The following is a 51,578-nucleotide window of genomic DNA, read 5'->3' as shown; positions in this document are numbered from 1 at the left end:
AAGGCGGCGGCGTAAACGGACTGGCACAGATAGGCGTGCATTATAATCAGGGCAACACCACGATGGGTCTGGACGCTTACAACTGGCGGGAAGACAGCGCCAGCGATAAGGGTCTGAATATGAACGTTAACGTGAGATTCTGATCGAAGCGTAATGCCACGAAAGCATTAAACAAGCAGGCTTTTGTATAATCCCCCGCCAAATTATTTTGAAGGGGGATTTTTTTATATGAGATTAGCCACCATCTTAATCTGGCGATAGCCGGTAGTGCGGCCTTACAATATATGTGGTTAATAATTAATCTTTGAATGTCTATAACTAATTGAAAAATAAATAAACATGTGGTTCTTCTCTTTTTATTTATTTTTTGTATAAAAAGAGCTTTACAGACGCTAGTGATAATGATTATTATTTACATGTTTTCAAGGGGCGGTCATTCATGCTCACCTCAAGAAAGCACGACATTGCTCACATTGCTTCCAGTGTTTATTTTAGCCAGCCTTGAGCTGGCTTTTTTTTTATCCTGATTTTGGGATGCCGCTCAACGGTCAGTTAGTGCTAAAATAGCGTCGGATTTCAGCGAACACATCGAAAACAGGCCCTATGGATATTAAACAGATCGACCTCATTTTTTCACTATTACAGCAAATGTGTGTCTATTTGGTGATTGCTTACCTGCTTAGCAAGACGCCTTTGTTTATTCCTCTGATGCAGGTCACTATCCGCCTTCCTCACAAGCTACTTTGCTATTTCACCTTCTCCATGTTCTGCATTATGGGTACCTACTTTGGCCTGCAGATTGATGACTCTATAGCGAATACTCGAGCGATGGGCGCCGTACTTGGTGGGGTTCTTGGTGGGCCTTCTGTGGGGTTTTTTGTCGGCCTCACCGGAGGATTGCATCGTTACTCTATGGGCGGGATGACCGCAACGGCCTGTATGTTATCGACCATTGCTGAAGGTTTGCTCGGTGGGTTGCTGCACAGCTATTTAATTCGCCGTAATCGCATGGATTTGCTGTTTCAGCCTTTAATGGTAGCGGCAGTAACGCTATTAGCCGAAGGCTTCCAGATGTTGATTATTTTATTAGTGGCCCGCCCGTTCTCTCAGGCTCTGCATCTGGTTAACGATATCGCTTTACCGATGATGATCGCGAATACCGTGGGTGCCGCGATGTTTATGCGGATCCTGCTTGACCGGCGGGCGATATTTGAGAAATACACGACGGCATTCTCGGCCAAGGCGTTACAGATAGCCGCCCGTTCAGAAGGGGTGCTGCGACAGGGGTTCAACCAGAAAAATAGTATGCGAATTGCCCAGATCCTCTACGAAGAACTGGGCGTCGGAGCCGTAGCCATTACCGACAGAGAGAAGCTGATGGCATTTATTGGCACCGGAGGCGATCACCATTTGCCCGGTACTGCGATTACTTCACACCACACGCATAAGGCAATTGAGAATAATCAGGTGGTTTATGCTGATGGTAATGAAGTGCACTATGCCTGTTCAATCACGCCAAACTGTAAACTGGGTTCGACGCTAGTGATCCCGCTGCGCGGAGAAGAGCAGATGGTTATCGGTACCATTAAACTGTATGAACCTAAGAGCCGGCTGTTTTCATCGATTAACCGGACGCTGGGCGAAGGCATCGCCCATCTTCTCTCCGCTCAGATCCTCACCGGCAGGCTGGATCAGCAAAAGCAGCTGCTTTCTCAATCTGAAATTAAGCTGTTGCATGCTCAGGTGAATCCACATTTTCTGTTTAATGCGCTAAACACTTTATCGGCAGTTATCCGTAAAGATCCGGGGCACGCCCGCCGTTTGGTTCTATCCCTTTCTACTTTCTTTCGAAAAAATTTAAAACGCAGTAATGATGAAGTCAGCCTGAGCGATGAGCTTGAGCATATTAATGCCTATTTGGAAATTGAGAAGGCGCGGTTTGCCGATCGTTTGACTGTGGATATGGATATCTCCGATGCCTTACTTCCGCTGTCGTTACCGGCTTTCTCCCTACAGCCCATTGTTGAAAATGCGATCAAGCATGGAACGTCGCAGATGTTGACCGAAGGCCGGATTATGATCCGCGGATACCTAGACGCTACCGACCTTGGGCGTGAAATGTTGGTTTTGGTTGTTGAAGATAATGCCGGGCTATATCAACCTAGATTGAATGGTGATGGCCTAGGGATGAATTTGGTCGATCGCCGTATTAAAAGCCGTTACGGCTATGAATACGGTATTACGGTTGAAAGCGAAAGCGAACGTTTCACCCGAATAACCATCAGGATCCCAATTGTGAATAAAGCCCTTGATGATGCCCATAGTCTATAAAAGGGAAAATTGCCAACCACTCAGGCGGTAAATTTAACCGCTTAATTGGTCAGGCTACCGCTTACACACATTCAACTTTGTCGTTTTTCAGAAACGGGTATGTTAGCGCTCGGAAAAAACCTCTAGGAGAACGACAATGCAACACGCGATTACTTTTGTTATCGCCACTCTTTGTATCCTTGCTATCACTTACCGCCTCTACGGCGTGTTTTTTGTGCGCAAAGTACTACAGGTGCGCGATAATGAGATTACGCCATCACATACTTTTGAAGATGGCAAAGATTACGTACCAACTAAGAAATGGGTAAACTTTGGTAGCCACTTTGCTGCAATCGCAGCGGCTGGTCCCTTGGTTGGTCCGGTATTAGCCGCTCAGTTCGGTTATTTACCCGGCTTTTTATGGCTATTGATTGGTTGTGTCATTGGCGGAGCAGTTCACGATACCGTGGTTCTGTTTGCATCAATGAAGCATCAGGGCAAATCTCTGTCTGAGGTTGCTAAATCTGAATTAGGTCCGATTGCTGGCTGGTGTACCGGTCTGGCAATGTTGTTTATCATCACGATTACTATGGCCGGTCTGTCCATGGTAGTAGTACATGCTTTAGATCGTAACCCTTGGGGTGCGTTTGCGGTGTTCATGACCATTCCTATCGCTATTTGCGTAGGCTTATGGGAACGTGTAACCGGTAAAATGCAGGGTGCCGCCTATGTGGGTATCGTTGCGATTATGGCGTGCGTGTTTATTGGTCCTTATATTCAGGGAACAGTATTCGGCGAGTGGTTGACGTTAAAAGCAACAACGGTAAGCCTGATTCTGCCTATTTATGCCTTCTTTGCAACGGCATTACCGGTATGGATGTTATTAACCCCTCGCGGTTACTTATCCAGCTTTATGAAAATTGGTGTGTTCGGTGCATTGGTTATCGGCGTTATTTTTATTAACCCTGAAATTCAATTCCCGGCGGTAACTGAGTTCATCCACGGTGGCGGTCCTGTTATTGCTGGTCCGGTATGGCCATTTATCTCTATCACTATCGCCTGTGGCGCTATCTCTGGTTTCCACGCCTTTATTGGTTCTGGTACTACACCAAAACAAATCGACAAATGGTCTGACATTCTACCGGTAGGTTTCGGCGCAATGTTAGCTGAGTGTGTGGTTGGCGTTATGGCGCTGATCGCGGCAACGTCTCTTCATCCTGCTGACTACTTTGCGATTAACTCTAGCGCTGAAGCTTGGGCAAAACTGGGTATGGAAGTGGTTAACTTACCGGTACTGAGCCAAGAAATCGGCTTAGACCTGTATGGTCGTACCGGTGGTGCGGTAACGCTGGCGGTTGGTATGACCGACATCTTTATCCGCGTACCGTGGTTCAGCCACTTAGCCTCTTACTTCTTCCAGTTTGTTATTATGTTCGAAGCGGTATTTATTCTGACTGCGGTTGACTCCGGTACTCGCGTAGCGCGTTACCTGCTGCAAGACTTCCTGGGTGACCTGTGGGCTCCGCTAAAACGTACTGACTGGTTGCCGGGTTCTATTTTCTGCAGCATTATCGCTTGTGCGCTGTGGGGATACTTACTCAACTCTGGCGACATTAACTCTGTGTGGGCTTTGTTTGGCGTATCTAACCAGTTAATGGCGTCGGTTGGTTTGATTATCGGTGCAACGATTATCTTACGCTTAGCGAAGAAACGCGTTTATATGCTGACCTGTATTATTCCTCTGGCTTACCTGTTTGTAACGGTAAACTATGCGGCTTACTGGATGATGAAAAACGTTTACTTCAATGCGTCAGCGAAGGGATACAACCTGTTTAACGGTACTATCTCTATTATTATGCTGGTCTTGGGCTTTGCGATTCTGTTCTCTGCGCTGGGTAAATGGCGTGAACTGCTGGCCCGCCCTCGCGGTTCACAGATCGATGACAGCGCAGCCGCAAGTAATGCTTAATTGCTGTTAGTTAAAAACAGTAACGTTTGAATATTCCAACCGGGCTTAAGGCCCGGTTTTTTGTGGGCGGATACTCAGCGGGATCTTCGATAAAATTAAAAGAATGTTGATTTTGGCGTGGGTTATCTTGCTAAATGTAGTGCTTGTAACATAGGGGGCACTGATTTGACGCTTGATAACCTAATTCAGATGACGATGAACTTTGTTCGTGACCACCAGATGTGGGGGCTGCCGGTTGTTTTCTTTTTGGCTTTCGGTGAGTCGATTACTTTTCTGTCGTTGCTGATACCGGCAACCGTTATTCTGCTGGGCATTGGGGCAATTATTGGCGAGAGCGGCATTGCGTTCTGGCCTTTATGGGGCTCTGCCGCTGCGGGTGCGTTTTTTGGCGACTGGATATCCTATTGGATCGGCTGGCGTTATAAAGAGAAAGTGGCTCATATGTGGCCTTTATCCCGTAATCCGCAAATGTTAGTACGGGGACAATACTTCTTTCATCGTTGGGGGGCTCCCGGCGTGTTTGTTGGCCGTTTTTTTGGCCCTTTTCGGGCGACGGTTCCGCTGGTGGCCGGCATTTGTGGTATGGAGCAAAAAACCTTTCAGGTGATTAATTTGGCTTCCGCCATGCTGTGGGGCTTTTTAATGCTAGCACCCGGTGCGTTTGGCTTACACTGGCTGGCTAAATATTTCAGCTTTTAATCGGATAGTTTTGCGGCACATTATGCAAAGTAAGGTAAAACTATCTGGACATTTATACAGTATTCTCTTACTTTTAACTGCTACGATGATTTTATGTCTGGAGGCGCGGTGGATACCAGTTTGATGATAGTTATCGCTGCAGCAGTGATAGGTTTATTAATGGGTGGGCTGATCTCGGCCATCTATAATCAGCGCCATAATTTACAGCAGGAAAGCCAAATTACGCTACTTTCCTCACAGCTTGAACAGTCTCGGTCAGATAATCAAAATTTACTTTCTGAACGCCAACAGCGCGCTCAAGAGCTACAACAGGGGCTGGTTGAACAGCGGGATTTACATTTCAGGCTGGCCACCCTTCAAGAGAAGAGCCAGCAGCAGCTGCTATGGCATGAAGAGTGCGAACGCTTAAATCAGGAGCTGAGAAGCCTCCAGAGTATAAATAGCGCTTTAGAGGCCGAACTTCGTGAGATGACAACCCGCCTTGAAGAAACCCGATTTGCCTCTGATGAAAAACAGCGCTTGCTGATTAGCAGCGAACAGCGCCTGAGTGTTCAGTTTGAAAATTTAGCCAACCGTATTTTCGAACAAAGCGGCCGTAAGGTGGATGAGCAAAACCGGCAAAGTTTAGACCGGTTGCTGGTGCCTCTGTGTGAACAACTAGACGGCTTTCGGCGTCAGGTTCAAGACAGTTACGGGCAAGAAGCCAAAGAGCGCCATACGCTGGCCCACGAAATTCGTAATCTACAGCAGCTAAATGCGCAGATGGCTCGCGAAGCTATCAACCTTACTAAGGCGCTGAAAGGCGACAATAAAACCCAAGGTAACTGGGGCGAGGTTGTCCTGAGTCGGGTATTAGAAGCCTCCGGTTTACGCGAGGGCTATGAGTATCAAACTCAGGTGAATATTCGTGGCGATGAAGGGAACCGCCAGCAGCCTGATGTGATCGTTCACCTTCCTCAGGGGAAAGATGTCGTTATTGATGCTAAAATGTCACTAGTCAGCTACGAACGCTATTTTAACAGTGACGATGAGCAGGAACGCAATCAGGCCCTCAGTGAACATATTGGTTCAGTGCGATCTCACGTTCGCCTGCTCGGGCGAAAAGACTATCAACAGTTGCCCGGCTTACGTTCCCTTGATTACGTACTCATGTTTATACCCGTAGAGCCAGCGTTTTTACTGGCTATCGATCGCCAGCCTGAATTAATCAGCGAAGCGCTGCAGCATAATATTATGCTGGTTAGCCCTACGACGTTGCTGGTTGCTCTGCGTACTATCAGTAATTTATGGCGCTATGAGCATCAGAGCCAGAATGCACAACAAATTGCCGATCGGGCCGCCCGGCTTTACGACAAGCTGCGACTGTTTGTTGACGATATGTCAGCGTTAGGCTTGAGTTTAGATAAAGCTCAAGATAACTATCGTCAGGCGATGGGCAAATTATCCCAAGGGCGTGCTAACCTGATTGGACAGGTAGAGAGCTTTCGCTCTTTGGGCGTTGAGGTCAAAAGGCCCATTAATCCAATAATATCTGAGCCGGCATTAGCTGAATCACAATCAGAAGCGATAGATAAACCCGAAGGTTTAGAGAATTGCTCTGATATATAAGAACAATAACAAAAAAGAGTTATATCAGTGGGTGGGTTATCGCCTATTTCTGATAAACTAAATCAATTCATATTGTAACAAGTCAGGCAGAAAAATGATGAAGGACTCGCAGGAAACAACGGACTTTGGTTTCCGCACTGTAGATAAAGATGAAAAAGTGGCTATGGTTGCAGACGTGTTCCATTCTGTGGCATCAAAATACGATTTGATGAACGACTTAATGTCGTTTGGTATTCATAGAATCTGGAAGCGTTTTACCATTGATTGTAGCGCCGTTCGTGAAGGTCAGAAGGTTCTTGATTTGGCCGGGGGTACGGGTGATTTAACGGCTAAATTTTCACGTTTGGTGGGTGAGAAGGGCGAAGTCGTTCTGGCCGATATTAACGATTCCATGCTGAAAATGGGGCGCTCTAAGCTACGTGATATGGGCATCGTTGGAAACGTTAGCTACGTTCAGGCTAACGCTGAAGCATTACCTTTTCCTGATAATTATTTTGACTGCATTACTATTTCTTTTGGTTTACGTAACGTGACCGATAAAGATAAAGCGTTGCGATCGATGTTCCGCGTGTTAAAGCCGGGTGGACGTTTACTGGTGTTAGAGTTTTCTAAACCGGTCATCAAGCTGCTTAACAGCGCTTACGATGCTTATTCGTTCCATATTTTGCCTAAAATTGGTGAAATCATTACGCGTGATGCAGGTAGCTATCGTTATTTGGCTGAGTCTATCCGAATGCATCCGGATCAAGAGACCCTAAAGAGCATGATGGAAACGTCAGGATTCGATAATGTTAACTACTTCAATTTAACCGGGGGAATTGTTGCTCTTCACCGCGGTTTTAAGTTTTAACGAAGGATAACTATGCTGTTTGTTCCCCTGATTGCTGGAGTGATAGAAACCTCTCTGAATAGATTGCTCTTTCGCGATCGCAGTATGCAGTCAGCCAGCTATCGGTTGTCAGGTAAAACCCTGAAGCTTAGCCTGCAAGAGCTATCAACGTCGCTGACGCTGGTTTTTAGCGTTAATCACCTTGACGTTGTCAGCCAGTGGGAACAGCCGGCTGATTGTACGCTGATTACCCGATTACCCACTCTGTTTTCCCTGCGCGATCGCCAGCGCCTGTCAGCGTTGCTTCGCGATGGCGAAGTCGTTGTTGAAGGCGATATGCAAGTTATGCAGCAATTTGTCACGCTGATCGATCTTGCTGAATGGGACCCGGCCGAATGGCTATCCCCCTACATTGGTGATGTAGCAGCAGAAACAATTAATCAGGGTATTCAGTCCGTTGGTCGTAAAACTAAGCATTGGATAGACCAAAAGCAGGAGTATTTAGCTCTGGCTATGACTGATGAGTGGCGACTTGCCCCCGGCAGATTAGAAGTCGTTCATTTTAGCGATGAGGCGCAAGCCCTCTCCCAACAGGTAGACTCTCTGGCACAACGAATAGACAAGCTGGAGAAAGCCCGATGACTCCGTCTGAGTTTTTGCGTTTTTACGCAATTATCCGCGTTTTTCTCACCCATGGTTTAGATGAGCTTATTCCTAAAATGCGTTTAACCTGGCCGCTAAGATATGGCTGCCGTGCGCTTTTCTGGATGAAGAATCAATATCCGGAAAAAGAGTTGGGCGAACGTTTACGTTTGGCACTGCAGACTTTGGGCCCGGTATGGATTAAGTTCGGGCAAATGATGTCTACGCGCCGGGATCTGTTTCCACCAGTGATTGCAGACCAACTGGCGCTATTACAAGATCAGGTTGCACCCTTTGACGGCGCTCTGGCCCGTGAACAAATCGAAGCCTCCATGGGGGGGGATCTTGAGCAGTGGTTTGATGATTTCGAAGTTCAGGCGTTAGCTTCTGCGTCTATTGCTCAAGTACATACTGCCGTTTTGAAAAGTAACGGCAGAGAAGTGGTGATCAAAGTTATCCGCCCCGATATTCGGCCGATTATTGAAGCCGATATTCGTTTGATGTATCGCTTAGCAGGGTGGGTTCCTAAGCTACTGCCGGATGGTCGCCGCCTGAAACCACGCGAAGTGGTATATGAATATGAAAAGACGCTGTTAGACGAACTCAATCTGCTGCGCGAAGCGGCAAATACTATTCAGCTTCGTCGTAATTTTGACGGCAGCCCTATGCTCTATGTGCCGGAAATATTCTCAGATTATTGCCACGAAAATGTGCTGGTCATGGAGCGTATTTATGGTATTCCGGTTTCAGACATTGCGGCGTTAGAAGCCAACGGTACTAACATGAAGCTGCTGGCTGAGCGTGGCGTACAGGTTTTCTTTACTCAGGTGTTTCGCGATAGTTTTTTCCATGCCGATATGCATCCGGGAAATATTTTTGTGAGTTACTCCACGCCGGATAACCCCCAATTTATTGGTATCGATTGCGGCATTGTTGGTTCGTTGAGTAAAGATGATAAACGCTATCTGGCTGGGAACTTTATCGCATTTTTTAACCGTGATTACCGAAAGGTGGCTGAACTACACGTGGACTCCGGCTGGGTTCCACCGGATACCAACGTTGAAGAGTTTGAGTTTGCTATTCGTACGGTATGTGAGCCTATTTTTGAAAAACCGCTGTCTGAGATCTCTTTCGGCCACGTATTGCTTAACCTATTCAATACTGCCCGCCGGTTTAATATGGAAGTTCAGCCACAGCTAGTGCTGTTGCAAAAAACACTATTGTATATCGAAGGCTTAGGACGTCAGCTTTATCCTCAGCTCGACCTGTGGACCACGGCTAAACCATTCCTTGAGTCGTGGATGCGGGATCAGGTTGGTATTCCTGCACTGATCCGGTCCCTGAAAGAGAAAACGCCGTTCTGGGTAGAAAAATTACCGGAATTGCCTGAACTGTTTTACAACAGTTTGCGGCAGCACAAAGAATTACAGCATAGTATTGATAAACTCAGTGTCCGGCTTTATGTCAAAAGTAAGAGACAGAATCAGTCTCGTTACCTTTTTGGGGTAGGTGCTACATTGTTAGTTAGTGCTACCATTTTGTTCTCAAATCATATACCGGTCTGGCCAACTTATTTGGCGGGCGCAGGTATTGCAGTTTGGGTAGTTGGTTGGATAAAAGCTGCTTAAAGAAAGTTACTGCAGCTTAATGAAACTGCCGTATACTACGGCAAAGATGGATTAATCCGTTATCTATAGAGGCTCATCACATGGCTGGAATTAGCATTTGGCAGTTACTGATAATTGTAGCGATTGTCGTATTACTGTTTGGAACTAAAAAACTGCGTACACTCGGTTCCGACTTGGGTGCATCTGTAAAAGGCTTTAAAAAAGCCATGGGTGATGATGAAACGACTGCCACTCCCGCAGCTAAAGAAGTACCACAAAAAGATCAAGACGCTGATTTTGATGTGAAATCAATTCAAGAACAGCAGCAGCCCGCGGTGAAAACCGAAGAGCAAAAGAGCCAGAATAAAGAGCAGGTGTAAGCCGTGTTCGATATAGGATTTGGTGAAATAGTCGTTGTACTGGTAATCGGTCTGATCGTCCTTGGTCCGGAGCGGTTACCGGTAGCCGTAAAAACGGTAACGGGCTGGCTCAGGGCAATGCGATCGCTGGCAACTTCTGTTCAAAATGAGCTGACTCAGGAATTAAAACTGCAAGAACTCAAAGAAGGCCTGAAGAAGGCTGAGAGTGCGGGCTTACAGAATTTATCTCCTGAGCTGAAGGCTTCAATGGATGAGCTAAAAGAGATTGCTAGCGGTATGAAGAACACCATTCAGAGCGATCTGAATAAGGTGGTTGAAACACCTGTGCAGCCATTGGTTCCAACCGCCGTATCGACACCCGTCAGTGAAACCACGATGGCAGCAGAGGTGAGTGAAACAGAGCATAAACCTGCTTTTGTTGAATCTACATCTACGCCCGTCGCTGATGAAGTGACCGCTAAACCGACACCAGTCTCTACTCATAAATCTGACAGTGAAACTTAATCCATGGCCGTAGAAGATACCCAACCGCTGATCAGTCATTTGATTGAGTTACGGTCCCGTTTATTGCGGGCGATAATCTGTATCCTCGTCGTATTTCTGGCGCTAGTTTATTTTTCAAATGATATTTACCACATGGTGTCTGCACCGTTAATGAGCCAGTTACCGAAAGGCTCAAGCATGATTGCAACTGACGTTGCATCACCGTTTCTAACGCCAATTAAGTTAACCATGATTGTTTCGGTATTTATTTCTGCACCTTTTATTCTTTATCAGGTGTGGTCTTTCATTGCTCCGGCGCTTTATAAGCATGAACGTCGGCTGATGATGCCGTTACTGTTTTCTAGTACCTTTTTGTTTTATCTGGGTATGTCGTTTGCTTATTTTGTGGTGTTCCCGTTAGCCTTTGGCTTTTTCGTTAAAACGGCACCGGAAGGAATATTAATATCCACCGATATTAATAACTATCTCGATTTCGTCATGGCTCTGTTCTTTGCCTTTGGCGTGGCGTTTGAAGTCCCGGTAGCCATTATCCTGCTGTGCTGGAGTGGTGTAACGACTAGCGCTGAGTTGAAAAAGAAGCGTCCGTATATTGTGGTAGGTGCTTTTGTTGTTGGCATGCTGTTGACGCCTCCGGACGTTTTCTCCCAAACGCTGTTGGCTATCCCGATGTGCATTCTGTTTGAAATTGGTCTTTTTTTCTCCCGGTTCTATGAAGGAAAAGGCCGTAACGCGGCTGCACAGAATGAAGAAGACGAACAAGAGAACGAGAACGAAAAACCTACGGTATAACCCGAATTAATATTTTATGATTCTTCAAGCCGCCTTTGGGCGGCTTGTGTATTTCTGGCCGGTGGTGATGCTTGGCCCAGCGGGCTTTTAACTTATGAAGGATTTTTAGATATGTTTGATATCGGTGTGAATTTGACTAACCGTCAATTTGCTCAGGACAGGCATGACGTGGTTAGCAGAGCCAAACTGGCCGGTGTGAATGGTATGCTGATTACCGGCACTAGTCTGAAAGAGAGCGTGGCGGCCAGCCAGCTATCAAGCGAGTATCCCGATTATTGCTGGAGTACCGCTGGCGTTCACCCCCACGATGCTTCCAGCTGGAACGATGATTGTGAGCAACAAATTTATCAGCTGGTTAAATTACCTCAGGTCGTGGCTGTCGGTGAATGCGGGCTGGATTTTAACCGTAATTTTTCAACGCCAGCGGATCAGGAAAAGGCCTTTAGCGCGCAGTTAGCAATGGCCGCTGAGTTGAATATGCCGCTATTTCTTCACTGTCGCGACGCCCATCATCGCTTTATTGAATTGCTCAAGCCTTGGTTATCAAAGGTTCCGGCCGCTGTGGTCCACTGTTTTACCGATAATCGTCAGGCGCTGGAGGCTTATCTTGCGTTAGGGCTGTATGTTGGGATTACCGGTTGGGTTTGCGATGAGCGCCGGGGGCTTGAGCTGCGGGAACTGGTGCCACTGATTGCGGCCGATCGGCTTTTGTTGGAGACCGATGCGCCTTACTTATTACCACGGGATCTCACGCCTAAACCTACCTCTAGGCGTAATGAGCCCGCCTATATGGCTCATATTCTTGAACAGGTCGCTAAGTTAAGAAATGAAGATCCACATCAGTTAGGCGAAATAACTCAGCAGAATGCCTATCGTTTACTCGGGCTGGTTTAAGTCGCGGGTATTGAAGCGTATTATGGCTGGTAACGAACAAGATTTTAGTTGGTGATTTTGGCGCTAGCGGCCAGATTACCCGTCTGATATTAGTAAAAAGTGAATTCTTAAGGAGCGTTTTTGTGAGCTATATTATTCCGAGTGCCTTTCCCGAACGTCGTCTGCGTCGCGTTCGTGCCCACGACTTTAGCCGTCGACTCGTCTCTGAAAATCAGCTAACGGTAAACGATCTGATTTATCCGGTATTTATTACAGAAGGGACCAACCAGCGTCAGGACGTGCCTTCAATGCCCGGCGTTACGCGCATGACCGTTGATATACTGGTTAAAGAGGCTGAACAGCTTGCTAAACTCGGCGTGCCGGTTATCTCTCTTTTCCCCGTTATTGAATCTAATCTGAAAACCCTGCACGCTGAAGAGTCTTATAATTCGGATGGTTTGGTCCCGCGTGCAATACGTGCGTTAAAAGCGGCTGTTCCAGAACTGGGTGTACTCACCGATGTAGCTCTGGACCCTTATACGGTACACGGTCAGGATGGCATCATTGATGCTGACGGCTATGTAATCAACGATATTACTAAAGAAATTTTGATTCGTCAGGCTATGTGTCATGCCGACGCCGGGGCAGATATTGTTGCGCCGAGCGATATGATGGATGGCCGTATCGGGGCTATCCGTAAGCAGTTCGAAATTCAGAATTTGGTGAATACTCAGATTATGGCTTACTCCGCTAAGTATGCTTCTTGCTATTACGGTCCTTTTCGCGATGCGGTCGGTTCCAGTAGCAATCTAAAAGGCGGCAACAAAAAGACCTATCAAATGGATCCGGCTAATAGTAATGAAGCGCTTCAGGAAGTTGCTCAGGACCTGCAGGAAGGGGCCGATATGGTGATGGTGAAACCGGGTATGCCTTATCTCGACGTTGTACGTCGGGTAAAAGATACCTTCGGCGTACCGACCTTCGCCTATCAGGTGTCCGGTGAGTATGCGATGCATATGGCCGCATTCCAGAATGGCTGGCTGCAGGAGCAGCCAGCGGTGATGGAGTCACTGCTGTGCTTTAAACGCGCTGGTGCAGACGGTGTTCTGACCTATTTTGCTAAGCGTGTTGCACAATGGCTGCATGAAGAATCAATGCGCCGCTAGGCTGATGGCCGATAAGTATCAATGATCGACATAAAACAGGCCGCTTGATTGCGGCCTGTTTATTTAGAATAGATTAACAGCTTATGACTCCAGCTGTTTTTCAAACTGATGATTCTCAATCCGGTGTTCTACTTTCTGATTAATCAGGTTCAAGAACAGTATTGAGCGGGTTTCCCCGTCGGGTTCGGCATAAATCGCTTCAAGACCCTCAAAAATGCCTTCCGTAATAATGACCTTGTCACCGGACTTGGGTCGCGTCGGGTCGAGCAGCAACGGTTTTGGCTGTAGCATCAGGCTTTTTATTAAGCTAAACGGGATCTGTACCGGAAGTTTACCAAAGCGAATAAAGTGGCTAACGCCTCGGGTGGCGCTGATGGTGGTGGTATGGATGCGCTCCGGGTCTAACTCAATAAACAGATAGTTAGGAAACAGCGGCTCATCAACCAGCATTTTTTCCTTCCGGACGATTTTTTCCATCTGATACATAGGGCTAAAGCAAGGGACATCCTGACGTTCAAGATGTTCCTGAGCGCGTGCGAGCTGCCCGCGTTTACAGTAAAGTAGATACCATGATTCCATTAGCTATATGCGCCCATTTGAAAAACGTAGTTAGGATAACAAAACAGTCGGGGAATAGACAAACAAGGTTGGTCGATTAATGTGAATATTATGCTCATCATACTTCACGTTGCCGATGCGCTCACTAATGCTACTGGCCCTTTTATCCTGAAACTCGAATTATTTTGGGTATCGAGCTATGCTAACCTGATCTATTGTTTTAGCCGAAACGGTGAACGATCACGGTTAATGCTTTCGGTCTGGTATATAAATAGTATGTAAATAACTAAATAAAGGTGATGTATATGGAACTGATATTGTTGAGTAACGGTAAGGCATCCGGTGACGCAGAACTGTTGGGTTATGCAAAAAAACAGATCCTATCCGTTTTAGAACGCCGTAAAGCAACTAAAGCCATATTAATTCCTTATGCCCTGATCCGTAGTAACTATGACGATCGTGCCAGCGATTTAGAAAAAAGTTTAGCCATTAAAGTGACCAGTATTCACCATTTTGAAAATCAGGCTGAAGCTATCGATCGGGCTGAGTGTATTATTATCAGCGGTGGTAATACTTGGATGCTCAATCAGATGTTGCATGAAAAGGGCCTAATTGTTCCGATTCAACGCGCAGTGCGCGAGCGTGAAGTACCTTATATTGGATGGAGCGCCGGATGTAATGTGGCCTGCCCGTCAATTCGTACCACGAATGACATGCCGGTGCGGTGCAGCGTTGTTCTACCTTCTCTGGGGCTTTTTCCCGTACAGATTAACCCGCACTACATTGACGCTCACTTAAGCGGACATATGGGGGAAACCCGTGACGAACGCTTGGCTGAGTTCTGCGCCGTTAACCCGACAGAATCCGTGGTGGCATTGCGTGAGGCCAGCCTGTTGCACGTTTCCGGCTCTAAGTTACGCTATTTTAGCGCTAAAGATCAGGGTTTTAAGATTTTCCGCCATGGTCAGGAGACGACGGAACACATGGATACTTCCGCGCTGAGCGCGTTGGTACCTTTTACCTGTTGCTAATGGCTGTTACAGTAAGCGACAGGTTGGGGGAGCGCCCCTATGATGACATCTTAACTGGCCATATACAGACGCTATGAAATACCGAGATCTGCGCGAATTTCTCGACCTGCTGGAACAGCAGGGTGAACTGAAGCGCGTTAGCCAACCGATAGACCCTTATCTAGAGATGACCGTAATTGCCGACCGCACTTTGCGATCCGGCGGTCCTGCGCTGCTGTTTGAAAATCCGAAAGGTTATCAGACGCCCGTTCTGTGTAATCTGTTCGGTACGCCAAAGCGGGTTGCTTTGGGTATGGGGCAAGAGGACGTTAGCGCGCTGCGCGAAGTCGGTAAGCTGTTGGCGTTTTTAAAAGAACCGGATCCTCCGAAAGGATTCCGTGATTTATTGGACAAGCTGCCCCAGTTTAAGCAAGTGCTGAATATGCCTACTAAGCGCTTGGCTTCGGCCCCTTGTCAGGAGGAAATCTGGCAGGGTGACGATGTTGATCTCGGTAAGTTACCCATTATGCACTGTTGGCCGGAAGATGCAGCGCCCCTGATATCATGGGGGTTAACCGTGACTAAAGGCCCGCATAAAGAGCGCCAAAATCTGGGAATTTATCGTCAGCAGGTATTAAGTAAAAACAAAGTCATTATGCGCTGGTTATCCCATCGGGGCGGCGCGCTAGATTTTCAGGAGTGGTGCAAGGAAAATCCGGGTAAACGTTTTCCGGTTGCCGTTGCGTTGGGTGCCGATCCGGCCATGATTTTGGCTGCGGTTACGCCGGTTCCCGATACCTTATCTGAATATGCCTTTGCCGGGCTGTTACGCGGCTATAAAACGGAAGTCGTTAAGTGTATTTCAAACGATCTGGAAGTGCCGGCCAGCGCGGAGATTGTGCTTGAAGGGTATATTGAACAGGGCGAGATGGCACCGGAAGGGCCCTACGGCGATCATACCGGTTATTATAACGAAGTTGATAGCTTTCCCGTTTTTACTATCACCCATATTACCCGCCGTTCGGATGCTATTTATCACTCCACCTATACCGGCCGGCCACCCGATGAGCCTGCGGTGATGGGTGTTGCACTAAATGAAGTTTTTGTGCCGATTTTACAAAAGCAGTTTCCTGAGATTGTTGATTTTTACCTGCCGCCGGAAGGATGTTCCTATCGGATGGCGGTTGTTACCATGAAAAAGCAGTACCCGGGCCATGCTAAACGGGTCATGATGGGCGTTTGGTCATTCTTGCGGCAGTTCATGTATACCAAGTTTGTGATTGTTTGTGATGATGACATTAATGCACGGGACTGGAATGATGTGATATGGGCGATTACCACCAGAATGGATCCGGCAAGGGATACGGTTTTGATGGAAAATACGCCAATTGATTATCTGGACTTTGCTTCCCCGGTTTCAGGCTTGGGCTCAAAAATGGGGATGGATGCCACGAATAAATGGCCGGGAGAAACCCAGCGTGAGTGGGGGCGTCCGATAGAAATGGACCCTGAAGTTGTCTCACGTATTGATGCTATTTGGGATGAGCTAGGTATTTTTAGCGATGGAAAAACGTCAAGCTAACCCTGATATGATTATATTGTTGTTTTTATTCGTTGACCCGGCAGAGGAAGTACATGGCAATATTGAACTGTAAAATAACGTCGGTCGAATCTATCACTGACACGGTGTTTCGCGTGCGTTTAACGCCGGATATGCCATTTTCGTTTCAGGCCGGTCAGTATCTGATGGTTGTGATGGATGAGCGCGACAAACGCCCGTTCTCGATGGCCTCAACGCCGGCGGAAAGCAGCTTTATTGAATTGCATATTGGCGCTTCTGAGCTGAATTTATACGCTATGGCCGTGATGGATCGCCTTTTAAAAGAAGAAACTATTTCTGTCGATATCCCTCACGGTGATGCCTGGTTACGTCAGGATTCTGACCGGCCAATTTTGCTGATTGCGGGGGGAACGGGGTTCTCTTACGTAAATTCTATTTTGATGACCGTATTAGAACAGCAGCCAGAGCGGCCGATTTCGCTTTACTGGGGCGGGCGCGAAGAGACCCATCTGTACGATTTAACCCGTCTGGAATCTTTATCGGTACAGTATCCAAACCTGAATATCGTTTCGGTTGTTGAACAACCCGAAGACGGATGGCGTGGCCGTACCGGTACCGTTTTGACCGCCGTTATGTCTGATTTTGGCTCACTAGCAGACTATGATATTTATATCGCTGGTCGTTTTGAAATGGTGAAAATTGCCAGAGAATGCTTCTGTCGCGAGCGTAATGCTGACGAATCCAGAATGTTCGGTGATGCCTTCTCGTTTATTTAACGCCTATCCTGCGGTAGCGGAATAGCTATTTTTCCCAGCGGCCGAGGGCGATATTCTCAGGTTCGTCAGTACGCTGATTTTGTTATTCCGCTATAGAATCGATGGTTCAATATAGCTTTTATTTGCTAAATAGAAGAGGGACCGATGGCCACTACTCATTTATTGCACGCTTCTCTTTTACCTCTTCAGGGCGGTATCAACTTTCGCGATCAGGGTGGACGTACCGCTCTTGATGGCCGAAAAGTGAAGCCGGGCCTGTTGCTAAGAGCCGGTTCTCTCGACCGTCTGACCGTGGATGATTGCCAGTACCTGAGCCAGATGCCGTTAACCCACATTATTGACTATCGTGATAGTGACGAAGTGAAGCTTAAACCGGACGTTATCTGGCAGGGCGTTCAATATGACAATGTGCCGGCCAATCCGTTAACCGATGATGTGAATGCTAACTTCGCCAAGCTGAGCGATGAGTCGTTAGCCAAGTTTGACGCGGTCGACTTTATGTCCCGTTTATACAACCAGTTACCTTTTGATAATCGTGCATATCGCCATCTAACTCAGGTGATACAACAGCCTGAATCCGGTGCGTTAGTTCAGCACTGTGCCGTAGGTAAAGACAGAACCGGTATCGGCTCGGCTTTGGTTCTGTTAACGCTGGGTGCTGACCGCGATACGGTTATCGAAGACTATATGCTGACCGAAACTACGCTGGCATCATTTCGTGATGAAATGATGGCCCATCTGGCGATTCACCTGAATGAGCAACACGGTATTGATAGCCTGAGCTACGTCATGTCTGCCAAAGAGGCTTTTATTGGCACGGCGCTCAAGGCTATCGACAGGCGTTATGGCAATACTGACAATTGGCTGGAACAAGAATTTGGCTTAACCGCAGAGAAGCGGGCTAAAATACAGGATAAATACTTGGAATCCTGATTACCAGCAGACGCCGCAATATTTAAAAAAGATAAGGATAGTCTATGAAAAAAGTGATGAAAGGATTGGTTCCTCTGATATTGGCAGTTCCGCTACTGTGTTCAACGGCATTTGCTCAAGACATAGTCGCGACGGTCAGCCTTGGCGATGAAGATTTTTCTCCCCTTCCCGAGCTGGTGGATACAACCGTGAAGCACGATCAATTTTTCAAACAGGATTATTCGGAATGCGAACTTATCGGTAAGCCTGTCAATCTGAGTGCTGATGTACAGGGTTATGTCGTAACGACCAAAGCCGCATGCGGTTGGGCCGCCTATTTCGGTCCAGTTTGGATAGTATGGCAGCATGGAAAAATGGCGAGTAGCGTATTATCTGATAGCGCCTACCAAATCGATGTACTGCCTGAAAAACACAATGGGTTACCCAATCTGATCGTCGGCTATGAGAATGCTTTCGGAATACACAATCGTGAGTGGCAGTACGATGGCAAAGAATACCGTCTCTTGAACGACCCGCAAGAAGGTACCGCGAGCAAATAGTATTCAATTCCCTTCAGATCTTCGTATCGTGTCGTCATCCCGGCGAAAGCCGGGACCCAGATTTTAGCTAACACATTAGCACTTGGCTTAACGACTGGACCCCGGTTTCCACCGGGGTGATAAAAGAGAGGAATTGGTGATAATCAGACAGCGATTAAGCCTGCAGTAAAATCCGCAACATACGGCGCAGTGGTTCTGCCGCACCCCAGAGTAACTGATCGCCAACGGTGAACGCCGACAGGTATTCTGGCCCCATATTGAGCTTACGCAAACGGCCTACCGGGGTAGACAGCGTGCCGGTAACCGCAGCAGGAGTGAGCTCTCGCATTGAAATTTCACGGTCGTTCGGCACTACTTTCACCCATTGGTTGTTTTCAGCCAGCATGCTGTGAATATCGGCCAGCGGCACATCTTTTTTCAGCTTTAGGGTAAATGCCTGACTGTGGCAGCGCAGGGCACCAACGCGGACGCATAGGCCGTCAACAGGGATCGGGCTTGAGGTGTTGAGAATCTTGTTGGTTTCAGCCTGGCCTTTCCACTCTTCGCGGCTTTGGCCATTCTCTAGCTGCTTATCGATCCATGGGATCAGGCTACCGGCCAGCGGCACGCCAAAGTTATCGACAGGTAATACGCCGCTGCGCATTTGCTCTGTCACTTTGCGCTCGATGTCTAAAATGGCCGATGCAGGGTCCTGAAGCTCTTTGGCTACGTTGGCGTGCAGCATGCCCATTTGGGTTAATAGTTCGCGCATATGACGAGCGCCGCCGCCGGAGGCTGCCTGATAGGTGGCTACGGATGCCCAATCAATCAGGTTGTTGGCAAACAGGCCGCCGAGAGCCATGAGCATCAGGCTAACGGTACAGTTACCGCCGACAAAGGTTTTGACCCCTTGGTTCAGACCCTGATGGATTACGCCGTGGTTGACCGGATCCAGAATAATAATGGCATCGTCTTTCATGCGCAGCGTTGAGGCAGCGTCGATCCAGTAACCGTTCCAGCCGGTGGCGCGCAGTTTCGGATAAATCTCACTGGTATAGTCGCCACCCTGACAGGTAATGATGATATCCAGCGCGCGTAGCGCATCGATATCGTTGGCATCCTGTAGCGTACCGTTCTGACCGGCAAATGCTGGAGCCGCCTGACCAGTTTGTGAAGTAGAAAAGAAAACCGGGCGTATAGCGTCGAAGTCACGTTCTTCAATCATTCGTTGCATCAGAACGGAACCAACCATACCGCGCCAGCCAACAAAACCGACGTTTTTCATATTAAACAATCCTAACCTTGGAGGTAATAAATGTGTGTGTATTCGCTTTATTGCTTTTGCTGAACGTAGCTTATGGTGAGCTCAACTCCCACCACATTACAAAATGTGGTGAAGGGTGCAAGTGAATTTATTCGATATATCAAAATTATTAAGCAGTAAAACTTATAATCGCTTATGTATTCGCCCGGCGGGCAAACAATAACAAGGTGCCGACCAGAATAAACAGTGAGCCAAAAATACGGTTAAGTAGCCTCATTTGGTGCGGCTCTTTGATCCATTTAGCGACGTGGGTTGCCAGCGTGGCATAGCCAATCATAACGATAATATCGACAACGATGCTGGTCGCGCCAAGGATCAGATACTGAATTCCCTGAGGCTGATGAGGAATAATGAACTGAGGAAACAGTGCCGCTAAAAAAACAATGCTTTTAGGATTGGTCAGATTAACCAAGATTGCCCGTTTAAATAGGCCGCTGCCGGGTAAGGCTTTCGACACCGCTTTTAGATCCAGAGCGCCAGCGGTTCGCCACTGCTGAATTCCCAACCAGATTAAGTAGCCAGCACCCAGCCATTTTAAAATGTCGAAAGCTAACATTGATTGAGTTAACAAGGTTCCTAGCCCGATGCCAACCAACACAATATGTATCAATAGTCCGACCTGTAATCCGGCAATAGAAGGTAGTGCACCGCGAAATCCGTAGCTGATACCGGTGCTCATGGTGTTGATTGCTCCGGAACCGGGCGACAGGCTGAGGATAATAGTGGTTACTAGATAGGTCAGCCACCATTCAATAGTCATAATAAATCACCGAGGTCCCTGCTGTTATCGATGAAAATAGCATCGGCTATTTTTGATGTACAGAACAAAGTCACTCGAGTATAAGATGCGAACAGGCTGATAGCTTACCAGCCTGCCCGTCAGCGGTTATTTTGCCGTTACTACTTTTGGCTTTTTCTTCCCGGATATAGCGGCGAATTTTTGCGGAGAGTTAACCATTACGCCATCGGCTCCCAGTTTGACCGCGGTCTGATAGTCTTGCTGGTTATTAATGCCGAATAAGATAATGTGGACGTTTCCGGAAGAACGGAAACAGTCCATCGCCTCTTTGTCCCATGTTAGCGTTGCTTTGGAACGGCCCTCGCCCAGCGTGAAGGTTTCAACAACTTCAACCTGCCGTTTAAGTTCCAGACCATACCAGCGGGCCTGTTTATCTTTGGTCGGAACGTCACAGGAATGGCTGAGAGAGATATTTGCCAAGCGCGTACGGGTGTCATCGCGGCTTTCAAAACGGGGGATGCTCTCAGGCAAGGCTGCCAGATATTTAGCGTCGGTTGAGTACACTCGTACGCGGTTCAGGTTCTCTTTGTCCTTTAATACTTCCGCTAATGCCTGCGCAAAACGGCTAGGATCGGCATCTGGTGATTTAATATCAAGATAGAAAAAGGTCGATGGATAGCGGGTTAGCACCTCTTTGAGCGTAGGTATACGGATATCCTTACCTCGGTACGGATGGCTATCGCCGCCGAAACTCCACCCTGCATCGGTATTTGATAATTCCGACAGCGTATAAGCAGAAACCGCACCTTTACTATTAGTCAGCTCTTCTAGCTTAGAGGGCCGATAAAGTACCGGAATACCATCTTTAGTCAGCTGCAGGGTTATCCAAACGGCATCAACGCCGTTTTCCAGAGACTTATCAATGGCGAGCAGCGTATTTTCCGGTGCGTCCTCGGTACCAGCCCGATGGGCAATAATCTGAGGCTTGGCTACGGCAACAAACGAACAACATATTAAAACGACAGCAAGTAATTCTTTCATCGTGCATGGTTCCTGTTGGTTTGGTTGTTATTGATTATATTACGTTATTATTTACTTTGAACGTAATGGCGAGTACCTATTAATACATTTGGTTTAGGTTTTGTATAGGTACAGTACGATGTCATTGGTATGACAGTAATGCAGTTATGACTTTAGCTGGATCGTTACAGGGTGAATTAAATATTTATGAATCTTTGGTTGATAATTTTTTCACGATGAGTGATAAACAGGTATCGACATAGGATGTGTGAGCTAATGACGGCTGATTTCTTATCGTTTAAAAAAGACTGGCTAAACCGCGAAAAGCATTTCTCTTCCTTCACTTCCGGGCCTTTATTTGATTTCTGGCAGCAGCGTCAGGAGCTGAGTTTTAACGGCGTTGACGGTGTGCCGATTAAATATGTCCGCTTTACGTCTTCTGTCCACCACCGCGCCATTGTGGTGGTAACAGGGAGAACCGAAGGCTATCTGAAATATCAGGAGTTAGCCTACGATCTTTTCCGCTGTGGCTATGATGTCTGGATCCTTGAGCATCGTGGTCAGGGTTTTTCTGGTCGTCTGTTGGCCGATACCCATCGTGGGCACGTTGAGCGATTCGACGATTATGTCGATGATTTTGAACGTTTCTGGATGAATATCTTTGCGGCTGAAAAATATCAGAAAGCCTTTTTGCTGGCTCACTCTATGGGGGGAGCTATCGCAACGCTATTTTTAGCCCGACACCCTCACTCAGTGCTGGCCGCCGTGCTGTGTTCCCCTATGTTGGGAATCGCACTGCCTATGCCGGTCTGGCTGGCGAAGAAAATTACTAATATTACGGAACGCTGGCAAGGATTACGGGAATATTATGCGGTTGGTACCGGCCGTTGGCTTCCTCTACCCTATACGGTTAACGTATTAACCCACAGTAAAGCTCGATATCGACTATTTTCCCGCCACTATGTCGACCAGCCAGAGCTACGGCTTGGAGGGCCAACTTACCATTGGGTGAGAGAATCAATGATTGCTGGTGAGAATGCCATTGCATTAGCGCCCCAGATTACGACGCCTTTACTTTTATTGCAGGCGGGTCAGGAACGTTTAGTAGATAATGGCTCCCATCTTGCATTTTGTCAGGCGCTGGCCGATGCGGGCCACCCTTGTGACGGCGGTGGGCCAAAGGTAATTAAAGGCGCCCGCCATGAAATTTTGTTTGAACGAGACGAAATGCGCACAGAGGCTTTGACGGCGATATTAGGCTTTTTTGCCCGATATTAACTCTTCGGTTGGTTAGTATATTGATATTCACTTTTAGATAGAGGCAGTAATTAAATATGTACCATATAGTTGCATCCGATCTGGATGGCACGCTGTTACAAACAGACCATACCTTTTCTCCGTTTGCTAAAGACACGTTAAAGTTAATATCTAAAAGTGGCGTTAACTTTATTTTTGCTACCGGTCGTCACCATATCGACGTTGGGCAGATCCGTGACGGTTTGGGTATCGACTCCTTTATGATTACTTCAAACGGTGCCAGAGTGCACAACGCGCAGGGTGAACTGATTTTTAGCCATAATCTGGCTCCTGAGCTTGCTTACGATCTGTACCATATTGTCGATCGGAATCCGAAAATAGAAACCCACGTTTATCGTAATGATGATTGGTTTACTAATCGTGAAAGTGAAGACCTGAAGAATTTCCATAAAGAGTCTGATTTCAGCTATCGGTTATTTGAACCCGATACCTTAGCAACGGACGGCGTTTGTAAGGTGTTCTTTACCTGCCGGGATCATGATGAACTGCTGGCTTTGGAAACGGTGATTAAGGCCCGCTGGGGTGACAGAGTCAACGTGAGTTTTTCTCTCGCTTACTGCCTTGAAGTGATGGGCGGCGGTGTGTCTAAAGGCCATGCACTGGACGACGTCGCCAAGATTTTGGGCTATGGCCTGAAAGACTGCATTACCTTCGGTGACGGTATGAATGACGTTGAAATGCTGAAGATGGCCGGTAAAGGCTGCATTATGCAAAACGCCCACCAGCGGCTGAAAGATACGCTTCCTGAACTGGAAGTTATCGGCAGCAACGTTGATGATGCGGTCATGCACTACTTACGTAAGATGTATTTGTAGCTCACCACGGTTTTTGATGAGAATCGGGGCATCGCGACAGTAGCGATGCCCCGTCGTTCTAATCCATTAACAACCCATTCTTATTTGTGCATACCTTCTTTTTCTAAGAACTTCACTACCAAGTCCGGGAAGTCAGAGAAAATACCGTCAACTTTTTCCTGCTTGAACATAACGCCCATCAGTTGATCCATGCTGGTTGCATATTTAGGTAGCCCGTCAGCGCGTAGGGTATATGGATGAACAACCATGCCGTTGTCGTGCGCATCTTTCACCATTGACGTGATTTTTACATGGCCAGGTTTAGAGGCTTTTTCATCAATCAGCATTGGGTACTGAGGGCCAATACCATCGGCATATTTGGCGATTTCAGCCATGCCGCCGGGCTTGAACATCCAGTCATAGCTGTAGTTAACCAGTTTACCTTCTGCATTAGGTTCAAAAGTCTCTTCCCAGTCGGTGTAGGCGATCAGCTGTACTAACTTCAGGTCTAGGCCTGCTTTTGGCATTAACTCGGTTTTAATACGCTTAAGTTCATTGAAGTCAAAGCACTGAAGATAGACTTTATCGTCTTTTTTGGTGTAACCGTATTGCTTGAGTACTTCAAGTACTTTAACTGAAATGTCCTTCCCTTCGCTGCGATGGAACCACGGCGCTTTAATTTCCGGATAAATACCGATGTTTTTACCTGTTGAGTGGTTCAGACCCTGTACAAACTCGATCTCTTCTTCAAAGGAATGAATACGAAAATCAGATTTACCCATTGGGAAGCGGCCCGGGTAAGACTGTATTTTTTTGCCGTCTTTAATGTCAAAGCCCTCGGTAAACTTTAACGATTTGATTTCAGCCAACGTAAAGTCTATCGCGTAGTAACGTCCGTCTTTACGGGCGCGATCAGGGAAACGCTCGGCCACGTCGGTGACCCGGTCAAGATAGTGGTCGTGTAAAACCACTAGCTTGTCGTCTTTAGTCATAACCAGATCTTGTTCAAGATAGTCAGCCCCTTGCTGGTAAGCCATGGCTTTAGAAGGCAGAGAGTGTTCTGGCAGGTAACCGCTGGCGCCGCGGTGGGCAATAACAATCTTATCCGTTTTGTCCGTTTTAGCCTTCGCTTCAACGGCTGAAACAACGGACATACTCAGGATCATTCCCGTCAGTAAGGTCTTAAGGCCTGTCCTCATAAGTAATATTCTCCATATTGTGTAGTGTTGTCGGTAAGATTTCTATTGTAGCGATGTACACCTGATGGCTCTGCTATATGGCATAACAGGCTACAGTGCATTTGGTTATAATTCTTTAATATCAGTTGAATAACTGCCGGTGATAATACTCATGGAAAGTGACATTTCTGTGACTTCCATGAGTATTTTTTCGAATTACTTTTGCTCAATCTCTATTAGCGGGATGCTATTAAAGACCTTTGTTCTGAGCTGCAAGAAGCGCAGCTTTATGTTTGTTTTCGCTAAGCATGGTCATAATAAGCAGAACTACCGCTAAGCAGCTGCCGCCGATCATCACCATAAATCCACCGTCCCATCCGAAGTAGTCAACGGTATAACCAACTATGGCACTGGCGGCAACGGAACCGCCTAAGTAACCGAACAGGCCGGTAAAGCCTGCGGCGGTACCGGCTGCTTTCTTCGGTGCCAGTTCAAGTGCGTGCAGACCAATCAGCATAACCGGGCCATATATCAGGAAGCCAATGACGATCATACAGGCCATATCGATGCCAGGGTTACCGACAGGATTTAGCCAGTAAACGACGGTTGCGATAGTCACGAGAATCATAAAGAACACGCCGGTTGCGCCACGGTTGCCTTTGAATACTTTATCCGACATCCAACCGCAAAGCAGGGTTCCCGGGATACCCGCATACTCGTACAGGAAGTAGGCGTAAGAGGATTTATCCAGCGAGAAGTGTTTCACCTCTTTCAGGTAAGTTGGTGACCAGTCCAGAATACCGTAACGTAATAGGTAGACGAATACGTTAGCGATCGCGATATACCACAGTAGTTTGTTAGGCAGAACGTACTGCATGAAGATCTGTTTTGCAGTCAGTTCTTCTTCAGCTTCTTCGGTGTAATCCGGCGGATAGTCATTTTTGTACTCTTCGATAGACGGTAAACCACATGACTGTGGCGTATCGCGCATCAGAGCAAAAGCGATCATCGCGATGACGATTGCCGCCAGTGCAGGCATATAGAATGCCGCTTTCCAGTCCTGAAACCACGCCATACCCAGCAGGAATAGTAATGGAGGAAGACCTCCACCTACGTTATGAGCACAGTTCCATACCGAGACGATACCGCCGCGCTCTTTCTGTGACCACCAGTGAACCATAGTACGTCCGCACGGAGGCCAGCCCATACCCTGGAACCAACCACAAACGAACAGTAATACGAACATTACTGCGATGCTGGACGTTGCCCATGGAACAAATCCCATAAATAGCATTACTAACGAGGCAAGTATCAGGCCAGCTGGCAGGAATACTCTTGGGTTTGAACGGTCAGATACCGAACCCATAATGAACTTTGAGAAGCCATAGGCAATCGAAATACCCGATAGCGCAAAGCCTAGGTCACCCTTGGAGAAGCCTTGTTCAACCAGATAGGGCATTGCCAGAGCAAAGTTTTTACGTACTAGATAGTAGGCGGCATAACCGAAGAATATCCCCATAAAGATCTGCCACCGAAGCTTACGGTAGGTGGGATCAACCTGATCCTGGGGGAGACGCGCAGTATGCTGCGCGGGTTTAAATAAACTTAACATGGAGCCTCCACTGGCTGTGATTCATCTCGAAATCTTCGTATAGGTATAATAATGAAGGTGAATAACCTTCAACGTGCTCATATTATTTTCTTTATCGCTCACAATGTTAGCTTATTGTCGGTGGATGATATGTGACCTGACGCCAATTATAGGATCCCGACGCTTAATATGGCGGAAAATGTAGCATTATTTTAACTTTAACTGATGTTAATCTACATTTGGCGTGTGACCGACGTCGCATGAATGTTCTTTATTGAGCGTTTAATATATATATTGCTCGAACTTGCTCATTATCAAACAAAATGGTTGGAAAATATGTCTTAATAGATATATGAATCAGGTTATGAATTTGACAGAAAAAGGCGGGAACCCTTTATGATGAACAGTTTTCCCTCAGCTGAAACGGATGTCATCATTATTGGCGGCGGGGCGACCGGTGCTGGCGTGGCCCGCGACTGCGCTCGTCGTGGACTACGTACCGTTCTGCTTGAACGCTTTGATATTGCAACCGGAGCTACCGGCCGTAACCACGGATTATTACACAGCGGTGCGCGCTATGCCGTAACCGATGCTGAATCTGCCCGCGAATGTATCGAAGAAAACAAAATTCTAAAACGCATCGCACGGCACTGCGTTGAGCCGACTGATGGCCTGTTCCTGACGTTGCCGGAAGACGATATCTCTTTTCAGGCGAAGTTTATTCAAGCCTGTCAGGACGCGGGTATTCATGCTCATGCATTAGATCCTAAAGAGGCTCTGCGCCTCGAACCCTCAGCCAATCCTGATATGTTGGGGGCAGTAAGAGTGCCGGATGGTACCGTGGATCCATTTCGTTTAACCGCGGCTAATATGCTGGATGCCCGCGAGCACGGTGCTCAGGTGTTGACGTATCATGAAGTGATTGGGCTATTGAGCCATAACGACCGGGTTACCGGCGTAAAAGTCTACGACCATTACCAAAAGGAAACTCGTGAACTCTATGCATCGATCGTGGTGAATGCTGGCGGTATTTGGGGGCAGAATATTGCTGAATATGCCGATCTCCGCGTGCGAATGTTCCCGGCGAAAGGTGCGCTGCTAATTATGGGGCACCGCATTAACAATATGGTGATCAACCGTTGCCGCAAGCCGGCCGATGCCGATATTTTAGTACCCGGCGATACGATTTCTCTGATTGGTACCACTTCAACCCGCATTCCTTATGACCAGATCGACAATATGGTGGTTACGCCACAAGAGGTGGACGTTTTAATCCGCGAAGGCGCCAAGCTATCTCCTCGATTAGCGAAAACGCGTATTCTACGCGCTTACGCAGGCGTTCGACCGTTGGTTGCCAGCGATGACGATCCGTCCGGGCGTAACGTTAGCCGCGGTATTGTGCTGCTGGACCATGCGGTACGCGATGGCCTTGAAGGCTTCGTGACCATTACCGGCGGTAAGCTCATGACCTACCGTTTAATGGCTGAATGGGCGACGGATAAAGTGTGTGAAAAGCTAGGCCACAGCGGTAAATGTACTACCGCAGAAGAAGCGCTACCGGGGTCACGGCAGTCTGCCGAAGAGACCCTGCGTAAAGTTGTTTCGTTGCCGTCCACTATTCGCGGTTCTGCCGTTTATCGCCACGGTGACCGGGCCACCCAAATGGTGGGCAATGGCCGTTTAGATAATAGTCTGGTTTGTGAATGTGAGGCAGTGACCGCTGGTGAAGTTCGTTACGCGGTGGAATCATTAACGGTGAATAATCTTATCGATTTGCGCCGCCGTACTCGCGTCGGTATGGGAACCTGTCAGGGTGAACTTTGCGCCTGTCGAGCAGCCGGTTTGTTAAATCGTTTTAAAATCTCAACTCCAAAGCAATCTTTGGTTCAGCTTTCTACTTTCCTCAATGAACGCTGGAAAGGCGTCAGGCCGATTGCCTGGGGCGATGCCCTGAGAGAAAGTGAATTTACCAGTTGGGTGTATCAAGGCCTTTGCGGCTTAGAGGTATCCTGCGGAGAGGAGAAAAATGATGAAATTTGATATCGCGATTATTGGCGGTGGTCTGGCAGGGCTAACCTGCGGAATTCGTCTGGCTGAACGGGGTAAACGCTGCGCGATTATCAGCGCCGGACAAAGCGCGCTGCACTTTTCTTCCGGCTCACTGGATTTCTTAAGCTACCTGCCTGATGGCTCTGTAGTGAAGCATCCTTTGAACGTACTGGATGACTTAGCCAGACAGTCTCCGCAACATCCTTACGCTTTGTTGGGTGCTGACTGCGTTAGCCAAATGGCTGAGCAGGCCGAGAGATTACTCATTAACTGCGGCCTGAGTTTCACCGGTAACGTGTCTGAGAATCATATGCGAATGACGCCGCTGGGAACGCTGCGTGCAACGTGGTTAAGCCCGACGGAAGTTCCTACTTCAGCAATTGATAAACCGTTACCGTGGAAGCGTATTGCTATTATCGGCATTGAAGGATTTCTGGATTTCCAGCCTCAGTTAGCCGCCGGATCGTTAGCCGATAAAGGCATTGAGGTGATGACTGACTATCTGCACGTTCCTGCTCTAGATCGCCTGAGAAATAATCCGAGTGAATTCCGCGCGACCAATATTTCACGGGTGTTGGATTTAGTTGAAAATACCGAACTGTTGGCTGAAGAGCTGGCCCGTTTAGCTCAGGATGTGGAAGCCGTGATTTTACCGGCCTGCGTGGGTCTTGATAATCCTGACGCTGTGGCACTATTGCGCCGCCGCGTTGGCAAACCAATTATGTTAGTGCCGACGCTGCCGCCTTCATTGTTGGGAATTCGGATGCATCAGTCACTGCGTCGTCGTTTTCAGCAGCTTGGCGGGCAGTTTATGCCGGGCGATGCGGTACTGCGTGCCGACCTTGACGGCGACAAAGTGAAAAAGCTTTATACCCGTAACCATACCGATATTCCCGTTACGGCGGAACACGTGGTGCTGGCCAGCGGTAGCTTTTTCAGCAATGGCTTGGTGGCCGATTTTGACCGTACCTACGAGCCGGTATTTGGCTTAGATATGATTACTGAATCTCAACGCGCTGACTGGACGAAAGACAACATGTTCTCTGCCCAGCCTTATCTGCGCTTTGGGGTGAAAACGGATAATCAACTGCACGGAATGATTGACGGCAAACCGGTGACAAACCTTTTTGCTATCGGTGCAGTATTAGGCGGTTATGATCCGTTGCAACAAGGCTGCGGTGCCGGTGTGTCACTGGTGAGTGCTCAATATGTGGCCGAACAGATTCTGGCAACGTCGGAGGTAACAGCATGAGCCTGATAGCCGATAACAGTTTTGAAAACTGCATCAAGTGTACGGTATGCACCACTTATTGTCCGGTAGCTAAAGTGAATCCTAACTATCCGGGCCCAAAACAGGCCGGCCCTGACGGTGAGCGTTTACGTTTAAAGGATCCGGCCCTGTTTGATGAGGCGCTAAAGTATTGTACTAATTGCAAGCGCTGTGAAGTTGCCTGCCCGTCGGACGTGAAGATTGGCGATATTATTCAGCGCGCGCGGATCAACTACAACAAGCCTAAGTTTAAGCTGCGCGATGCGATTTTGAGTAATACCGACCTGATGGGAACGCTTTCTACCCCGTTTGCCCCTCTGGTTAACGCAACCGTTGGCTTAAAGCCGGTGAAACGGTTATTGGACAGCGCGTTAAAGATTGATCATCGTCGTCAGCTACCAAAGTATTCCCACGGCACTTTCCGCGGCTGGTATCGCAAGCAGGTAGAACGGCAGCAGAAATTCGATGAGCAGATCGCTTTCTTCCACGGCTGCTTTGTTAACTATAACGATCCTCAGTTAGGAAAAGACTTAGTCAGCGTATTTAATGCGATGGGAATTGGCGTTCAGCTGTTAAAAAAAGAGAAATGCTGCGGCGTACCTTTGATCGCCAACGGTTTTATTGAGCAGGCTAAGAAGCAGGCCAGCGTCAATGCCGACTCTTTAGCGGATGCGGTTATCGGTAAAGGTATTCCCGTGGTGGCGACCTCTTCAACCTGTACGTTTACGCTGAGAGATGAGTATCCGCACCTGTTGGGCATCGATACCACCCCGGTGCGCGATAAGGTTGAATTGGCAACCCGCTATCTCTATCGTTTATTGTCCGAAGGGCGTGAGCTTAAGTTAAAAAGTACTCCAATGCGCATTGCCTATCACACGCCTTGTCATATGGAGAAAATGGGCTGGACGGCATACACGCTGGCGTTGCTCGAGCGTATTCCCGGCGTTGAGCTGGTGGTGCTGGAGTCTCAGTGCTGTGGTATTGCCGGTACCTATGGTTTTAAGAAAGAAAACTATGAAACGTCACAGGGTATCGGTGCTTCACTGTTTCGCCAAATTGAAGAAAGCGGCGTTGATTTCGTGGTAACTGACTGTGAAACCTGTAAATGGCAGATTGAAATGTCTACGACTAAACGCTGTGAGCATCCGATAAGCTTACTGGCGAAGGCGCTGGCATAGCGGTTTAAGCTTAAAAGTATCGCCCCTCGACCGCCAGAAAATGGTCATATTCCGATGTAACCGATGCGGGCGAAATTTACGCTGCAATCCAATTAAACTGCTTGGTCAGCGGTCTTAAAGGGCTACGTTGAAGTAGCCCTTTCCATATCTAGCCTAACGAGTAGATAAAATTAAGGTTTGATCTGAATCGAATCGATAAACGCCTGTACGGCCTTTTCCCCTTCAGCCTGCTGCTCAGCCGGGAAAGTGACTTGCATCGTGAGTAGCTGTTGGCCAACCTGACCCAATAAGGTCGATGAGTAGTTCTTTTTGCCATCAATACGAATCAGCGTATCAAGACGCTGTAATTTTTGGCCGCCGACGGTGAACTCTTTTTTAGTCAAAACGCTCATTTCGGCATCGCGAATTTTTTGCTGTGATTCCATTCGGTTAATCAGGTTTTCTAACGGATCGCCCGGCATTGAGCTGCTGATAACGATCAGCATTTTTTGCGCTGAGTTATCGGCATATACCGCCATATTGCTGGTCTGTGAGGCGTTATTACCGCTCTGGTCTTGTAGCCCGTCAGGAATATTAAAACTTACTTTCCCACCCAAAACGGTGGTTTGCCTGCTGGACTGTGAAGCAGAAGCATTATTGTCCGCTGGCGCTGGCTTATCTTTACTGCCATCGCAGGCTGCAAGGCTAACGGCGAATAAACAGAGACCTACAATTTTCACTAACTTCTGCATGGTACTTCCTTTAGTTTTTGCGTAAATATCTTTACGGGCTTTTGAGAGCAGTCATAAAAATATCACTGTTGCCGGTTTTTCGCCAAACCTATAGTTGAGCAATAGGCTGTTTATCGGCCTCAGTCGGAGCCGAAGCGTGGAGCTGCACTAGCCGTTTAAGCAATACGTTAAGCAATATTCCGTACATTGGTAGGAAGAATAGTGCACAGATGATGAGCTTGAAGGCGTAATCGACCAACGCAATTTCCACCCAATTATCGGCCATAAAAGCATTGGTGCTTTTATAAAATGCAATCGAGAAGAAGGCAATGGTATCGCTGAGGTTACCAAATACCGCGGAAATGCTTGGCGCGATCCACCAGATTTTTAGCTTACGAAATCGGTTGAAGACGTTGATATCCAGAATTTGTCCCAACACGTAGGCCATAAAGCTGGCAATGGCGATGCGGGCAACCACCAGATTGAAGCTGTATAGAGACTCAAACCCTTGCCACGTTCCGTCATAAAACAGGGTGGATAGTAGGTAAGAAATGGCTAGCGCTGGGATCATCACCACTAAGATAATTCTGCGGGCCAACGGCGCGCCGAAAACTCGGACCGTCAGATCAGTGGTCAGAAAAATAAACGGGAACGTGAATGCGCCCCATGTGGTATGGAAACCAAAAATATTAATCGGTAGTTGAACCAGATAGTTGCTGGAAGCAATAATCAGAATATGAAAAAATGCTAACCATAACAGCGCCTTCATGCGCTGTTGAGATGTGAACTCAAACATGTCATTAACCTTTTTAGTGAGTATGAACACTCTGTTGGGGTGAGGGAACCCAACCTTTGCCGATGTGCGCGCTTTGGCGCGAGAAGTGGGATCATACTCAGTTGCCGTGTGATTGCAACGTGAGATTAGGAATACATCCGGTAAAAATACGGGCTCATGGGAAAATGAACGCTAGGATATATTTCGCCGCTATTAGTCTGTCGTGTATTTTTACTATTTAGCCGGCGGCGAGATCCCGGCGCTGTTTGCTACTGGTATCCTATCGTATTAAACTATTGCGGCTAATGGCTACACCGCTCTGAGAACCTAATGACTGATTTATTTTCGAATCCGGATAAAACGCTTGATGCGCAAGGCCTGCGTTGCCCTGAGCCTGTGATGATGGTGCGTAAAACCGTGCGCCATATGACGGCAGGACAAACGCTATTAATTGTGGCTGACGATCCGGCAACGACCCGTGATATTCCCGGTTTTTGCCGCTTTATGGACCACGAACTTTTGCAGGCAGAAACGCAACGGCTTCCTTATCGTTACCTGATCCGTAAAGGCGATGAGTAATCTTGGTATTTCGCACCGTGCATATATGATGCGAAATAGCGGCTGGCGCAGTTTAAATATGTAATGACCGAACGATCATAAAGTGCCCGAGGAAGTAGCAGGCGGCGATAATACCGTTAGCGGCTTTGAATGAGGTTCGATAACGGTTAATTAGCCAGATAATATTGGTAATCAGCAGCAACAGGCTCCCCGCCAACTGGCTAAAGCTCATATCTCCAGGCTGAGTAAGATAACTTTCAGCCGCAACCCATACCATCAATAATGTCATAGCAAAGTAGGTTGCTATTGGCCAGCGCATATCCTCTAACTGATTCCACATCAGTAGCACCACTACGACACCGACGGCAAATAATATGGCGATTGGTGGCCAGTAGAAGCTCAGCTTCAGCGGATTAGCAAAATACAGCGTGTAGAGCAGGTGAGAGATAAACAGTGCTCCAACGGTATGCAACATACGCTCTGTTGGCAGCATCTGAATAATATCGGCACTCAGGCTAGCCAGCAGACCAACCAGAATCAGATAGCTAAAGGTGGTCATTTCTGGCGTTTGCCAAGCCCATAGCAGCAGTAACAGCATGGTAATGGGTTTGAAAACCCAGCTCTGCCACTGAGGGCCGCGATAGGCCGCATCAATATATATCCAGCCAGAAAAGATCACTGCTAAAAAAGGCCAACTCATAGGTTATCCTCACTTGGCGGCGTTATAACAAAAATACCTGAGATTATGGTTTTTGCTTTTGTTGCCAAGCCAAGAGTTCAAAGACGCCAAATACAAAAATGCGGAATTCTTGCCATCCGCCCAATTTTTCGCCGTCCTTAGGCAGGGTCGTTTTCAACATGATCAACTGTAGCCCATGCATGAAGAACATAAAGACCATCGCAACATGCATAAAATATTTTAGCGGGCTAGGAAACGGGTGAAACAGATTAAATAATAAGATAGCCCAAACGCCAAGCATCAGAAGCCGACCCAGATTAATCAATACTGTTTTAATCATTTTCCTGTTCCTGCTTTTTTATCTGACGATGGTAAAGCCGGTATGATACCTGCCCGGCCGTTTTTTCCCGATGAAGATGCCAGCTAAGCGGCGTATTAATCGCAGAATGCTCTATTTCTGTTTCGACATAGATCCATGCCTCATCAGCTAGCCAGCCCTGTTGCTCAAGTAACCGAAAGGTTTCCGGTAATAAATTACAGCGAAACGGCGGATCAAGAAATACGACGTCAAACGGAGTTCCGGCCTGAGCCAGCCAGTTTAATGCATTCGCATTAACAATCTGGCCTTTATCTGAGTTTAACTGTGCCAGATTTTTCTGAAGCTGCTGAGCAATCAGCTTTTCCGACTCAACTAACACCGCTTTCGCCGCATAGCGAGAGAGCGCTTCGAAACCTAGCGCACCGCTGCCGGCAAAGCAATCCAGACAGCGAGCTTCATGCAATACGGGAGCAATCCAGTTAAATAGCGTTTCCCGAACTCTATCGGTAGTGGGGCGTAGCCCCGGGCTGTCGGGAACCGGGAGTTTTCTCCCTCGCCACAGACCACCGATAATTCTAATCTGGCCAGCTTTTTGTTGTTGTGGTTTGTTGCGCATACGCTGTGTTATTTACCAATGGCCGATAGAAGATAAGCGCCATTATAGCCAGAGGCTCAATATTTGAGAATGCGCTTTATTGAGTATTGCCGATAGACTCGGGTTAATGGACAAATTATAGGTACCGTAGAGTGCTATCCGTGTGAGTTTTAAGCTTATCCTTTTCTTGGCTGAAGCCGCATGAATATTGGCTACGTTGGCTTGCTGCTAATTATTTTTCATATATATCATTTGAATGGGCCTAGATTGAATGATTTTAATCTGTTGGATGTTAAAATGACCCAACGGGCAGATATGAGTCATTGATATTCGTTCATTGGGTGAATTATAGGTCTTTAATATCTATCTTTACTTGATGGGTGTTAGACTTCAAGCCGCTACAGCGTGCGTAATACTAGGGTGGAGGTTGTTTTTACAACATGACAAAAGATAAAAAACGCGGTTTTTTTTCTTGGTTAGGTCTGGGTCGTCAGGACGATGAGCTTAAGCAAAACGAAGAATTACAACAAGATGCAGAGCAGCTCAGCGAAGGGCAAACCGTAAACGATGAAATTCAACCCGTTGAAGACGAGCGCGTTGCTGAGGTCACTGCTGAATTAAATCTGGAGCAAACCGCCGAATCAGGTGCACCACCCGAAACCTATGACGATCCGCTAACGCCGCTGGTGGAACCCCACGCAGCAGCTTTTCAGGTTATCAATACCGGTGGTCAGATTAATGAGACTGGTGCCGTTACGGCGTCTGATGATGAAGTTGAAACCGCACGGGTTGAGAACGCAAAAGCGGCATATGACGATATTGATATTGTCGATGAGCCCGATATTGATGAGGCTGAGTTAGAGTCTGACGTTGAAACCGCGTTGGCGCTAAATTCTGCTGAATCGCAAGACGAACATGACGAGTTTGAGTTCGGCGAGCAGCATGAGCAGGATCGTCCGACTAAAGAAGGCTTTTTTGCTCGCTTAAAGCGAAGTTTGCTAAGAACTAAAGAAAATCTGGGCTCAGGCTTTATCGGCCTATTTCTCGGCAAACGTATCGATGACGAACTGTTTGAAGAGCTAGAAGAGCAGCTATTGATAGCCGACGTTGGCGTTGGTACCACCAGTAAAATTATCGCCTCCCTGACCCAGCACGCCACGCGCAAAGACCTGAAAGATGCAGAGGCACTATACGGCAAACTGAAAGAAGAGATGGGCGAAATTTTAGCCAAGGTTGATGTTCCGCTTGATGTGACCGGGCATAAACCGTTCGTTATCCTGATGGTTGGCGTTAACGGCGTGGGCAAAACAACCACCATTGGTAAACTAGCCCGTCAGTTTCAGGCAGAAGGTAAATCAGTTATGTTGGCCGCCGGAGATACTTTCCGCGCGGCCGCCGTTGAGCAGCTTCAGGTTTGGGGGCAGCGCAATAAGATCCCCGTGATTGCTCAACATACCGGCGCTGATTCTGCCTCGGTAATTTTTGACGCTATTCAGGCCGCGCATTCACGCGGTGTTGATGTACTTATCGCTGATACCGCTGGCCGGTTACAGAATAAGTCCCATCTGATGGAAGAACTGAAGAAAATCGTTAGGGTGATGAAAAAGCTCGATGAAAACGCACCCCATGAAATTATGCTGACTATCGATGCCAGCACCGGCCAGAACGCCATTAGCCAGACTAAACTGTTTAATGAAGCCATCGGGGTAACCGGTATCGCATTGACTAAGCTCGACGGAACGGCAAAGGGTGGCGTGATTTTCTCGGTTGCTGACCAGTTTGGTATTCCGATCCGCTATATCGGGGTGGGTGAAGGGATTGAAGATTTACGCCCTTTCAAAGCCGATGACTTTATAGAAGCACTTTTTGCCCGAGAGGATTAAAACGATGATTCGTTTTGAACAGGTCAGCAAAGCTTATTTAGGCGGACAGCAGGCGCTGCAGGGTGTGAATTTTCATCTGCAGCAGGCTAAAATGGCATTTTTGACCGGCCATTCCGGCGCGGGAAAAAGTACCCTGCTGAAGCTGATTTGTGGCATCGAGCGCCCGAGTGCAGGGCATATTTGGTTTTCGGGCCATGATGTTAGCCGCCTGACGCCTTCAGAAGTTCCTTTTCTGCGTCGCCAAATTGGCATGATCTTTCAAGACCATAATCTGCTGCCCGATCGGACTGCCTATGACAACGTCTCTTTACCCCTGATTATCAGTGGAGCCAGCCCGGAAGAGATCCGCCGCCGGGTTTCGGCTGCCTTAGATAAAGTCGGGCTGCTGGATAAGGCGAAATGTTTACCTATTCAGCTGTCGGGCGGTGAGCAGCAAAGAGTCGGGATCGCCAGAGCGGTAGTCAATAAACCGGCGGTACTGCTGGCCGATGAACCCACCGGCAACCTCGATAACGAACTGTCAGCTGGTATTTTACGGCTGTTTGAAGAGTTTAATCGGGCGGGCGTTACCGTATTAATGGCAACCCATAACACCGGGTTGATTGCCAGTCGATCTTATCCGGTATTTACGCTGTCTCATGGCCGTTTAAGCGGAGGGGATAGCTATGCGGATTAAAAACCCCAAAACCAACGCGCCAAGCGGTAAGCCAAAACCATCGAAAGCCGTACGCTCTACCGGAGGATGGCGTGAACAATGGCGCTATGCCTGGAATAATACCCTTCTCGATATGATGCGCCAGCCGCTGGCCACCTTTTTGACGGTGATGGTTATTGCTATTTCAATCACGTTGCCCAGCCTGTGTTATCTAGTATGGAAAAACGTGAACCATGCGGCCTCTGAATGGTATCCGACGCCGCAGGTGACGGTTTATATCGATAAAAAGGTCAGCGACGAAGGCGCTATTGCGCTCGTCGATCAACTTAAGATATTAGACGGCGTGGAGACGGTGAATTATATCTCCCGGGATAACGCCCTGAGCGAATTTCGTGAGTGGTCCGGATTTGGTAGTGCGCTGGATATGTTAAACGACAATCCGTTACCGGCATTGGCTATTGTCACGCCTAAGGCCGATTTTCTTGGCTCCGATAAGCTCATCGCGCTACGGGAAGCTATCCGTAATATTCAGGGTATCAGCGATGTAAAAACCGATGATAGCTGGTTTTCACGGCTTTCCGCCCTGACTAAACTGGTGGGCAATATTTCAGCCACCATTGCGGTGCTGATGGTGATTGCGGTCTTTCTGGTGATTGGCAATAGTGTCCGGCTGAATATTTTTAGCCGCCGGGAAACCATTAGCATCATGAAGCTGATCGGTGCGACCGATGGCTTTATTTTACGCCCTTTCCTGAACGGCGGGCTGTTGCTTGGAGTATTGGGTGCCGTATTGTCATTGATTATGTCGCAGGCTTTAGTCTGGCGGCTCGATGCCTCCGTCACTGAAACAGCCAAAGTATTTGGTACTCTGTTTTCCATCACCGGGTTAAGCTGGGACGAGAGCCTGCTGGTGCTGGTGATTTCAGCCATGATCGGCTGGATCGCAGCCTGGTTAGCCACGGTAAGACATTTACGCCAATTTACACCAAGGTAGTTTAATTTTGGTATACTGAAGGTCTTGAATATGTGGATTGCTGCGTTAAAATACTATCGCAGTGCGGTAATAAACTGGTGCAGCATCCGACGATAATTACTGTGAATAATTTGATTCAGATACGAACTTGTAGGTAGATTTAGGGTCTCATTGACGAATAAGTAATAGTAATCGCATTAATCCTTTATCTTTTGGTCAGCGAAAACGGTCTGGCTAAAACAGTTCTAAAACACATAACTTTATCTGTTTCATAATGAGAGGGTTTGAATGACTACAGAAATGCAAACTTTAGCTCTGGTTCCTCAAGGTAGCCTGGAGGCCTATATCAGGGCTGCCAATACCTATCCAATGTTAACGGCGGATGAAGAGAAAGACCTGGCTGAACGGCTGCATTATAACGGCGATTTGGCGGCAGCGAAGAAGCTGATCCTCTCCCATTTGCGCTTTGTTATTCACGTCGCTCGTAACTATTCTGGCTATGGTTTACCGCAGGCTGATTTAATTCAGGAAGGTAACATTGGTTTGATGAAGGCGGTGCGCCGCTTTAACCCCGAAGTTGGGGTTCGTCTGGTCTCCTTTGCGGTTCACTGGATTAAAGCCGAAATTCATGAATATGTGCTGCGTAACTGGCGTATTGTTAAAGTCGCAACCACTAAGGCTCAGCGCAAGCTGTTCTTCAATCTGCGTAAATCTAAACAGCGTTTAGGCTGGTTTAATCAAGATGAAGTTGAGTTAGTTGCCAAAGAGCTGGGCGTCTCAAGTAAAGACGTGCTTGAAATGGAGTCACGCATGGCGGCTCAGGATATGGCTTTTGATATCAGCGCTGATGACGATAGCGAAAGCAGCGTTGTTGCTCCGGCCCTGTTCCTTGAAGATAAATCATCTGACTTTGCCGAAAGCATTGAAGAAGAGAACTGGGACAACGATGCGGCAGACAAACTGACTAACGCGTTGAGCGAGCTGGATGAGCGTAGCCAGCATATTATCCGCGCCCGCTGGTTAAGCGATGATGATTCCAAGGCAACGTTGCAGGAACTGGCCGATAACTACGGCGTTTCTGCCGAACGAGTTCGCCAGCTCGAAAAAAATGCAATGAAGAAACTGCGCATGGCGATTGAAGCCTAGCATGCTTAAATAAACCGTTTAGTTAATTTTAAAACGCCTGATGTATTCCATCAGGCGTTTTGCATTATGAATATTGGCCTGTTTTCACCTTGGGAATGCGTTTATGCGCTGGTGGATGAATCAGGTGTGCCGGAAAAGAAATTATGGCTATAATAGTTGAGTGTTTTTATAGGTTATAGGGTCGTTATGGATCAGTTTGAAACAATTAGCGTCAGTGAGGCTTATGTTCGGTTACAACAGGGTGACGCAACGCTGGTTGATATCCGCGATGCAATGAGCTTTCAGTCGGGGCACGTGCCGGAAGCTATTCACCTGACGGATGCCAATCTGCATGGGTTTATGCAGGAGGCTGCGCTTGAGCATCCGATTTTTGTGATGTGCTATCACGGTATCAGTAGCCGGGGTGCCGCCCAATATTTAGTGCATCAGGGGTTTGAGCAGGTCTACAGCGTTGAAGGCGGTTTTGAGTCTTGGCTACGCCATTATCCTCAGGACGTTGCTAAATCTTAAATCAATCACCGTGGCCGTATGTTCTAACCGTGCGACAGGTAATGATCGCTTTACTATTTGGGGCGCAATGTACCAATCCTCTATTTTATCTGGCTTAGTGACCATAATTTTCCCAATCAATTTAACATCCTTCAGATACTCGATTTATGATTGTGGTAGATTATGGACGCGCGTTATTTTAGTTAACGATTAGCAGATTGTTGAATTTTCAATGTAGTGATACATTCGTGATGACGCCTTTTTATCTATATCATTTTGTTAATCTTTAAGTGAGTTTTGATGCTTCGATTAATTGCTTTCTCTAATCCCCGTATGGCCCAAGCCTTTGTGGATTATATGGCTACGTTACATATTGATATTGAAGTTCGGCATCAGAACAATCAGGTAGAGCTATGGCTGGCCGATGAATTATCGGAGCAAACGGTTCGTCGTGAACTACAGCAGTTCATTGATAATCCCAATGACCCCCGCTATTTGGCCGCTAGCTGGGAGGCCGGCAGCTCAAATGCCAATATTGCCTACCGGCGCGAGTATACCTTCGCCAGCCTGCGTTCTCAGGCTGGGCCACTAACGTTAATCATCATCGTTATATGCGTGGCTGTTTACGGATTAATGCAGCTATTTGGTGATGATACCCTATTTGACCTGCTTGCCTATCCTGCCAACAGCGGCCAATATATTCAGATATGGCGTTGGGTTAGCCATGCATTTTTACACTTTTCGCTAATGCACATTCTCTTCAATCTAGTGTGGTGGTGGTACCTTGGCGGCCCGCTGGAGAAACGATTAGGTACGGGTAAACTATTAGAGATTACGGTACTGTCAGCGATACTTTCAGGGTACGGACAGGCTGCGTTTAGCGGTAGCCTATTTGGTGGTCTTTCTGGCGTTGTATATGCGCTAATGGGATATTGCTGGCTATCGGGTGAACGTGCACCCGAGCGTGGTGTTTATATGCAACGTTCATTAATGATCTTTGCATTAGCGTGGCTAGCCGTAGGCTACTTTGATATGTTTGGTGTGTCGGTAGCGAATGCGGCTCATATTGCTGGGTTAGTTGTTGGTCTTGCCTTGGCATGGTGGGATACTCGGTCTTCAAAAAGGCTTAATAAACAATAATAAGGGGCGCGTCAGGATTTCGCGTTTTAGGGTCTCGAAGTGAAACAAACTCAACGACATGAGTCAATTATTGATTTAGTGCGCAAGCATGGTTATGTCAGTACTGAAGAGCTGGTCGAGCATTTTGGCGTGAGTCCACAGACTATTCGCCGTGATTTAAACGAACTGGCTGAGCAAAATAAGATCCAACGCCACCACGGCGGAGCCGCTTTGCCGTCTAGCTCCGCAGTTAACGCTGCTTACCACGATCGTAAAGTGATGTGGCATGATGAGAAAGCGCGCATTGCTGAGCGCGTTGCCAGCCATATTCCTGATGGAGCAACGTTATTCATCGATATTGGTACTACGCCGGAAGCCGTTGCCCATGCGCTACTGAACCACAAAAATTTACGCGTGGTGACTAACAATCTGAATGTGGCTACGTTGCTAACGGGCAAAGAGGACTTCCGGCTGATCCTTGCTGGCGGTGAAGTTCGCTCCCGCGATGGTGGAATTATTGGCGAAGCCACGCTGGATTTCATTTCTCAGTTCCGTCTTGATTATGGCATTCTCGGCATCAGCGGTATTGATATGGATGGCTGCCTGCTGGAGTTTGATTATCATGAAGTGCGGACTAAGCGTGCGATTATCGAAAACTCCCGCAGCGTGATGCTGGTTACCGACCACTCCAAGTTCGGCCGCAATGCCATGGTTAACTTAGGTAATATGGGATTAATCGATTACCTGTTTACCGATGCAGAACCACCGGCCAGCGTAATGAATATGATTAAACAGTATGATGTGAAGCTAGAGCTTTGCTGATTCTGCCCATATCGCTTTTGATTTCTTACTGATAAACGGACAGCGCGGGTAACTTTCCTCACTGTCCGGCCTTTATTTATATTTTTCCACTGTATATCTCCCTCTTATTGTCCCACACAGATCGTTTCCGCTAAATTAACCTTTATAACACTGTGGATTAAATGTTACCCGGATCACGCGAAAATGTTTTTATTTGGTTAATTGCTGGCTAAACTGACCTTTTTTGTCTACAATTATGCTCGAAATCGAACATTTTAAGTTCTTACGAGCATAATGAGGTGGCTAGAATGGAAACCAAAGACTTAATTGTTATCGGCGGTGGTATTAATGGGGCTGGTATAGCTGCAGATGCCGCTGGCCGTGGGCTTTCCGTTTTGATGCTGGAAGCACGCGATCTAGCCTGTGCCACTTCGTCCGCTAGCTCTAAGCTTATCCACGGGGGATTACGCTATTTAGAGCACTATGAATTTCGCTTAGTTAGCGAAGCGCTGGCTGAACGCGAAGTGTTGCTAAAGCTGGCTCCCCACATTGCCTTTCCGATGCGTTTTCGTTTACCTCATCAGCCTCATCTACGCCCGGCGTGGATGATTCGTGCCGGACTGTTCCTCTATGACCACTTAGGCAAACGCACCAGCCTGCCGGCCAGTAACGGCTTGAAGTTTGGCTCAGGGTCAGTGTTAAAACCTCAACTGACCCGTGGATTTGAATATTCCGATTGCTGGGTTGATGATGCGCGTTTGGTGGTACTGAACGCTCAGGAAGTAGTTAAACACGGCGGTGAAGTTCGTACCAGAACCAATGTGACCCGGGCGTGGCGTGAAGAGGGGATTTGGGTTGTTGAAGCCTATGATGAAATAGCTGGTAAAACGCAGACTTGGCGAGCGAAGGGCTTGGTTAACGCCACTGGCCCGTGGGTTAAACAATTCTTTGACCAAGGCCTGCAGCTTAAATCACCGCGCGGTATTCGCCTGATTAAAGGAAGCCATATTGTTGTACCTAAAGCACACAGCGAGTCACAGGCCTACATTTTACAAAATGAAGATAACCGTATTGTGTTCGTTATCCCATGGTTAGGCGACTTCTCGATTATCGGTACCACTGATGTGGAATATCATGGCGATCCTCTCGATGTGAAGATTGACGAGAATGAGATTAGCTATTTGCTGAAGGTATATAATGACCACTTCAAAAAGCAGTTGAGTAAAGATGACATCGTCTGGACCTACTCAGGCGTTCGTCCACTGTGCGATGATGAATCAGATGCCGCTCAGGCCGTAACCCGTGACTATACGCTGGAAGTCGCCGATGAAGCTGGCGAAGCGCCATTGTTATCAGTGTTTGGCGGTAAGCTGACCACTTATCGTAAGCTGGCCGAGCATGCGATTGAGAAACTGGCCCACTATTATCCGGGTATTGGCCCAGCTTGGACCAAGAACGGCATTCTTCCCGGCGGGGATATGGGAACCGATCGTAATAGCTACGTGGCACAGCTGCGTCGAAAATACGCTTGGTTACCCGATGGACTGGCGATCCGCTATGCGCATACTTATGGCTCCCACACCGAGATTTTACTGGAAAATAAAACCAGCCTGTCTGACTTAGGCGAGAATTTTGGCCATGACCTGTACGAAGCCGAACTGAAGTATCTGAGCGTTAACGAATGGGCCGTTGAGTTAGACGACGTTATCTGGCGCCGGACAAAGTTAGGCATGTGGCTAAATGAAGTTCAGAAACAGCGCATAGAGCAATGGCTTAAAGAGGCGGCCGGTAACAAAGCGGCGTTTGCTGAATAAAGATAGCGTTGATATAAAAAATGCCGGTCAGATTGCTTTGACCGGCATTTTTTATTAAACGTTATCTCACCGCGGAAGGTAATAATACCCGTCGGGCACCAATGTAGTGTTCTTGCCAGTAGTTATCATCTAACCGGCTGATTTGTATCTCTTCACCAGTGCGGGGGGCCTGAATGAACTCGCCGTCGCCCAGATAAACGCCAACGTGGCCGGCATGCGTACGGCTGCGGTTAGTGCGGAAGAAAACTAAGTCACCGCTATGTAACTCTTCCTTTTTCACTTTTAGCGCCTGTTCTTGTGACATGGAAAACATATTGTCGGCGGTGCGCGGTAACGTGGTTTTAAGCTGGTCATTGTAAGCGTATTTGACCAGCCCACTGCAATCAAATCCAGTGAGCGGTGATGAACCGCCGTAGCGATACGGTTTACCTAGCTGTTTCATTAACTTAGCAATAACCTGACGCTTTGCCGTCGTGATTTTAGTGCTTTGAACGACGGTCATCTTCGGGTGCATCCCGTCAGATATTTGCAGGCTTTGGCTATTATTTTGAGCGAACGGATTGCTACCCTCTGGTATTTCATACGCCTCTTCACCGGTATGAGACTGCCGAGCGCTGTGTGAATGCGCGTTGCTGGCCGACTTTTGTGACGTCCGTTTACGCTTAGTCGCGGTTTTGGCTACCGAATGAGTCACTACCGGCGGTTTTTTTGCCGTTTTATGAGAGTTAGTGGCGTGCGCATGAAAAGAAAAGAACAGCATCATAACGCACACCGTAGCTGGCCACGGGAAGTTGAAGGTGTTGAAAAAATTTCTCTGTAGGTAATTTATCATAATAATTTGATTTAATTATCTTTTATGTGTTTTAAATTAGAAGCAGAAATAAGTTTGAATCAGTCTATTCAACTCAGATGGTTTGAACACCAATAAATTGTAAATCAAGTCGTAAGAAGCATGACAAGATGTTCCAGCCTGAAACATCTTCAGCCAGCTTGGAACCGGCTAAAATTGCAGTTCTAACGCCTGAACGTGCAATGTCATGATTAAATAATAATTAGAATCAGTGAGATAATATAGTTTTGGTGCGGACGTTTTGGGCTGGATAGCTAAAGTAGTAACCAATACTGTGTGCTGTAATGGAAGATTAAGCCGCAGGACGGTTACTTATGTTAACGAGCGAATTCTTCAGCCACCGGAATGAAAAAGGGGACCATGCGGTCCCTTTTATTCAGCCGTACGCCGTTAAACGATTATTTGTAGTAAGAGTGTTCACCGCTCTGGTGTTCAGTCAGATCTCTAACGCCTTTTAGCTCAGGGAACTTCTGTAACAGCTCTTTCTCAATGCCTTCTTTCAGCGTGTAATCGACCATCGAGCAGCCATTACAACCACCGCCAAACTGTAAAATTGCATAACCTTCATCAGTGATTTCCATCAGAGAAACCCGGCCACCGTGACCAGCCAACTGAGGGTTAATTTGCGACTGCAGAACGTATTCGACACGCTCGATTAGCGGAGCATCATCATCAACTTTGCGCATTTTTGCATTGGGCGCTTTTAGCGTTAGCTGAGCGCCAAGCTGATCGGTAACAAAGTCAATTTCGGCATCTTCAAGATAAGGTGCGCTAATTTCATCAATAAAAGCCGAAAGTTGTTCAAATTTTAGTTCGGTATCGCTTGCTTCAACGGCATCGGGTGGGCAGTAAGATACCCCACACTCGGCTGTCGGCGTGCCTGGATTAATCACGAAAACACGAATCTGGGTGCCTTCTTCCTGATTAGCCAGTAGTTTTTTAAAGTGAGATTGGGCTGAATCGGTAATTTTAATCATGACATGCTCAGTAGTTGACCTTTCTTGTAGGGTATAATACGCCTATTGTTGGTCATTCTTCAAGGTGCGGCATAAACACCATATCTGAACCGAAGCAGCTCCATTTTTTAATAGCAGATTGCTTATTTCAGCCACGGTATTTCCCGTGGTGACGATATCGTCGAGTAATGCAATATGCAGCCCGTCGAGACGCTGATTGCAGCTAAACGCGTGCTGTAAATTGTATTGCCGATCGTAGGCACTCAGGCTTTGCTGAGGCGGCGTTGACCGGTGGCGAACGACTAGCGTAGGATTAAATGGACAACCAATCCACTTAGCCAGCCTGCGGCCGATAGGTTCAGTCTGGTTAAAGCCCCTGCGCCAGCGCCTTGTGTGGTGCAAGGGCACGGTAATGATTATATCCGGTTTAGACAGCAGCTGCGTTCTGCGGGCATTGAGCCAGGCGAGTAGTAGTAAGCGAGACAGCAAGGGGGCATATTTATCTTCACCGTAGAATTTAAGCCGGGTAATCAAATATTTTACCGGACCAAGGTAATCGCTAACGGCAATTAGCCGCTGCCACCGTGGCGGATGATGTTTGCATTGGTTGCAAAGTTCGCTATTTTCCGGAGCCGGAAGGCCGCATCGCGGGCAGCAGACCGGGAGCGGCGGCAAGTGTCGTAAACAAACGCTACAGATGCTTTGCTGTGGTATGGCAAGTGGCTGCAGGCAGAACCAGCATAGGCTATCAACGATCGGCATAGTTATCTGCTTTCCTATTCATTCAGAAGTATCATTCAGAAGTAGCATTCAGAGTTAGGACCATAGCCTATGGCCCACGTTACTGACGAACAATTGGCGAAGGGAGTGCCGATCTTGTGTTGTTGCTCAAAAGGGGAGTGAATTCTGGTATCGGGCATTACATTATTGAGAGACTTGCTCCGCATTTTCGCCTTCACCAGACGGATTAAGCCGACGTTTTTATCCGATAGGATTCGCTGAGGCATTTCTCGCCGTCGGGGCAGCTTTTACACTGCCCGGTCAGGCAAGCGTCATCAGGTTCGATTCGTTCAATCTTTCCCATCGACTCTAGCTGTTGCAACATAGCCTGAAGCATCTGGGGATGTACTTTAAGCTGCCGGCTGAGTTGCTGTAGTTCTGCGATGCCGTTTAGCGCTACGGCATCGCGAACGTCAATTAGGCTCACCATTTAATGACAGGGTCCTGTTTTACTATTTTTGCAGCAATCTTCAGGGTTAGAGGTTGGCATCCGGGTCATTACCCGATCGCGCATATGGTATAACCCATAGATTAATAACGCGTTAAATATTGCTACCGCCGCGATCGTTACGGTGCTTTGCTGCGCATGAGCACTAAAGTTGGCTAATTGATAGAATACCGTCGCCAGACTATAGGCAATATCTAACCCCCAGAAGATTGAGAACGTCATCCAGCCTTTGCTGCTTTCTCTGGCAATCGCACCCATCACTGATACGCAAGGAACGTAGAGTAGAACAAATATCAGGTAGCTGTAGGCCGCGGAACTACTGCCAAATTTGCTGCTCATGACGCCCATCGAGCTACTATTCATTTCGCCGTCGCCTTTGCTGGCTTCAATTGGGTTGCTCAGTGCGCTCAGGGTGAATGTCTCTTTCAGGCTGTTCCAGGTTTCAGCGACGGCGCCCTGTAATTCTGTTAACAGATTAAAATTTTGGTAGTCGAAAGGTTCATTGGTAATTTGCTCTGCGGTATACAAGGTATTTAAGGTACCGACCACCACTTCTTTTGCCATTGCTCCGGTAATTAATCCGACCGTAGCCTGCCAGTTATCCTGCGTTACTCCCATTGGATGAAGCAGCGGGGTTAATACCTTACTGGTTGAAGCTAGTGCCGATTGGTTGATACTGGTAACGGGTTTGCCGGAAAATGAAAAACTGTTTAGCCCGCCAATCACAACGCTGGCAATAATGATCACCGTACCGGCGCGAAGAACAAACCCTTTCAGCCGCTGCCAGGTTTGCAGTAATAGGCTCTTGGCATGAGGTATGTGATATACCGGTAGCTCCATGATGAACGGTGAAGCTTCACCGCGCATGATGGTGTATTTCAGCATCAGTCCGGTAAGAATAGCGACCACGATACCCAGTAAGTAAAGCGAGAATACTACCAGCGCACCGTCTTTGCCGAAGAAGGCCGCAGAGAATACCGCAAAGATGGCCAACCTAGCTCCGCAAGACATAAACGGAGCCATCATGATGGTCATTAAGCGTTCACGAGGGGCGTCCAGCGTGCGGGTGCCCATAATTGAAGGGACGTTACAGCCAAAGCCTACGATGAGCGGAACGAATGATTTGCCCGGCAGGCCTAAGGCATACATCAGCTTATCCATAACGAAAGCGGCTCTGGCCATGTATCCGGAGTCTTCCAGAAACGCTAAGAACAGGTACATCAGCCCGATTTGCGGAACCAGCGGCAAAACGGTATTAATACCGCCGCCAATGCCTTGAGCCAGAAATATGGTTAACCATTCCGGGAAGTTAAAATGCTGTCCGACCCATTGGATTCCCGAAATGAAAATGGCGGCTGAGCCTTGATCAAACAGCGGTTGTAGTGCGCCGCCAATGTTAATGGCCAACACAAACATGAGGTACATCACGAACAGGAAGATGGGTAAACCCAGCCAGCGGTTAATGACTACCTTATCGAGCGCTTCTGTCAGCCTACTCGGCTGTGCGTTGTTACGGTTATGCACGACATCACAGATACCGGCGATGGCTTGATAGCGAGTATCGGCAATGATTAGCCCCGGATCTTCGCTGTAGCGATCTTGTAGTATCTGACGGGCATCAGATAATAATGACTGCGCTTGCCCTGAGCGGGAGCGGCTATAAATATCGCCTTCCAGCATTTGCAACGCTAACCAGCGGCTTTGCTGAGCGGGTAAGTCGGATGGCATCCGGCTTGCCAGTCGGGCCGCCTGTTCTTCGACCAAGTCGGGATAGGTAGTTAACGACGGGTGTTTATTGGGTTGCCAATGGTCAATGGCTGACTTTAACGCAGGAAGACCCCGTCCACGAGTTGATACCATTGGAATCACCGGGCAGCCCAGTCTGGCCGATAAGGTATCAATATCGATTTCTATATTCTGATCGTCGGCGATATCCAACATGTTAAGCACAACAACGCATGGAATACCCAATTCAAGTATCTGAAGCGTTAGATATAGGCTACGTTCAAGGTTAGATGAGTCGACTACGTTTAGTAGTAAATCGGCTTCACCGCTCAAAATGTAGTGGCAGGCGATTTGCTCATCAATTGACGTGTGTTCCGATATGGTGGTTAGAGAATAGGTACCCGGCAGGTCAACCAAGGTAATTTGATTTTCATCCGTTTTGAAATGGCCTTCCTTGCGTTCGACGGTAACGCCAGCCCAGTTTCCTACGCGCTGGCGGGAGCCGGTCAACTGATTGAATAGCGTTGTTTTTCCTGAGTTCGGGTTACCGATTAGTCCGATCGTAAGTTGTTTCATTTATGAGCCAGATAGCAATGAATAAGGAACCGTTTTTGTGTTTATTAAGCCAGTAAATAGTTAGTCAATCAGGCTGAGCTTAATAAAATCCAAATCTTTTTTTCTGAGTACCAGACAGATGCGCGGGGTCTCTATTTGTATGGGATCCCCAAGCGGTGCAACGCGTATGACGCGAAATATTGAGCCGGGCAGCATACCCAATGAAAGCAGTTTTTGCCGGTATGCTGGATTAATCTCTGGCGTGAAACCAACAATTTTGTATGAGTGTAGGGGGAGTAATTGGATCATAGCGTTCTATTTTTTATTAACTCAGGTTAAGAAAGCATCAGGCCTTTTGGAAAAGGAAAAGCGTATTTTATTGTAAACGTTATTTATTCGCCGTTAAGCTGACCAAATTGACATCAATGCGGTTATTTATACCACTTATAGGCTTTCAATCTTAATGTTAGTGATAATGATTATCGTATACAACGCCGGGCCAAGAGTTAAGCGTAAATAATTATTACCGGTTCCGTTTTCTTAATTCGGGCTAAATAGGTTTCTTATTCCGCGTAACGACCAAGGTATTTAACTACAAAATGCGCTAAAATCATAATCAACTATTTGTAATTTAAATATTATTTTTATCAACACGGATCGATTGTATCGTTGTTCTGGCGGTCAGGAGGCGGGCTGTAGCAGTAATAGGCTTTCAGCCTATGGGTGAAGGTAATGATAAAAATGACATTATTTTATCAACAACTATTACATTTTTAACTCAGTGGGCTTTACTATCCTTTTCGTTGGTACTTTAAATAAAACAGCCACTTTTCTCGATTTGAATCAGATGAATAAATAATCAAAAGCTGCCGTATTATTCCGGCAGCTAGTGATTATTTCTCTGGCCGTTAGCGCTTCATTTTATTTAGCGCAGCGGCCAAGGCGTCACCCATAGCACTGTTATTCTTGTCTCGGACTGCCGCCGGTTTAGCGTTATGCTGAGCCGGTGACCGTTGAGGTTTATCCCGCTCTGGTGCGGTGGTTGGTTTACGATTACCGTCTTCCGGTTGCTCATCCAGACGCATGGTTAAGGCAATGCGTTTTCGGGCTAGATCAACGTCAAGCACTTTGACCTTCACGATATCCCCGGCTTTAACCACCGTGTGCGGATCTTCTATAAATTTATCAGCCAGCGATGAGATATGAACTAAGCCATCCTGATGAACCCCGATATCGACAAATGCGCCGAAGTTAGTCACGTTAGTCACTGAACCTTCCAGAATCATACCGACATTCAGGTCTTTCATGGTTTCAACGCCATCAGCGAAGCTCGCGGTTTTGAATTCAGGGCGCGGGTCGTGGCCCGGCTTTTCTAGCTCTTTAAGAATATCGCTGACCGTCGGAACGCCAAATCGGGCATCGATAAAATCGGTGGCTTTTAATCCGCGCAGTGCATCGGCGCTGCCCATCAGATCGCGCAGGGTTTTTTGCGTAGCGGCTAGAATGCGCTCTACGACCGGATAGGTTTCAGGGTGAACCGTTGAGGCATCCAGCGGGTTATCCCCCTGATTAATCCGCAAGAAACCGGCGCATTGCTCAAAGGCTTTTGGTCCGAGGCGGCTAACGTCCAGTAACTGGTTACGATTGTTAAACCGGCCGTTCGCGTCCCGCCAGTCGACAATATTCTGGGCCATGATACGGCTTAGGCCAGCGACTCGGGTCAGTAAGGGTACTGAAGCGGTATTGAGATCGACACCCACCGCATTTACGCAGTCTTCAACCACGGCATCCAGACGACGGGCCAACTGAGACTGACTGACATCGTGCTGATACTGGCCAACGCCGATAGATTTAGGCTCGATTTTTACTAATTCAGCCAGAGGATCTTGCAGGCGGCGGGCAATAGAAACGGCCCCACGAATGGAAACATCTAAGTCAGGAAACTCCAGTGCAGCCAGTTCCGATGCAGAATAAACTGAGGCTCCGGCTTCGCTGACAATGACCTTTTGCCCTTTAACTTCAGGGTACTGACGCTGTAGCTCGAGGTAGAAACGCTCGGTCTCCCGGGAAGCCGTTCCGTTACCAATAGCGACCAGCTCAACTTGATGTTTAATGCACAATGCCGCGACGACCGTTGCCGCTTTTGCCGCCTGACCGGTATGCGGATAGACAGTTTCAGTGGCGACCAGCTTGCCGGTTGCATCGACTACCGCGACTTTCACACCGGTACGCAGGCCCGGATCGAGGCCCATCGTTGCTCGCATACCTGCCGGCGCTGCCATTAGCAGGTCGTGCATGTTGCGGGCAAACACGTTAATGGCTTCATCTTCCGATTTTTCTCTCAGGCTACCCATAAGCTCGGTTTCCATATGGAGAAGGATCTTGATGCGCCACGTCCAGTTTACCACTGCCTTACGCCATGTATCAGCCGGTGCGTTGTTTAAACGTAGATTCAGATAGTCGGTAATAATCTGTTCACAATAGCTCTCGCGGGGCGGCTCTTCATGTTGAGGATCGGCATTCAACGATAGGCTGAGAATGCCTTCATTTCGTCCA

The 51,578-nt window shown here is 47.6% G+C and carries 49 protein-coding genes and 1 pseudogene (1 of these 50 only partly in view); 32 read left to right on the top strand and 18 right to left on the bottom strand.

Features of this window, described 5'->3' with window-relative positions:
- The first annotated feature begins 603 nt into the window (after positions 1-603).
- The 12 genes from GVI43_RS11805 to hemB all read left to right on the top strand — a co-directional run bounded on the left by GVI43_RS11805 (position 604) and on the right by hemB (position 13,376).
- Positions 604-2,331: a sensor histidine kinase gene (locus tag GVI43_RS11805; RefSeq protein ID WP_159567063.1), complete on the top strand. Its 1,728-nt coding sequence runs from the start codon at positions 604-606 to the stop codon at positions 2,329-2,331.
- Positions 2,332-2,467: 136 nt separating this feature from the next.
- Entirely contained in the window at positions 2,468-4,279 is a 1,812-nt protein-coding gene (locus tag GVI43_RS11800) for a carbon starvation CstA family protein (RefSeq protein ID WP_159567062.1), read from the top strand.
- 165 nt (positions 4,280-4,444) lie between these two features.
- Positions 4,445-4,978, top strand: a complete 534-nt coding sequence (locus tag GVI43_RS11795; protein WP_159567061.1) for a DedA family protein — start codon at positions 4,445-4,447, stop codon at positions 4,976-4,978.
- A gap of 108 nt (positions 4,979-5,086) precedes the next feature.
- A complete protein-coding gene (gene rmuC / locus GVI43_RS11790) occupies positions 5,087-6,586 on the top strand; it encodes a DNA recombination protein RmuC (RefSeq protein ID WP_159567060.1) in 1,500 nt (499 codons plus the stop codon).
- A 94-nt stretch (positions 6,587-6,680) separates the two neighbouring features.
- Positions 6,681-7,436: a bifunctional demethylmenaquinone methyltransferase/2-methoxy-6-polyprenyl-1,4-benzoquinol methylase UbiE gene (gene ubiE, locus GVI43_RS11785; protein WP_159567059.1), complete on the top strand. Its 756-nt coding sequence runs from the start codon at positions 6,681-6,683 to the stop codon at positions 7,434-7,436.
- Between the two features lie 12 nt (positions 7,437-7,448).
- Positions 7,449-8,057: a ubiquinone biosynthesis protein UbiJ gene (gene ubiJ / locus GVI43_RS11780; protein WP_159567058.1), complete on the top strand. Its 609-nt coding sequence runs from the start codon at positions 7,449-7,451 to the stop codon at positions 8,055-8,057.
- Positions 8,054-9,685, top strand: a complete 1,632-nt coding sequence (gene ubiB / locus GVI43_RS11775) for a ubiquinone biosynthesis regulatory protein kinase UbiB (RefSeq protein WP_159567057.1) — start codon at positions 8,054-8,056, stop codon at positions 9,683-9,685. The genes ubiJ and ubiB overlap by 4 nt, the downstream gene beginning before the upstream one ends.
- Positions 9,686-9,765: 80 nt before the next feature.
- Positions 9,766-10,044 (top strand): twin-arginine translocase TatA/TatE family subunit, encoded by a 279-nt coding sequence (tatA, locus tag GVI43_RS11770; RefSeq protein WP_159567056.1) that lies wholly within the window; start codon positions 9,766-9,768, stop codon positions 10,042-10,044.
- Positions 10,045-10,047: 3 nt separating this feature from the next.
- Positions 10,048-10,548 (top strand): Sec-independent protein translocase protein TatB, encoded by a 501-nt coding sequence (gene tatB, locus GVI43_RS11765; protein ID WP_159567055.1) that lies wholly within the window; start codon positions 10,048-10,050, stop codon positions 10,546-10,548.
- 3 nt (positions 10,549-10,551) lie between these two features.
- Positions 10,552-11,337: a Sec-independent protein translocase subunit TatC gene (gene tatC, locus GVI43_RS11760; protein ID WP_159567054.1), complete on the top strand. Its 786-nt coding sequence runs from the start codon at positions 10,552-10,554 to the stop codon at positions 11,335-11,337.
- Positions 11,338-11,448: 111 nt separating this feature from the next.
- Positions 11,449-12,231 (top strand): 3'-5' ssDNA/RNA exonuclease TatD, encoded by a 783-nt coding sequence (gene tatD, locus GVI43_RS11755; protein ID WP_159567053.1) that lies wholly within the window; start codon positions 11,449-11,451, stop codon positions 12,229-12,231.
- 122 nt (positions 12,232-12,353) lie between these two features.
- Complete coding sequence (gene hemB / locus GVI43_RS11750; protein WP_159567052.1) at positions 12,354-13,376, top strand: porphobilinogen synthase; 1,023 nt, start codon at positions 12,354-12,356, stop codon at positions 13,374-13,376.
- A gap of 81 nt (positions 13,377-13,457) precedes the next feature.
- Here hemB and rfaH read toward each other — a convergent pair whose 3' ends face one another.
- Entirely contained in the window at positions 13,458-13,955 is a 498-nt protein-coding gene (gene rfaH / locus GVI43_RS11745; protein WP_159567051.1) for a transcription/translation regulatory transformer protein RfaH, read from the bottom strand.
- Positions 13,956-14,239: 284 nt separating this feature from the next.
- Here rfaH and pepE point away from each other — a divergent pair, with 284 nt between their 5' ends.
- The 5 genes from pepE to GVI43_RS11720 all read left to right on the top strand — a co-directional run bounded on the left by pepE (position 14,240) and on the right by GVI43_RS11720 (position 18,753).
- Entirely contained in the window at positions 14,240-14,965 is a 726-nt protein-coding gene (gene pepE / locus GVI43_RS11740) for a dipeptidase PepE (protein ID WP_159567050.1), read from the top strand.
- Between the two features lie 73 nt (positions 14,966-15,038).
- Entirely contained in the window at positions 15,039-16,526 is a 1,488-nt protein-coding gene (gene ubiD / locus GVI43_RS11735; RefSeq protein ID WP_159567049.1) for a 4-hydroxy-3-polyprenylbenzoate decarboxylase, read from the top strand.
- 53 nt (positions 16,527-16,579) lie between these two features.
- Positions 16,580-17,281 carry an NAD(P)H-flavin reductase gene (gene fre / locus GVI43_RS11730; protein ID WP_159567048.1) on the top strand — a complete coding sequence of 234 codons (702 nt, stop codon included), beginning with the start codon at positions 16,580-16,582 and terminating at the stop codon, positions 17,279-17,281.
- Positions 17,282-17,425: 144 nt separating this feature from the next.
- Entirely contained in the window at positions 17,426-18,214 is a 789-nt protein-coding gene (locus GVI43_RS11725; protein ID WP_159567047.1) for a tyrosine-protein phosphatase, read from the top strand.
- Between the two features lie 44 nt (positions 18,215-18,258).
- On the top strand, positions 18,259-18,753 hold the full coding sequence (locus GVI43_RS11720) for a hypothetical protein (RefSeq protein WP_159567046.1): 495 nt from the start codon (positions 18,259-18,261) through the stop codon (positions 18,751-18,753).
- A 154-nt stretch (positions 18,754-18,907) separates the two neighbouring features.
- Here GVI43_RS11720 and asd read toward each other — a convergent pair whose 3' ends face one another.
- The 3 genes from asd to GVI43_RS11705 all read right to left on the bottom strand — a co-directional run bounded on the left by asd (position 18,908) and on the right by GVI43_RS11705 (position 21,836).
- Complete coding sequence (gene asd, locus GVI43_RS11715; RefSeq protein WP_159567045.1) at positions 18,908-20,017, bottom strand: aspartate-semialdehyde dehydrogenase; 1,110 nt, start codon at positions 20,015-20,017, stop codon at positions 18,908-18,910.
- 172 nt (positions 20,018-20,189) lie between these two features.
- A complete protein-coding gene (gene rhtB / locus GVI43_RS11710; protein ID WP_159567044.1) occupies positions 20,190-20,816 on the bottom strand; it encodes a homoserine/homoserine lactone efflux protein in 627 nt (208 codons plus the stop codon).
- A gap of 126 nt (positions 20,817-20,942) precedes the next feature.
- Complete coding sequence (locus GVI43_RS11705; RefSeq protein WP_159567043.1) at positions 20,943-21,836, bottom strand: glycerophosphodiester phosphodiesterase family protein; 894 nt, start codon at positions 21,834-21,836, stop codon at positions 20,943-20,945.
- Positions 21,837-22,091: 255 nt separating this feature from the next.
- Here GVI43_RS11705 and pldB point away from each other — a divergent pair, with 255 nt between their 5' ends.
- Complete coding sequence (gene pldB, locus GVI43_RS11700) at positions 22,092-23,093, top strand: lysophospholipase L2 (protein ID WP_159567042.1); 1,002 nt, start codon at positions 22,092-22,094, stop codon at positions 23,091-23,093.
- Between the two features lie 56 nt (positions 23,094-23,149).
- Positions 23,150-23,947 carry a sugar/pyridoxal phosphate phosphatase YigL gene (yigL, locus tag GVI43_RS11695; RefSeq protein ID WP_159567041.1) on the top strand — a complete coding sequence of 266 codons (798 nt, stop codon included), beginning with the start codon at positions 23,150-23,152 and terminating at the stop codon, positions 23,945-23,947.
- Positions 23,948-24,027: 80 nt separating this feature from the next.
- Here yigL and glpQ read toward each other — a convergent pair whose 3' ends face one another.
- The gene (gene glpQ, locus GVI43_RS11690; protein WP_159567040.1) at positions 24,028-25,125 is read right to left on the bottom strand and encodes a glycerophosphodiester phosphodiesterase; all 1,098 of its coding nucleotides are present in this window, start codon (positions 25,123-25,125) and stop codon (positions 24,028-24,030) included.
- Positions 25,126-25,354: 229 nt separating this feature from the next.
- On the bottom strand, positions 25,355-26,716 hold the full coding sequence (glpT, locus tag GVI43_RS11685; RefSeq protein WP_159567039.1) for a glycerol-3-phosphate transporter: 1,362 nt from the start codon (positions 26,714-26,716) through the stop codon (positions 25,355-25,357).
- Positions 26,717-27,091: 375 nt separating this feature from the next.
- Between glpT and glpA the strand changes: the two genes are divergently transcribed.
- The 3 genes from glpA to glpC are packed head-to-tail and all read left to right on the top strand — an operon-like array spanning position 27,092 to position 31,192.
- Positions 27,092-28,735 (top strand): anaerobic glycerol-3-phosphate dehydrogenase subunit A, encoded by a 1,644-nt coding sequence (gene glpA, locus GVI43_RS11680; RefSeq protein WP_159567038.1) that lies wholly within the window; start codon positions 27,092-27,094, stop codon positions 28,733-28,735.
- A complete protein-coding gene (glpB, locus tag GVI43_RS11675; RefSeq protein ID WP_159567070.1) occupies positions 28,725-29,996 on the top strand; it encodes a glycerol-3-phosphate dehydrogenase subunit GlpB in 1,272 nt (423 codons plus the stop codon). The genes glpA and glpB overlap by 11 nt, the downstream gene beginning before the upstream one ends.
- Positions 29,993-31,192: an anaerobic glycerol-3-phosphate dehydrogenase subunit GlpC gene (gene glpC / locus GVI43_RS11670; RefSeq protein WP_159567037.1), complete on the top strand. Its 1,200-nt coding sequence runs from the start codon at positions 29,993-29,995 to the stop codon at positions 31,190-31,192. The genes glpB and glpC overlap by 4 nt, the downstream gene beginning before the upstream one ends.
- 170 nt (positions 31,193-31,362) lie before the next feature.
- Here glpC and GVI43_RS11665 read toward each other — a convergent pair whose 3' ends face one another.
- Both GVI43_RS11665 and GVI43_RS11660 read right to left on the bottom strand, forming a co-directional pair.
- Complete coding sequence (locus GVI43_RS11665) at positions 31,363-31,923, bottom strand: DcrB-related protein (protein ID WP_159567036.1); 561 nt, start codon at positions 31,921-31,923, stop codon at positions 31,363-31,365.
- Positions 31,924-32,011: 88 nt separating this feature from the next.
- Entirely contained in the window at positions 32,012-32,698 is a 687-nt protein-coding gene (locus tag GVI43_RS11660) for a 7-cyano-7-deazaguanine/7-aminomethyl-7-deazaguanine transporter (RefSeq protein WP_159567035.1), read from the bottom strand.
- 309 nt (positions 32,699-33,007) lie between these two features.
- On the opposite strand from GVI43_RS11660, the gene tusA reads away from it, so the two are divergent.
- Entirely contained in the window at positions 33,008-33,256 is a 249-nt protein-coding gene (tusA, locus tag GVI43_RS11655; protein WP_159567034.1) for a sulfurtransferase TusA, read from the top strand.
- A gap of 52 nt (positions 33,257-33,308) precedes the next feature.
- Here the strand turns inward: tusA and GVI43_RS11650 are convergent, their stop codons facing one another.
- Genes GVI43_RS11650 through rsmD form a run of 3 tightly spaced genes read right to left on the bottom strand, consistent with a single transcriptional unit; the run spans position 33,309 to position 34,849 of the window.
- A complete protein-coding gene (locus GVI43_RS11650) occupies positions 33,309-33,935 on the bottom strand; it encodes a lysoplasmalogenase (protein ID WP_159567033.1) in 627 nt (208 codons plus the stop codon).
- 43 nt (positions 33,936-33,978) lie between these two features.
- Positions 33,979-34,254: a DUF1145 family protein gene (locus tag GVI43_RS11645; RefSeq protein ID WP_159567032.1), complete on the bottom strand. Its 276-nt coding sequence runs from the start codon at positions 34,252-34,254 to the stop codon at positions 33,979-33,981.
- The gene (gene rsmD / locus GVI43_RS11640) at positions 34,247-34,849 is read right to left on the bottom strand and encodes a 16S rRNA (guanine(966)-N(2))-methyltransferase (protein ID WP_159567031.1); all 603 of its coding nucleotides are present in this window, start codon (positions 34,847-34,849) and stop codon (positions 34,247-34,249) included. Before rsmD ends, GVI43_RS11645 begins: the two co-directional genes overlap by 8 nt.
- Before the next feature lie 419 nt (positions 34,850-35,268).
- Between rsmD and ftsY the strand changes: the two genes are divergently transcribed.
- The 8 genes from ftsY (at position 35,269) to glpD (ending at position 43,708) form a co-directional block, all read left to right on the top strand.
- Positions 35,269-36,711 (top strand): signal recognition particle-docking protein FtsY, encoded by a 1,443-nt coding sequence (ftsY, locus tag GVI43_RS11635; protein WP_159567030.1) that lies wholly within the window; start codon positions 35,269-35,271, stop codon positions 36,709-36,711.
- A 4-nt stretch (positions 36,712-36,715) separates the two neighbouring features.
- The gene (ftsE, locus tag GVI43_RS11630) at positions 36,716-37,387 is read left to right on the top strand and encodes a cell division ATP-binding protein FtsE (protein WP_159567029.1); all 672 of its coding nucleotides are present in this window, start codon (positions 36,716-36,718) and stop codon (positions 37,385-37,387) included.
- On the top strand, positions 37,377-38,360 hold the full coding sequence (ftsX, locus tag GVI43_RS11625) for a permease-like cell division protein FtsX (RefSeq protein ID WP_159567028.1): 984 nt from the start codon (positions 37,377-37,379) through the stop codon (positions 38,358-38,360). Before ftsE ends, ftsX begins: the two co-directional genes overlap by 11 nt.
- Before the next feature lie 267 nt (positions 38,361-38,627).
- Positions 38,628-39,485: an RNA polymerase sigma factor RpoH gene (gene rpoH / locus GVI43_RS11620; RefSeq protein WP_159567027.1), complete on the top strand. Its 858-nt coding sequence runs from the start codon at positions 38,628-38,630 to the stop codon at positions 39,483-39,485.
- Positions 39,486-39,671: 186 nt separating this feature from the next.
- On the top strand, positions 39,672-39,995 hold the full coding sequence (gene glpE / locus GVI43_RS11615) for a thiosulfate sulfurtransferase GlpE (protein WP_159567026.1): 324 nt from the start codon (positions 39,672-39,674) through the stop codon (positions 39,993-39,995).
- Positions 39,996-40,274: 279 nt separating this feature from the next.
- Positions 40,275-41,114 carry a rhomboid family intramembrane serine protease GlpG gene (gene glpG, locus GVI43_RS11610; RefSeq protein ID WP_159567025.1) on the top strand — a complete coding sequence of 280 codons (840 nt, stop codon included), beginning with the start codon at positions 40,275-40,277 and terminating at the stop codon, positions 41,112-41,114.
- Between the two features lie 39 nt (positions 41,115-41,153).
- On the top strand, positions 41,154-41,915 hold the full coding sequence (locus GVI43_RS11605; protein WP_159567024.1) for a DeoR/GlpR family transcriptional regulator: 762 nt from the start codon (positions 41,154-41,156) through the stop codon (positions 41,913-41,915).
- A 287-nt stretch (positions 41,916-42,202) separates the two neighbouring features.
- Positions 42,203-43,708 carry a glycerol-3-phosphate dehydrogenase gene (glpD, locus tag GVI43_RS11600; RefSeq protein WP_159567023.1) on the top strand — a complete coding sequence of 502 codons (1,506 nt, stop codon included), beginning with the start codon at positions 42,203-42,205 and terminating at the stop codon, positions 43,706-43,708.
- A gap of 61 nt (positions 43,709-43,769) precedes the next feature.
- Here glpD and GVI43_RS11595 read toward each other — a convergent pair whose 3' ends face one another.
- The 3 genes from GVI43_RS11595 to GVI43_RS11585 form a co-directional block, all read right to left on the bottom strand.
- On the bottom strand, positions 43,770-44,471 hold the full coding sequence (locus GVI43_RS11595; protein ID WP_246201843.1) for a C40 family peptidase: 702 nt from the start codon (positions 44,469-44,471) through the stop codon (positions 43,770-43,772).
- Positions 44,472-44,956: 485 nt separating this feature from the next.
- Positions 44,957-45,535 carry a Fe-S biogenesis protein NfuA gene (gene nfuA, locus GVI43_RS11590; protein WP_159567021.1) on the bottom strand — a complete coding sequence of 193 codons (579 nt, stop codon included), beginning with the start codon at positions 45,533-45,535 and terminating at the stop codon, positions 44,957-44,959.
- Between the two features lie 42 nt (positions 45,536-45,577).
- Complete coding sequence (locus tag GVI43_RS11585) at positions 45,578-46,276, bottom strand: phosphoribosyltransferase family protein (RefSeq protein ID WP_159567020.1); 699 nt, start codon at positions 46,274-46,276, stop codon at positions 45,578-45,580.
- A gap of 92 nt (positions 46,277-46,368) precedes the next feature.
- On the opposite strand from GVI43_RS11585, the pseudogene GVI43_RS15905 reads away from it, so the two are divergent.
- A pseudogene (locus tag GVI43_RS15905) lies at positions 46,369-46,482 on the top strand (pimeloyl-ACP methyl ester esterase BioH); the annotation flags it as partial.
- Here GVI43_RS15905 and GVI43_RS11580 read toward each other — a convergent pair.
- The 4 genes from GVI43_RS11580 to GVI43_RS11565 form a co-directional block, all read right to left on the bottom strand.
- Entirely contained in the window at positions 46,482-46,724 is a 243-nt protein-coding gene (locus tag GVI43_RS11580) for a FeoC-like transcriptional regulator (protein WP_159567019.1), read from the bottom strand. The pseudogene GVI43_RS15905 and the gene GVI43_RS11580 overlap by 1 nt on opposite strands.
- Positions 46,725-49,043 carry a Fe(2+) transporter permease subunit FeoB gene (feoB, locus tag GVI43_RS11575; protein ID WP_159567018.1) on the bottom strand — a complete coding sequence of 773 codons (2,319 nt, stop codon included), beginning with the start codon at positions 49,041-49,043 and terminating at the stop codon, positions 46,725-46,727.
- Positions 49,044-49,103: 60 nt separating this feature from the next.
- Entirely contained in the window at positions 49,104-49,331 is a 228-nt protein-coding gene (gene feoA, locus GVI43_RS11570; protein WP_425482148.1) for a ferrous iron transporter A, read from the bottom strand.
- Between the two features lie 599 nt (positions 49,332-49,930).
- Positions 49,931-51,578, bottom strand: partial view of a Tex family protein gene (locus tag GVI43_RS11565; protein ID WP_159567017.1) — the 3' portion only. 680 nt of this gene lie beyond the right edge of the window; 1,648 of the gene's 2,328 nt are visible here — the last part of the coding sequence; the start codon falls outside the window, past its right edge; its stop codon occupies positions 49,931-49,933.

Origin of the sequence: Budvicia diplopodorum, from assembly GCF_009800925.1 — a bacterium.
GTDB classification, from domain to species: domain Bacteria; phylum Pseudomonadota; class Gammaproteobacteria; order Enterobacterales; family Enterobacteriaceae; genus Budvicia; species Budvicia diplopodorum.
The sequence above is the reverse complement of the archived record's forward strand: the minus strand, read 5'-3'. Positions and strand labels throughout refer to the sequence as shown.

Bases quoted from the DNA above. Each gene is read 5' to 3' on its own strand.
- pldB (WP_159567042.1), top strand. From the start codon at position 22,092: ATGACGGCTGATTTCTTATCGTTTAAAAAAGACTGGCTAAACCGCGAA.
- GVI43_RS11665 (WP_159567036.1), bottom strand. From the start codon at position 31,923: ATGCAGAAGTTAGTGAAAATTGTAGGTCTCTGTTTATTCGCCGTTAGC.
- tusA (WP_159567034.1), top strand. From the start codon at position 33,008: ATGACTGATTTATTTTCGAATCCGGATAAAACGCTTGATGCGCAAGGC.
- GVI43_RS11585 (WP_159567020.1), bottom strand. From the start codon at position 46,276: ATGCCGATCGTTGATAGCCTATGCTGGTTCTGCCTGCAGCCACTTGCC.
- nfuA (WP_159567021.1), bottom strand. From the start codon at position 45,535: ATGATTAAAATTACCGATTCAGCCCAATCTCACTTTAAAAAACTACTG.
- ftsE (WP_159567029.1), top strand. From the start codon at position 36,716: ATGATTCGTTTTGAACAGGTCAGCAAAGCTTATTTAGGCGGACAGCAG.
- ubiD (WP_159567049.1), top strand. From the start codon at position 15,039: ATGAAATACCGAGATCTGCGCGAATTTCTCGACCTGCTGGAACAGCAG.
- asd (WP_159567045.1), bottom strand. From the start codon at position 20,017: ATGAAAAACGTCGGTTTTGTTGGCTGGCGCGGTATGGTTGGTTCCGTT.
- glpE (WP_159567026.1), top strand. From the start codon at position 39,672: ATGGATCAGTTTGAAACAATTAGCGTCAGTGAGGCTTATGTTCGGTTA.
- rfaH (WP_159567051.1), bottom strand. From the start codon at position 13,955: ATGGAATCATGGTATCTACTTTACTGTAAACGCGGGCAGCTCGCACGC.
- pepE (WP_159567050.1), top strand. From the start codon at position 14,240: ATGGAACTGATATTGTTGAGTAACGGTAAGGCATCCGGTGACGCAGAA.
- GVI43_RS11650 (WP_159567033.1), bottom strand. From the start codon at position 33,935: ATGAGTTGGCCTTTTTTAGCAGTGATCTTTTCTGGCTGGATATATATT.
- ubiJ (WP_159567058.1), top strand. From the start codon at position 7,449: ATGCTGTTTGTTCCCCTGATTGCTGGAGTGATAGAAACCTCTCTGAAT.
- ftsX (WP_159567028.1), top strand. From the start codon at position 37,377: ATGCGGATTAAAAACCCCAAAACCAACGCGCCAAGCGGTAAGCCAAAA.
- GVI43_RS11725 (WP_159567047.1), top strand. From the start codon at position 17,426: ATGGCCACTACTCATTTATTGCACGCTTCTCTTTTACCTCTTCAGGGC.
- GVI43_RS11800 (WP_159567062.1), top strand. From the start codon at position 2,468: ATGCAACACGCGATTACTTTTGTTATCGCCACTCTTTGTATCCTTGCT.
- rpoH (WP_159567027.1), top strand. From the start codon at position 38,628: ATGACTACAGAAATGCAAACTTTAGCTCTGGTTCCTCAAGGTAGCCTG.
- glpC (WP_159567037.1), top strand. From the start codon at position 29,993: ATGAGCCTGATAGCCGATAACAGTTTTGAAAACTGCATCAAGTGTACG.
- glpD (WP_159567023.1), top strand. From the start codon at position 42,203: ATGGAAACCAAAGACTTAATTGTTATCGGCGGTGGTATTAATGGGGCT.
- GVI43_RS11660 (WP_159567035.1), bottom strand. From the start codon at position 32,698: ATGTTTGAGTTCACATCTCAACAGCGCATGAAGGCGCTGTTATGGTTA.
- tatA (WP_159567056.1), top strand. From the start codon at position 9,766: ATGGCTGGAATTAGCATTTGGCAGTTACTGATAATTGTAGCGATTGTC.
- feoB (WP_159567018.1), bottom strand. From the start codon at position 49,043: ATGAAACAACTTACGATCGGACTAATCGGTAACCCGAACTCAGGAAAA.
- GVI43_RS11595 (WP_246201843.1), bottom strand. From the start codon at position 44,471: ATGATGCTGTTCTTTTCTTTTCATGCGCACGCCACTAACTCTCATAAA.
- tatD (WP_159567053.1), top strand. From the start codon at position 11,449: ATGTTTGATATCGGTGTGAATTTGACTAACCGTCAATTTGCTCAGGAC.
- glpB (WP_159567070.1), top strand. From the start codon at position 28,725: ATGAAATTTGATATCGCGATTATTGGCGGTGGTCTGGCAGGGCTAACC.
- rsmD (WP_159567031.1), bottom strand. From the start codon at position 34,849: ATGCGCAACAAACCACAACAACAAAAAGCTGGCCAGATTAGAATTATC.
- GVI43_RS11705 (WP_159567043.1), bottom strand. From the start codon at position 21,836: ATGAAAGAATTACTTGCTGTCGTTTTAATATGTTGTTCGTTTGTTGCC.
- GVI43_RS11720 (WP_159567046.1), top strand. From the start codon at position 18,259: ATGAAAAAAGTGATGAAAGGATTGGTTCCTCTGATATTGGCAGTTCCG.
- rhtB (WP_159567044.1), bottom strand. From the start codon at position 20,816: ATGACTATTGAATGGTGGCTGACCTATCTAGTAACCACTATTATCCTC.
- ubiB (WP_159567057.1), top strand. From the start codon at position 8,054: ATGACTCCGTCTGAGTTTTTGCGTTTTTACGCAATTATCCGCGTTTTT.
- tatC (WP_159567054.1), top strand. From the start codon at position 10,552: ATGGCCGTAGAAGATACCCAACCGCTGATCAGTCATTTGATTGAGTTA.
- glpQ (WP_159567040.1), bottom strand. From the start codon at position 25,125: ATGAGGACAGGCCTTAAGACCTTACTGACGGGAATGATCCTGAGTATG.
- GVI43_RS11805 (WP_159567063.1), top strand. From the start codon at position 604: ATGGATATTAAACAGATCGACCTCATTTTTTCACTATTACAGCAAATG.
- glpT (WP_159567039.1), bottom strand. From the start codon at position 26,716: ATGTTAAGTTTATTTAAACCCGCGCAGCATACTGCGCGTCTCCCCCAG.
- glpG (WP_159567025.1), top strand. From the start codon at position 40,275: ATGCTTCGATTAATTGCTTTCTCTAATCCCCGTATGGCCCAAGCCTTT.
- GVI43_RS11645 (WP_159567032.1), bottom strand. From the start codon at position 34,254: ATGATTAAAACAGTATTGATTAATCTGGGTCGGCTTCTGATGCTTGGC.
- ubiE (WP_159567059.1), top strand. From the start codon at position 6,681: ATGATGAAGGACTCGCAGGAAACAACGGACTTTGGTTTCCGCACTGTA.
- fre (WP_159567048.1), top strand. From the start codon at position 16,580: ATGGCAATATTGAACTGTAAAATAACGTCGGTCGAATCTATCACTGAC.
- yigL (WP_159567041.1), top strand. From the start codon at position 23,150: ATGTACCATATAGTTGCATCCGATCTGGATGGCACGCTGTTACAAACA.
- feoA (WP_425482148.1), bottom strand. From the start codon at position 49,331: ATGATCCAATTACTCCCCCTACACTCATACAAAATTGTTGGTTTCACG.
- ftsY (WP_159567030.1), top strand. From the start codon at position 35,269: ATGACAAAAGATAAAAAACGCGGTTTTTTTTCTTGGTTAGGTCTGGGT.
- GVI43_RS11580 (WP_159567019.1), bottom strand. From the start codon at position 46,724: ATGGTGAGCCTAATTGACGTTCGCGATGCCGTAGCGCTAAACGGCATC.
- glpA (WP_159567038.1), top strand. From the start codon at position 27,092: ATGATGAACAGTTTTCCCTCAGCTGAAACGGATGTCATCATTATTGGC.